The 51,463-nt window shown below is 42.5% G+C and carries 58 protein-coding genes; 35 read left to right on the forward strand and 23 right to left on the reverse strand.

Translation table 11 applies throughout. The features are described from left to right. Window positions 1–287 precede the first annotated feature (287 nt). The 3 genes from KNQ08_RS16015 to KNQ08_RS16025 all read left to right on the forward strand — a co-directional run bounded on the left by KNQ08_RS16015 (window position 288) and on the right by KNQ08_RS16025 (window position 3,554). Window positions 288–863, forward strand: a complete 576-nt coding sequence (locus KNQ08_RS16015) for a recombinase family protein (RefSeq protein ID WP_017474137.1) — start codon at window positions 288–290, stop codon at window positions 861–863. 200 nt (window positions 864–1,063) lie between these two features. Then, window positions 1,064–1,432, forward strand: a complete 369-nt coding sequence (locus tag KNQ08_RS16020) for an ArsR/SmtB family transcription factor (protein ID WP_017474136.1) — start codon at window positions 1,064–1,066, stop codon at window positions 1,430–1,432. Next, window positions 1,425–3,554, forward strand: a complete 2,130-nt coding sequence (locus KNQ08_RS16025; RefSeq protein WP_017474135.1) for a heavy metal translocating P-type ATPase — start codon at window positions 1,425–1,427, stop codon at window positions 3,552–3,554. The genes KNQ08_RS16020 and KNQ08_RS16025 overlap by 8 nt, the downstream gene beginning before the upstream one ends. Window positions 3,555–3,754: 200 nt before the next feature. On the opposite strand, the gene KNQ08_RS16030 is transcribed toward KNQ08_RS16025, so the two are convergent. After that, window positions 3,755–5,293, reverse strand: coding sequence for a heavy metal translocating P-type ATPase (locus tag KNQ08_RS16030; protein WP_214806299.1), 1,539 nt, complete (start codon window positions 5,291–5,293; stop codon window positions 3,755–3,757). 2 nt (window positions 5,294–5,295) lie between these two features. Beyond that, window positions 5,296–5,628 carry an ArsR/SmtB family transcription factor gene (locus KNQ08_RS16035; RefSeq protein WP_081780456.1) on the reverse strand — a complete coding sequence of 111 codons (333 nt, stop codon included), beginning with the start codon at window positions 5,626–5,628 and terminating at the stop codon, window positions 5,296–5,298. Between the two features lie 147 nt (window positions 5,629–5,775). On the opposite strand from KNQ08_RS16035, the gene KNQ08_RS16040 reads away from it, so the two are divergent. The 5 genes from KNQ08_RS16040 to KNQ08_RS16060 all read left to right on the forward strand — a co-directional run bounded on the left by KNQ08_RS16040 (window position 5,776) and on the right by KNQ08_RS16060 (window position 8,870). Next, window positions 5,776–6,318: a copper resistance CopC family protein gene (locus KNQ08_RS16040; protein ID WP_035413047.1), complete on the forward strand. Its 543-nt coding sequence runs from the start codon at window positions 5,776–5,778 to the stop codon at window positions 6,316–6,318. Beyond that, window positions 6,315–7,412, forward strand: a complete 1,098-nt coding sequence (locus tag KNQ08_RS16045; RefSeq protein WP_214806300.1) for a copper resistance D family protein — start codon at window positions 6,315–6,317, stop codon at window positions 7,410–7,412. Before KNQ08_RS16040 ends, KNQ08_RS16045 begins: the two co-directional genes overlap by 4 nt. Window positions 7,413–7,609: 197 nt before the next feature. After that, the gene (gene relB / locus KNQ08_RS16050; RefSeq protein WP_026829710.1) at window positions 7,610–7,834 is read left to right on the forward strand and encodes a type II toxin-antitoxin system RelB family antitoxin; all 225 of its coding nucleotides are present in this window, start codon (window positions 7,610–7,612) and stop codon (window positions 7,832–7,834) included. Beyond that, a complete protein-coding gene (locus KNQ08_RS16055) occupies window positions 7,831–8,100 on the forward strand; it encodes a type II toxin-antitoxin system RelE family toxin (RefSeq protein ID WP_047395636.1) in 270 nt (89 codons plus the stop codon). Before relB ends, KNQ08_RS16055 begins: the two co-directional genes overlap by 4 nt. A gap of 215 nt (window positions 8,101–8,315) precedes the next feature. After that, the gene (locus KNQ08_RS16060; protein WP_133208760.1) at window positions 8,316–8,870 is read left to right on the forward strand and encodes a recombinase family protein; all 555 of its coding nucleotides are present in this window, start codon (window positions 8,316–8,318) and stop codon (window positions 8,868–8,870) included. Between the two features lie 10 nt (window positions 8,871–8,880). Here KNQ08_RS16060 and KNQ08_RS16065 read toward each other — a convergent pair whose 3' ends face one another. The 5 genes from KNQ08_RS16065 to KNQ08_RS16085 all read right to left on the reverse strand — a co-directional run bounded on the left by KNQ08_RS16065 (window position 8,881) and on the right by KNQ08_RS16085 (window position 15,886). Further along, a complete protein-coding gene (locus tag KNQ08_RS16065) occupies window positions 8,881–10,731 on the reverse strand; it encodes an ATP-dependent helicase (RefSeq protein ID WP_133208761.1) in 1,851 nt (616 codons plus the stop codon). A gap of 26 nt (window positions 10,732–10,757) precedes the next feature. Then, entirely contained in the window at window positions 10,758–12,617 is a 1,860-nt protein-coding gene (locus KNQ08_RS16070) for an ATP-dependent nuclease (RefSeq protein ID WP_214806301.1), read from the reverse strand. Next, entirely contained in the window at window positions 12,592–13,950 is a 1,359-nt protein-coding gene (locus KNQ08_RS16075) for a primase C-terminal domain-containing protein (RefSeq protein ID WP_133208763.1), read from the reverse strand. The genes KNQ08_RS16070 and KNQ08_RS16075 overlap by 26 nt, the downstream gene beginning before the upstream one ends. Window positions 13,951–14,656: 706 nt before the next feature. Continuing rightward, window positions 14,657–15,028 (reverse strand): DUF5388 domain-containing protein, encoded by a 372-nt coding sequence (locus tag KNQ08_RS16080; protein ID WP_119924047.1) that lies wholly within the window; start codon window positions 15,026–15,028, stop codon window positions 14,657–14,659. Between the two features lie 3 nt (window positions 15,029–15,031). Next, window positions 15,032–15,886, reverse strand: coding sequence for a ParA family protein (locus tag KNQ08_RS16085; RefSeq protein WP_119924048.1), 855 nt, complete (start codon window positions 15,884–15,886; stop codon window positions 15,032–15,034). 206 nt (window positions 15,887–16,092) lie between these two features. Here KNQ08_RS16085 and KNQ08_RS16090 point away from each other — a divergent pair, with 206 nt between their 5' ends. Genes KNQ08_RS16090 through KNQ08_RS17005 form a run of 3 tightly spaced genes read left to right on the forward strand, consistent with a single transcriptional unit; the run spans window position 16,093 to window position 17,744 of the window. Further along, window positions 16,093–16,503 carry a type II toxin-antitoxin system MqsR family toxin gene (locus tag KNQ08_RS16090; RefSeq protein WP_133208764.1) on the forward strand — a complete coding sequence of 137 codons (411 nt, stop codon included), beginning with the start codon at window positions 16,093–16,095 and terminating at the stop codon, window positions 16,501–16,503. A gap of 50 nt (window positions 16,504–16,553) precedes the next feature. Beyond that, window positions 16,554–17,591: a type II TA system antitoxin MqsA family protein gene (locus KNQ08_RS16095; RefSeq protein WP_158583707.1), complete on the forward strand. Its 1,038-nt coding sequence runs from the start codon at window positions 16,554–16,556 to the stop codon at window positions 17,589–17,591. Between the two features lie 27 nt (window positions 17,592–17,618). Beyond that, window positions 17,619–17,744, forward strand: coding sequence for a hypothetical protein (locus tag KNQ08_RS17005; protein WP_255415540.1), 126 nt, complete (start codon window positions 17,619–17,621; stop codon window positions 17,742–17,744). A gap of 531 nt (window positions 17,745–18,275) precedes the next feature. Here KNQ08_RS17005 and KNQ08_RS16100 read toward each other — a convergent pair. Beyond that, window positions 18,276–18,869 (reverse strand): hypothetical protein, encoded by a 594-nt coding sequence (locus KNQ08_RS16100; protein WP_119924052.1) that lies wholly within the window; start codon window positions 18,867–18,869, stop codon window positions 18,276–18,278. Between the two features lie 22 nt (window positions 18,870–18,891). Continuing rightward, entirely contained in the window at window positions 18,892–19,389 is a 498-nt protein-coding gene (locus KNQ08_RS16105; protein WP_133208766.1) for a zinc metalloprotease, read from the reverse strand. Between the two features lie 467 nt (window positions 19,390–19,856). On the opposite strand from KNQ08_RS16105, the gene KNQ08_RS16110 reads away from it, so the two are divergent. The 14 genes from KNQ08_RS16110 to KNQ08_RS16175 all read left to right on the forward strand — a co-directional run bounded on the left by KNQ08_RS16110 (window position 19,857) and on the right by KNQ08_RS16175 (window position 32,785). Continuing rightward, window positions 19,857–20,345, forward strand: coding sequence for a helix-turn-helix domain-containing protein (locus KNQ08_RS16110; protein WP_158583708.1), 489 nt, complete (start codon window positions 19,857–19,859; stop codon window positions 20,343–20,345). Window positions 20,346–20,695: 350 nt separating this feature from the next. Continuing rightward, window positions 20,696–20,884, forward strand: coding sequence for a hypothetical protein (locus tag KNQ08_RS16115; protein WP_050678811.1), 189 nt, complete (start codon window positions 20,696–20,698; stop codon window positions 20,882–20,884). Window positions 20,885–20,898: 14 nt separating this feature from the next. Further along, window positions 20,899–21,123, forward strand: coding sequence for a hypothetical protein (locus KNQ08_RS16120; RefSeq protein ID WP_050678812.1), 225 nt, complete (start codon window positions 20,899–20,901; stop codon window positions 21,121–21,123). 92 nt (window positions 21,124–21,215) lie between these two features. Beyond that, window positions 21,216–22,307: a hypothetical protein gene (locus KNQ08_RS16125; RefSeq protein WP_214806302.1), complete on the forward strand. Its 1,092-nt coding sequence runs from the start codon at window positions 21,216–21,218 to the stop codon at window positions 22,305–22,307. A 25-nt stretch (window positions 22,308–22,332) separates the two neighbouring features. Next, entirely contained in the window at window positions 22,333–24,699 is a 2,367-nt protein-coding gene (locus KNQ08_RS16130) for a VirD4-like conjugal transfer protein, CD1115 family (protein ID WP_214806303.1), read from the forward strand. Window positions 24,700–24,711: 12 nt separating this feature from the next. After that, window positions 24,712–24,966 (forward strand): hypothetical protein, encoded by a 255-nt coding sequence (locus KNQ08_RS16135; protein ID WP_133208770.1) that lies wholly within the window; start codon window positions 24,712–24,714, stop codon window positions 24,964–24,966. A gap of 16 nt (window positions 24,967–24,982) precedes the next feature. After that, entirely contained in the window at window positions 24,983–25,411 is a 429-nt protein-coding gene (locus KNQ08_RS16140) for a hypothetical protein (protein ID WP_119924056.1), read from the forward strand. A gap of 15 nt (window positions 25,412–25,426) precedes the next feature. Next, window positions 25,427–27,361: a pLS20_p028 family conjugation system transmembrane protein gene (locus tag KNQ08_RS16145; RefSeq protein WP_119924057.1), complete on the forward strand. Its 1,935-nt coding sequence runs from the start codon at window positions 25,427–25,429 to the stop codon at window positions 27,359–27,361. A 4-nt stretch (window positions 27,362–27,365) separates the two neighbouring features. Further along, window positions 27,366–27,677, forward strand: coding sequence for a DUF5592 family protein (locus KNQ08_RS16150; RefSeq protein WP_029343412.1), 312 nt, complete (start codon window positions 27,366–27,368; stop codon window positions 27,675–27,677). 4 nt (window positions 27,678–27,681) lie between these two features. Next, complete coding sequence (locus KNQ08_RS16155) at window positions 27,682–28,317, forward strand: hypothetical protein (RefSeq protein WP_214806305.1); 636 nt, start codon at window positions 27,682–27,684, stop codon at window positions 28,315–28,317. Window positions 28,318–28,324: 7 nt separating this feature from the next. Beyond that, entirely contained in the window at window positions 28,325–30,268 is a 1,944-nt protein-coding gene (locus KNQ08_RS16160; protein WP_214725518.1) for a VirB4 family type IV secretion system protein, read from the forward strand. Next, entirely contained in the window at window positions 30,268–31,374 is a 1,107-nt protein-coding gene (locus KNQ08_RS16165; RefSeq protein ID WP_251133740.1) for a lysozyme family protein, read from the forward strand. Before KNQ08_RS16160 ends, KNQ08_RS16165 begins: the two co-directional genes overlap by 1 nt. Before the next feature lie 13 nt (window positions 31,375–31,387). Continuing rightward, the gene (locus KNQ08_RS16170) at window positions 31,388–31,945 is read left to right on the forward strand and encodes a hypothetical protein (protein WP_133208775.1); all 558 of its coding nucleotides are present in this window, start codon (window positions 31,388–31,390) and stop codon (window positions 31,943–31,945) included. Continuing rightward, complete coding sequence (locus tag KNQ08_RS16175; protein WP_214725520.1) at window positions 31,946–32,785, forward strand: hypothetical protein; 840 nt, start codon at window positions 31,946–31,948, stop codon at window positions 32,783–32,785. A 221-nt stretch (window positions 32,786–33,006) separates the two neighbouring features. On the opposite strand, the gene KNQ08_RS16180 is transcribed toward KNQ08_RS16175, so the two are convergent. Continuing rightward, complete coding sequence (locus tag KNQ08_RS16180; RefSeq protein ID WP_160315908.1) at window positions 33,007–33,153, reverse strand: hypothetical protein; 147 nt, start codon at window positions 33,151–33,153, stop codon at window positions 33,007–33,009. Window positions 33,154–33,289: 136 nt separating this feature from the next. Here KNQ08_RS16180 and KNQ08_RS16185 point away from each other — a divergent pair, with 136 nt between their 5' ends. The 6 genes from KNQ08_RS16185 (at window position 33,290) to KNQ08_RS16210 (ending at window position 37,151) form a co-directional block, all read left to right on the forward strand. Further along, entirely contained in the window at window positions 33,290–33,541 is a 252-nt protein-coding gene (locus KNQ08_RS16185; RefSeq protein ID WP_053451914.1) for a hypothetical protein, read from the forward strand. Further along, window positions 33,534–34,694: a MobP2 family relaxase gene (gene mobP2 / locus KNQ08_RS16190; protein WP_214725522.1), complete on the forward strand. Its 1,161-nt coding sequence runs from the start codon at window positions 33,534–33,536 to the stop codon at window positions 34,692–34,694. The genes KNQ08_RS16185 and mobP2 overlap by 8 nt, the downstream gene beginning before the upstream one ends. 11 nt (window positions 34,695–34,705) lie before the next feature. Continuing rightward, window positions 34,706–35,161 (forward strand): hypothetical protein, encoded by a 456-nt coding sequence (locus KNQ08_RS16195; protein ID WP_133208778.1) that lies wholly within the window; start codon window positions 34,706–34,708, stop codon window positions 35,159–35,161. Then, complete coding sequence (locus tag KNQ08_RS16200; RefSeq protein ID WP_214725525.1) at window positions 35,158–35,436, forward strand: hypothetical protein; 279 nt, start codon at window positions 35,158–35,160, stop codon at window positions 35,434–35,436. Before KNQ08_RS16195 ends, KNQ08_RS16200 begins: the two co-directional genes overlap by 4 nt. A 5-nt stretch (window positions 35,437–35,441) precedes the next feature. After that, window positions 35,442–36,905 (forward strand): ArdC-like ssDNA-binding domain-containing protein, encoded by a 1,464-nt coding sequence (locus KNQ08_RS16205; RefSeq protein ID WP_214725527.1) that lies wholly within the window; start codon window positions 35,442–35,444, stop codon window positions 36,903–36,905. Window positions 36,906–36,989: 84 nt separating this feature from the next. Continuing rightward, window positions 36,990–37,151, forward strand: coding sequence for a hypothetical protein (locus tag KNQ08_RS16210; protein WP_160315907.1), 162 nt, complete (start codon window positions 36,990–36,992; stop codon window positions 37,149–37,151). 89 nt (window positions 37,152–37,240) lie between these two features. On the opposite strand, the gene KNQ08_RS16215 is transcribed toward KNQ08_RS16210, so the two are convergent. The 6 genes from KNQ08_RS16215 to KNQ08_RS16240 all read right to left on the reverse strand — a co-directional run bounded on the left by KNQ08_RS16215 (window position 37,241) and on the right by KNQ08_RS16240 (window position 39,902). Further along, a complete protein-coding gene (locus KNQ08_RS16215) occupies window positions 37,241–37,465 on the reverse strand; it encodes a hypothetical protein (protein ID WP_214725529.1) in 225 nt (74 codons plus the stop codon). 41 nt (window positions 37,466–37,506) lie between these two features. Next, entirely contained in the window at window positions 37,507–38,067 is a 561-nt protein-coding gene (locus KNQ08_RS16220) for a DUF5067 domain-containing protein (protein ID WP_053451908.1), read from the reverse strand. A gap of 21 nt (window positions 38,068–38,088) precedes the next feature. After that, entirely contained in the window at window positions 38,089–38,313 is a 225-nt protein-coding gene (locus tag KNQ08_RS16225; protein ID WP_053451907.1) for a DUF3006 domain-containing protein, read from the reverse strand. Then, window positions 38,310–39,155 carry a ComEC/Rec2 family competence protein gene (locus KNQ08_RS16230; RefSeq protein WP_214725531.1) on the reverse strand — a complete coding sequence of 282 codons (846 nt, stop codon included), beginning with the start codon at window positions 39,153–39,155 and terminating at the stop codon, window positions 38,310–38,312. The genes KNQ08_RS16225 and KNQ08_RS16230 overlap by 4 nt, the downstream gene beginning before the upstream one ends. Before the next feature lie 136 nt (window positions 39,156–39,291). Beyond that, window positions 39,292–39,486 (reverse strand): hypothetical protein, encoded by a 195-nt coding sequence (locus KNQ08_RS16235; protein ID WP_214725533.1) that lies wholly within the window; start codon window positions 39,484–39,486, stop codon window positions 39,292–39,294. A 212-nt stretch (window positions 39,487–39,698) separates the two neighbouring features. Further along, on the reverse strand, window positions 39,699–39,902 hold the full coding sequence (locus tag KNQ08_RS16240; RefSeq protein ID WP_053451904.1) for a hypothetical protein: 204 nt from the start codon (window positions 39,900–39,902) through the stop codon (window positions 39,699–39,701). 515 nt (window positions 39,903–40,417) lie between these two features. On the opposite strand from KNQ08_RS16240, the gene KNQ08_RS16245 reads away from it, so the two are divergent. Further along, window positions 40,418–40,624: a hypothetical protein gene (locus tag KNQ08_RS16245; RefSeq protein WP_053451903.1), complete on the forward strand. Its 207-nt coding sequence runs from the start codon at window positions 40,418–40,420 to the stop codon at window positions 40,622–40,624. Window positions 40,625–40,700: 76 nt separating this feature from the next. Next, window positions 40,701–41,138 carry a hypothetical protein gene (locus tag KNQ08_RS16250; RefSeq protein ID WP_053451902.1) on the forward strand — a complete coding sequence of 146 codons (438 nt, stop codon included), beginning with the start codon at window positions 40,701–40,703 and terminating at the stop codon, window positions 41,136–41,138. A 613-nt stretch (window positions 41,139–41,751) separates the two neighbouring features. On the opposite strand, the gene KNQ08_RS16255 is transcribed toward KNQ08_RS16250, so the two are convergent. Then, complete coding sequence (locus KNQ08_RS16255; protein WP_353049232.1) at window positions 41,752–42,204, reverse strand: JAB domain-containing protein; 453 nt, start codon at window positions 42,202–42,204, stop codon at window positions 41,752–41,754. 421 nt (window positions 42,205–42,625) lie between these two features. Further along, window positions 42,626–44,632, reverse strand: a complete 2,007-nt coding sequence (locus KNQ08_RS16260) for a heavy metal translocating P-type ATPase (RefSeq protein ID WP_050678840.1) — start codon at window positions 44,630–44,632, stop codon at window positions 42,626–42,628. Window positions 44,633–45,064: 432 nt separating this feature from the next. Here KNQ08_RS16260 and KNQ08_RS16265 point away from each other — a divergent pair, with 432 nt between their 5' ends. After that, window positions 45,065–45,568, forward strand: a complete 504-nt coding sequence (locus KNQ08_RS16265) for a PCYCGC motif-containing (lipo)protein (protein WP_050678841.1) — start codon at window positions 45,065–45,067, stop codon at window positions 45,566–45,568. Between the two features lie 37 nt (window positions 45,569–45,605). Here KNQ08_RS16265 and KNQ08_RS16270 read toward each other — a convergent pair whose 3' ends face one another. From KNQ08_RS16270 to KNQ08_RS16280, 3 genes are all read right to left on the reverse strand, one after another. Further along, window positions 45,606–46,286 (reverse strand): response regulator transcription factor, encoded by a 681-nt coding sequence (locus KNQ08_RS16270; protein WP_050678842.1) that lies wholly within the window; start codon window positions 46,284–46,286, stop codon window positions 45,606–45,608. A 322-nt stretch (window positions 46,287–46,608) separates the two neighbouring features. Then, complete coding sequence (locus KNQ08_RS16275) at window positions 46,609–46,935, reverse strand: four-helix bundle copper-binding protein (protein WP_071908772.1); 327 nt, start codon at window positions 46,933–46,935, stop codon at window positions 46,609–46,611. 91 nt (window positions 46,936–47,026) lie between these two features. Further along, a complete protein-coding gene (locus KNQ08_RS16280; protein ID WP_251133741.1) occupies window positions 47,027–48,385 on the reverse strand; it encodes a multicopper oxidase family protein in 1,359 nt (452 codons plus the stop codon). A gap of 343 nt (window positions 48,386–48,728) precedes the next feature. On the opposite strand from KNQ08_RS16280, the gene KNQ08_RS16285 reads away from it, so the two are divergent. Beyond that, on the forward strand, window positions 48,729–49,301 hold the full coding sequence (locus KNQ08_RS16285; protein WP_029343434.1) for a YdhK family protein: 573 nt from the start codon (window positions 48,729–48,731) through the stop codon (window positions 49,299–49,301). 60 nt (window positions 49,302–49,361) lie between these two features. Here the strand turns inward: KNQ08_RS16285 and KNQ08_RS16290 are convergent, their stop codons facing one another. Beyond that, window positions 49,362–50,033: a response regulator transcription factor gene (locus KNQ08_RS16290; RefSeq protein WP_029343435.1), complete on the reverse strand. Its 672-nt coding sequence runs from the start codon at window positions 50,031–50,033 to the stop codon at window positions 49,362–49,364. Beyond that, window positions 50,030–51,346, reverse strand: a complete 1,317-nt coding sequence (locus KNQ08_RS16295; protein ID WP_050678843.1) for a sensor histidine kinase — start codon at window positions 51,344–51,346, stop codon at window positions 50,030–50,032. Before KNQ08_RS16295 ends, KNQ08_RS16290 begins: the two co-directional genes overlap by 4 nt. Window positions 51,347–51,463: the final 117 nt, after the last annotated feature.

Here is a 51,463-nt window from a genome sequence, read left to right on the forward strand (position 1 = left end):
GAAACTCGTTCGGAAATCATTTACACTTTGAGATTCATAAAAACAGTTATAAATACAGCAGTTATTCTGCAGCGAATAGTGTCAACCCATTGAACTATTTGTAACCTAAAAAAAGAAGAGAGGATGTCCTAAGACAGCATCTTTTCAGATCATAGAAAAACCCTCATTTCGACGTCGAAATGAGGGTTTTTCTATGATCTGAAGCGACTTCATCAAGTCATTTATTTTGAAGTGGATTGCTGTGATCTAGCGTCTCATAAGACTTGTCTCAAAAGTGAGGTGATATTTTGCGGAAAATTGGTTATGTACGTGTCAGTTCAACTAGTCAAAACCCTTCAAGACAATTTCAGCAGCTAAGCGAATTCGGAATGGATATTATATACGAAGAAAAAGTTTCTGGGGCAACGAAGGAACGTGAGCAACTTCAAAAAATGTTAGAGGACTTACAAGATGGTGACACCATTTATGTTACAGATTTAACTCGAATTACTCGTAGTACACAAGATTTATTTGAATTGATCGATTACATACGAAGGAAAAAAGCCAGCTTAAAATCACTCAAGGATACATGGCTAGATTTATCAGAGGATAATCCATACAGCCAATTCTTAATTACAGTAATGGCTGGTGTTAACCAGTTAGAGAGAGATCTTATCCGTATGCGTCAACGTGAAGGGATTGAGCTGGCTAAGAAAGAAGGAAAGTTTAAAGGTCGGATAAAGAAATATCATAAAAATCATGCGGGAATGAATTATGCAGTAAAGCTATATAAAGAAGGAAATATGACTGTAAATCAAATTTGTGAAATTACAAATGTGTCTAGGGCTTCATTATATAGAAAGCTATCGGAAGAGAACAAATAGTTCAGTCCTATTCCATTAATTGGCCAGATAATGTTATGTACTTAAAGTCTTATGCAGTTTGGTTATTTTGTTATTAGAATTGGGTACTCCAATTCTTTTTTTATGAATTTTTTTACTCATTCAAATAAACACTTGAATGAATTATTAAAAATGGTTATACTATATTCAAATAAACACTTGAATGATATTGGGGTGAGAATGTGATTAAGAAAGATACTTGTGAAATTTATTGTTATGACGAAGAAAAGGTCAATCGAATACAAGGTAATTTACAGACAGTAGATATTTCTAGTGTTGCCCAAATGTTAAAAGCTATTGCAGATGAAAATAGAGCAAAAATTACCTATGCTTTATGTCAAGATGACGAACTGTGTGTGTGTGATATAGCAAATATTATAGGTGTTACGGTTGCAAATGCCTCTCATCACCTGCGAACGCTCCATAAGCAAGGGATTGTTAAGTTTCGAAAAGAGGGAAAACTTGCATTTTATTCATTAGATGATGAGCATATCAGACAAATTATGATGATTGCATTGGCACATAAGAAAGAGGTGAAGATCAATGTCTAGTGGGAAAGCAAAACTGTCTGAAGAAGAAATGAAAGCCTATCGTGTTCAAGGATTTACTTGTACTAACTGTGCAGCCATTTTTGAAAATAATGTTAAAGAACTTCCCGGTGTTCAGGATGCGAAAGTAAATTTCGGAGCATCTAAAGTTTATGTTAAAGGGACGACAACCATTGAAGAATTAGAAAAAGCAGGAGCATTTGAAAATTTAAAAATTCGAGATGAAAAAGAACAAAGGGTAGAACGAGAACCTTTTTGGAAGCAGAAAGAAAACATTAAGGTATATATATCAGCTCTTTTACTTGTAGTTAGCTGGTTCTTAGGAGAGCAGTATGGTGAAGAGCATGTTCTACCGACAATTGGTTATGCAGCGTCCATTTTAATCGGTGGATATTCGTTATTCATTAAAGGTCTCAAAAATCTAAGCAGATTAAATTTCGATATGAATACGCTTATGACTATTGCAATTATAGGAGCTGCAATCATTGGTGAATGGGGTGAAGGGGCAACCGTTGTTATCCTATTTGCGATTAGTGAAGCATTAGAGCGTTATTCAATGGATAAAGCACGTCAATCTATTGAATCTTTAATGGATATTGCCCCAAAAGAAGCGTTAATTCGACGAGGCAATGAAGAAATGATGATTCATGTTGATGATATTCAAGTTGGAGACATCATGATTGTTAAGCCCGGTCAAAAGTTAGCAATGGATGGAATAGTGGTTAAAGGTACATCGACATTAAATCAGGCTGCGATTACAGGTGAAAGTGTTCCAGTAACGAAAACCACAAATGATGAAGTATTTGCAGGAACCTTGAATGAAGAAGGGTTACTTGAGGTTAAAGTAACAAAACGAGTTGAAGATACTACTCTTTCAAAAATCATTCACTTGGTAGAAGAAGCCCAAGCAGAACGGGCCCCTTCTCAAGCGTTTGTCGATAAATTTGCAAAATACTATACACCAGCTATTGTCATACTAGCTCTTTTAATTGCGGTAGTTCCACCATTATTTGGCGGAGACTGGAGCCAATGGATTTATCAAGGCTTAGCTGTATTAGTGGTTGGTTGTCCTTGTGCCTTAGTAGTCTCAACTCCAGTTGCTGTGGTTACAGCAATAGGAAATGCAGCGAAAAATGGTGTTTTAATTAAAGGTGGTATCCATTTAGAAGAAGCAGGACACTTAAAAGCGATAGCCTTTGATAAAACAGGAACATTAACCAAAGGGATTCCTGCTGTAACAGACATTGTGACATATGGTAGAAATGAAAATGAATTAATGACCATAACAGCAGCCATTGAAAAAGGATCACAGCACCCTCTTGCTTCAGCGATTATGCGAAAAGCAGAAGAAAATGGATTAAAATTCAACGAAGTAACAGTAGAGGATTTTCAATCCATTACAGGTAAAGGCGTTAAAGCCAAAATAAATAATGAAATGTATTATGTGGGAAGTCCAAATCTTTTTGAGGAATTACACGGAAGCATTTCAAGCGATAGGAAAGAAAAAATTGCCGATATGCAAACTCAAGGTAAAACGGTGATGGTGTTAGGAACAGAAAAAGAAATTCTTTCGTTTATTGCCGTAGCCGATGAAATGAGGGAATCGTCTAAAGAAGTTATCGGCAAGTTGAACAATATGGGAATCGAAACAGTGATGCTAACAGGCGATAACCAAAGAACGGCAACAGCCATCGGAAAACAAGTTGGTGTTTCGGATATTAAAGCTGACTTACTTCCAGAAGATAAGCTTAATTTTATTAAAGAACTTCGAGAAAAACATCAAAGTGTGGGGATGGTCGGAGATGGCGTGAATGATGCTCCAGCCCTTGCGGCATCTACCGTTGGTGTAGCAATGGGTGGTGCTGGAACTGATACAGCTTTAGAAACGGCTGACATCGCCTTAATGTCTGATGATTTGAGTAAATTGCCATATACAATAAAATTAAGCCGTAAGGCTTTAGCAATCATCAAGCAAAACATTACCTTCTCTTTGGCGATTAAATTAGTGGCATTACTTTTGGTCATGCCCGGTTGGTTAACACTTTGGATAGCTATATTTGCTGATATGGGAGCAACTTTACTTGTAACATTAAACAGTTTACGCTTATTGAAAATCAAAGAATAGGTTCTAAAATGGGCGTCAACTATCGGGTGCGATCATTGAAAACAATGTTATGCTTCAAAAGGGATATTAACAGGAAATATACAACTAAAGGACGCTTTAACTGAGCAACGGAAAAAGCCAAATTTCTCAATTGATGTTGAGAAATTTGGCTTTTTAGTATGGGAATTTCCTTAGCATTGTAAATCCGCATTTTCCTGACGCTACCCCTTATAGAACCACTCTCCCCAACTACCAAGTTGGAGTAAAGGTGGGACGATCATCAGCAACAATGCACCTAGGAAGACGAACGGTGTATACACTTTCGCGAAACGATCGATGAACGCTTCACTCGGTGCTTTATTATCCTGCGCTTCCTCGACCAGTTCAATGATGTGCGCAAGCGTCGTCTCTTGATACGTCTTCTCGACGATCATGTCGAACGAACGATCCATGTTGAGCGTTCCGGCAAATACGTGATCGCCTTCCTTCTTATCGACAGGAATCGATTCGCCCGTGATCGGTGCTTGATTGATGGTCGTCGTCCCGTTCAGGATCGTGCCGTCCAGTGCAACCTGATCACCTGGTCGAATCCGGAGGATTTCTCCGACTCGCACCGCTTCCACCGGTTTACGTCTAACGTCCCCGTCCGTCAGCACGAAGGCTTCCTTCGGAGACAGTTCGATCAGTTTCTGAATGGAATTGCGCGTCCGCGCAAGGGAGCGATTCTGAAGCAAATTGCCGATGGCAAAGAGGAAGACGACGGTCGCTCCCTCGAGCCACTCCCCGATACATGCGGCACCGATGGCTGCTACGCTCATCAATACGTTCATGTCGAGTGAGCGGGCACGGACGGCATAATAGGCACTCCGGAAAACTCTCCCCCCACTGAGGATCAAGGCGATACCGTACAAAACATTCGGAAGATACGCTACTCCGCTCGTTTGGATGAGCAATCCCAGACCAATCAAAATCCCGGACAGGATCAAGGAGATCCCCTCGAACGACCGGACCGGTGCCTCGGACGTTTTCTTTCCCTTGACGTATCCATCGAAACCGATCTTGTTCAGCTCGCTTTGGACTTGTCGAGCATCCAGCTGATGGTCGATTTCCATCTCCCCACGGGCAAACGAAACTGTGACGGTCTGGACATTTTGCATCTTTTGAAAGTGTTGTTCGATCGTCTTAGCACAGCTACTACAGTCCATCCCGGAAACGGTGAATGTTTGGACGAGCTGATCTGATTTATCGGGAAGGATGAGATGGAATCCTAATTTTCGGACTTCCTCCCCTAAACGACGATCATCTGGTTCTTCTTCACTGTCGATCTTCAGACGAGCAGCACCATATTGGACGGACACGTGCTGGTACTCCGGTATCGTCGCCAACCCCTTCTCTAGCGTCGCGGCGCAAGAGGGACAATCCATCCCTTCTATTCGGTAGGTATACGTCGCACGAGTAGCGAGGTTCGATGCTGATCCAGGGCTACTCGAGGCGCAACATGACGCATCGTCCGGATTCACCTTCTCCAGTGGCACCTTACTACAGCATGTCTCCGTATCGTTAGGCGGAGACTCAGAAGGTTCCGTTTGTAACGACGTACCCGCTAATTCGGAGGTCGTACAACACCTTGTCTGATCCGCCTTTCCACGTTGCGTGTCTGCGCTCGAGGTACAGCACGTCGTTGTCGGTAAAGAAGCGTTCTTCCCTTCTTTTGGAGCGCTCTCCTTCGAAGAGTCATTGTTACAACAGGAACTTGCCATCTTTACGCCTCCTCGATGTGATGTTCACAACAAGCAGATTCCTGACCGATTTCTAACGTCAGTTCTCCAAACAGTCGCAATAATTCTCGTACGGTATCGTTTCGCAACGAGTAGTACCCGAACTTCCCTTGTGTCCGTTTTTGAATCAATCCGCATCCTTTTAGACACGCCAAGTGTTGCGAGACGTTGGACTGATTTCCTTGAATCGCTTCGACGATTTCCGTGACGGTTTTCTCTCCGTCACGGATACATTCTAAGATCTGCAATCGTGTCTTATTAGAAAAACCATGTACGACCCTTACCTTTAAGTCCAATGGTTCCAGTAATTGTTCCAAAATGTTCACTCCTTTTTCATATTCGAATCCGCTAATATGTTATCATCATATTAGCATTTCCTAATGTAAGCGTCAAAAAAATAATGGACTGGATTTTCTTCCTTATCTTTTCGACCATACATACCTACACATGAAGGAGTTGACACGATGTATCAAAAAAGCTTTCTCCTTTTGTTGCTTACGGGCGCATTATGGTGGTTCCCTCTGCACACCTCCGCACATACCGGGCTGGAATCTTCCACTCCGGGAGCGAATCAGACTGTTCAACCAACTGACAAACTGACCCTCCGTTTTGAATCCGAGATCGAGGCTGGCGGTAGTCTTCAAGTATCCGCCGTGGATGCTTCCGACAACCTTGAGGGGACGTTCACTCAAGAAAGCGAACGGATGATTTTGACACTTGACCGTCCCATGGCGCCAGGGAAATACCAGGTCGATTGGAAAATCATCGGGACAGATGGACATCCGATCAATGGTACATATACATTCACTGTCGTATCAAGTAATACTACGTCCGAACCAGAAGAGGAGACATCATCTGTTCAAAAGGAAACGAAAAAAGTAGCACCTTCTCAGGTCACTACTCGCACGACGGAAGATGGCAGATTTCCCTTCTGGATTGCCGGAGGCTTGTTCGTCTTGGCGTTGTATGGTTTCTACCAGATTATCCTGAAGGGGCGGAAGCGATGACCGCGCTCTATCTGATCGGCGATACGCTCCTCTACGGTTGTCTTGCGCTGTTGATCGGTTTCTTTTCCGTCCAGCTCATCCCTCGTTCTTACCGACCTGACGTATCGCTTTCAATCCGCTGGGTTCGCATGCTCATCGTGCTGATGCTGTTATCCTTTTCCCTGTCCGTCTTACGAATCGTACTGTATTTATATGAAGAGATCGGTTTTTGGATAACACTGCAATCCGTGTTACTTACATTCGAGGCAGGGAACGCTTGGATTCTGATGGCTCTCTGGAGTGTACTCCTTCTCATCGTCATCAATCGTGCATCACTCAGTCCTGGACGTATAAAACTAGGGGTATTCCTTGTTATGGCGATGGTCGTTACGTTCGCGTGGTCCGGGCACGCCTCTAGCATCAAAGGGGCAGAAGGCATGCTCGTACATTCTATTCACGCACTCGCCGTCTTCATCTGGACCGGTGGATTGCTCATACTCGGCTTTTGGAGTCCATCAGACCGTAACTGGGGCATCTTCCTCGAATGGTTCAAACCACTCGTGACGCTATGTTTCTTACTGATCGTCGGTTCCGGCATCTATCTGATGTCTGTCGTCGTGCAGGTAGAGGAGTATTCCGATTCCTGGATTTTACCGTATGGACAAGCCTTACTCTGGAAACACGTCCTGATTCTACCCGTGCTGATCATCGGTATCATGAACGGGAAGTGGAGTTACGCGTCTCCTGAACGATCGTTTGAAGTCCGACGGATGCGGATGCGCATGGAAGGCATCTTGATCCTGCTTCTCTTCACAGCGACTGCGTGGCTCGGTCAACAGGAACCCCCTCACTCGATCAAGGATACTCTTCAATCCAGCGGGGCTGGTCCACTGTCAGGGTTTCTTTTCCCTAGCTTGCGTTTCACCTATTCTGATATCCGGTTCGAGCCGACCATGATATCCCTCTTCTTGATGGCAATCAGCCTCCTTTTCGTGGGATTGTTGGTGTACGTCATCCGATCAACCCAAGACTCCATCAAGACCCTCTATCTTGGATTAGGCGTCTCGATCTCATTATTTTTCGCAGCGTTGTATAGTATTTCCGTGTATTTATGATCCTCCACATGAGCATTTCAGCGTGTGCGACGTCTTATACAAAAAGAAAGGCATGCGATACAGCAGTCTTTCTTTTTTCATACTTATTCATCATTTTCATACTAGTTATAACAGGTTCAATCCTATTTTAAATCGGTGCCATTTCTAGACTACTACTGGAATATGTATTACAATGTATTACAAAGGAGCTGATAATCATGAGTACCATTTCCGTACGTCTGGATGACCAGGATACACGACTCATCAAAGAATATGCGAAGGCAAAAAACATCACGATTTCTACACTCGTTCGCGATGCCGTCCTCGACCGCATCGAAGACGAAATCGATTTACAACTCTATCATGATTCGATGGCAGCACACCGTAAAAAATCAGAAGCGATCTCTTTCGACGATATGATGAAGGAACTTGATTTAGAATGACAGCATTTACGGTAGAGTTTGAGCGCGGAGCTCAAAAGTCTCTCAAGAAGATGGATCCTCAACAAGCGCGGATCATCATGTCCTGGATCAAGAAGAATCTGGTCGGGACGGATGATCCGCGTCGTCATGGTAAAGGACTCGTCTCGAATCGCTCGGGTGAATGGCGGTATCGCATCGGTGATTATCGTCTGATTGCTGACATTCAAGATGAAAAAGTCGTGATTTTGATTCTCGAGATCGGGCATCGTCGTGATATCTATAAATAAGACAGGTAGAACTCACATCTGAGGAAATATGTGAGTTTTCTTTTTTTGTTTTTAAAACGACCGTTTTTCATACATTATTGAATTTTAATTCACAAATAATTAAAAGGGCTATAGAAAGCCCTTTTTAATTATACAAAATTGTCTTTTTTCTTATCTTTTTATCAATGTATGTTTTTTGGTATTATTAATGAGAAAACACACAAAAGAGGTGTCTTATGACAAAAATCGGATATGCTCGCGTATCAACACTAGATCAAAATCTAGAAATGCAATTGGACGAGTTACAAAAAGTTGGTTGTTCGAAAATTTTTAAAGAAAAAGTGTCCAGCGTAAAGAAGCGAACGGAATTTGAAAAGTGTCTTGAGTATTTGAGAGAGGGAGATACGTTAGTTGTTTGGAAATTAGATCGACTTGGACGTACAACAAAGAAGTTATTAGAACTAATTGATGATTTGAAAGAACGCAATATTAATTTGCAGATCACTACATTAGGAGTCGATACTTCGACTGCAGCGGGAAGACTCTTTTTTACTATGATGGCGGGGTTAGCGGAAATGGAACGCGAATTAATTCGTGAGCGCACTAACGCCGGTCTTAAAGCTGCTCGTGCTAGAGGACGCTTGGGAGGACGTAAAAAAATTGAACCCGATATTTTAAATCGTGCATATATGATGTATGAAGCTAAAATGACGGTTGAGGATATCACTAAGACCTTACAAATATCCCGCTCTACTTTCTATAAATATCTAAAAAATAAAAAAGACACCTAACTATTTTTAGTTAAGTATCTTTTTCATTTAACGCTTTATAAATATCTTTCAAATATTGAGAGGGAATCTGCTTTTTTTCTTTACCCCAGGGCATAATTCGGTACTCTGGGAAGCTTAGATAACAGACTCTTTTTGCTCGAGTTAATGCTACAAACATATTATTTTTTTCTTCTTCTATTTGCGAATCATCGATAGCTCTATAATCAGGGAATACACCTTCACACATACCAATTATAAAGACAATATCATATTCTAAACCTTTTGCCATATGGACAGTAGTCAGCGTTATTCCTTTATAATCGTAATTAGCTGTTTTTCCGAGGGCTATTTGATTTTTAAAATGAATTAGATTACGCGATCCAGTAACTGCTAGTGTGCAATATTTTTTCCAGTGATTTTTCCACATAGTAATGTCCTTTAAAAACAACTCATAATTTTGATTTGTATTTTCAGCGCTTTGGACACTTCCAAATGATTTTTTTACTGAACCCTCAATTTCACTTAGTGCTCGTGAAAATAACTCGTTATCTTTCAGTAAAATTTCCCATGCTTTAACAATACCAGCAAATATCTCTTCATTAACGCCTTTATCTTTTTTGAGAGATGCAGTCAGCAGATAATTTTTATCTGTTGTCTTCACAGTATTAGAGAATGAAAGAAAAATTTCTAAGCTTCTTTTATTCAATAAATTATGAGGGTTAGTTATGAACTTTAACCCCCCCTCAAATATCTGCATTTCTTGAGTAACGCTCTCAAGTGCTTTAGCCGTAGTTCTAAAATTATATGGTATTTTATTATGAATCAGTAATTGCTCTAATTCTTGAAAAACATAGCGGTTTCTTCCGATAATCGCTATGTTTTCGAATTTCACTTTGTTTTCAACCCAAGGATTTCCTTTATCTACTTGTTCAAGTATCTTTTCTAAAACCCACTCTGCTTCTAGGTATTCATTAGTTTTTTTAGTAATTGAAACTTCCCCTTCTAATGGATACATCCCAATATTATCTTCGTAATTCTTTATTGCTTTTGAAGCTTTAATTATTTGTTGAGTTGATCGGAAATTTTCTTTCATGTTTATTTTTTCAGGATTAAAATCTTTTAAAAATCTTTCTGTCATAAATAAACTACTAGACCCATTGAATCCATAAATAGATTGATTTTCATCTCCAATCATAATAATATTTCGAAGGTTGATACATAGAGAATAAATAATATCGTACTGCGCTTCATTCAAATCTTGTGCTTCATCAATAAAAACTGTTTTGTATATCCGATTGTATAATCGGACAACTTGTGGCTTTTCATTCAATAGTCGATAAGCATAAAATAAAATATCATCATAATCGATTAAGCGTTGTTCTAACAATAAATTATTATAAGCTTCAAATATATAATAAATTTCATTCTCTTCAGATGGAAACTTAAATTTTTGTTTATACAAAGATATTTCTTTTAAAATATCTTTAGGATTAATTTTTTTTGCACTTTGATACCCAACTTCATTTAATATTCTTTTTAGTAATTCTATCTTATCTTTATCTGATTCAATAACAGTTAAAGATGATGGAAGACCAATCATATTCCCACGGTCTAAAACTAATTCCAAACAAAAACTATGAAAAGTACCTACATTAATATCGTTCATTTCATCTTGATCTAATCTGTTTTTTAATCGTTCTGTAATTTCGGCCGCTGCTTTATTACTAAAGGTTAATGCCAGTACTTTTTTTTCACCAGACTTTATAAGGTTAATTGTTTTCTCCACAAGAACTCTTGTTTTACCACTACCTGGACCCGCTGTAACTAATAAAGGAGAGTCTTTATGCGCTATTATTTTTTCTTGTGTATCAGTTAATCTCATAAAAACACATCCTAATTAGAATTTAATTATGTTTGGATTTTCTCAAAAAAATCTTTTATTGCTTGAGGGATTTCTTTATCCGTTCCACTATTTCTACCTATTATTATTTTTGCAATAATAAACGAATATAATGCTTTATGCTTACTTAAGAAATCATTAATTGCAGTAATTCTACCTTCTTCACCTTCGTAAATTTTTGGAGATCTATCATAAATAATTTGATTACATGTACCACACTTTTCTTTTGTAGGGGATGGACGTCCAGGTTTATTATTATTATTTTCAATAAATTTATCAAAAGCACCTTCTTCACCTAAAGATGATTCAATAGCTATAATCAAATCATCACTATAACCTTCAGAAATCAAGTACGATTCCAGATTGTGATTGTCGGGCAAAAATAATGTTCTATTTTCTAGTTGAGCTTCAATTTTTTCTATATCGTCTTCAAAGACCCTTCTTACTACTTTATTAAAGTCATCTTCTGTCTTACGTTCACCATCACTAAATACATAGACAGGTATATCAAAACATTTAGCTAACATAAGAAAAGGATAATACTTATTACCGCTACCGCCTACCGATACTATATTAAATCCCATTTCAAAAGGCTTACTCTTAAAGTATCTCTCGAAAAAGTCTGGTAAAGCTTGCTCTTCTGTCTGACCCTCACACAAAATTATTCCTTCAGAAAAAAGTAGTTCTCCTCTGGTCTTTAAAATCTCATGTTTGATTTTTGAATAGTGACTACTCGAAAACTCAACATCTATATTTCTTAGTTCCGAAGAATCTGATCTTTTAGAAACATAAATCATATCTTTTAACTCTGATTGAGAAACAACAATTGGAGAATGAGTACTTACAAAAATTTGACCATCAAGTTCTTGAATTTGTTTGTAGATATTTCTTTGAGAATTAGGGTGAAGATGCGCTTCAGGTTCTTCTAATAAAATAATAGGATGGTATGGAACTCTTAAGTCTTTTTTTATTTTTAATTGCCATTCAACGTATGATAAAACCGTCAAAAAAGTAATCCAACTTCTCGTCCCCATGCCATGATTTGATATTGGAAAAACATCCGAATGTTCATCTTTATACGAAATCTCAAGATTCCTACCTAATTCACCTACCTTTTGCACAATAGGATTAATCATCACTTGAGAATTACTTTTATTCAATGTATTTGAAACCATACTCAACTTATTTGTTAAATGGCTTAAAATTTCACTTGAATCAACTAAATTTTTATTTATTTCTGACAAAGATTCTTCAAAAGCTTCTATATCCTCTTCTCGAACTTTTATATCTCTTACTAATCTAGCAAAATAAGAAAAACGATCTTTCATATCAAAAACAATATCTCTTCTAGCATCCATATAAAAAACAGGAAGTGAATCCAATAATCGTCCGGTGACTTTAGAAGTTTTGTATTCCTCATAATCAGGAAAATCTTCATAGCTCGGCCAGTTTCTTAATGATTTTCTTTCTACACGATACTCTCCACTTGAGACATCGTAACTAATTATTGCTCTAAAAGGCACATATTCTATATCAGAAGCATCATCTAATGTTATATGTTCACCAAAGAGATCCGACCATGTTTCAATAAAATATGTAGAATCATCTCTATTATGAGGTTCTAATAAAACATCTACAAAAACCTTTTTGTTAGATAAAGTCTCCATATCATCATCAGACTTCTTAAACACATCTTCAACGCTAGGTTTATAATTTGGATCAAACATTAATCTCAAAGACCTGAAGAAGCTAGTTTTACCAACATTATTAGCACCAATTAATACAGAAGATAATGTAGTCAAATTCAATTCACTAGATTCAAAAGCTCTAAAATTAGAAAGTCTAACAGAACGAATAGCAAGAGACATAAAGCAACCTCCTAGAGTCTAAATATTTCAAGTACCAGTATTCAAAGGAGAACCCACCAACCACCCTATCTATAAGTGTATACGAGTTGAGCCCATTATTTATTCTATTCTTTTGGGGGAATTGAACCACTTTGCTGTGAACAATCAACTTAATCGTCGTGTGTGCCGCACGACCTTTTCCTTCTACTATTTTCTCAATCAAACGTTCTTGGATTAGGAACTCAATTACTCGTTTGAAAGATGCATATGAGAGGGTTCTCGAGTCGTCTACTGAAGAACAAATCATCTTGGCAATGTCACGTTGCGAACCACAAAGAATCCCTCCATTTGCTCGTAAAACAGATAGGATATCTTCTTTCCACTCTTCTAAATGACTATATGTACGCTCTTCTCGCGGCTTTGCACCTTCCCAAAGTTGATATTTAAACTCCATTCCAGACAGTGTCTCAATCCAGTATGCAGAAGGACCAAGTGGTGCGCCTTCTTTAAAAGCGCTCTTAACCTTTCGCTTAACATCAAGCTGACGCATAGCCGGTGTATTTCGTTCATTCCAGGCGTATAGATAGATTTGCGTATCTTCTTCTGAGTATCCTGTCGCTTTGAAGGCTAATGCCAAGGTATAGCATGTGTTATCACGTCGTCCTTGCTCAACACCTTGAAGGAGGGACTGGATCGCAGGATGTTGCATCATGTCTTGCTTACGTACCATGACTTTTCGTTGATGTAATAGCTCTTCATTGCGCTCCGAATACCAATTACAAAGCGCGTCAAAAGAAACACGCTCTGCAGACCGATGTACAGTGTTTTGAGGCGTCGGTAGACGGAACCACCGTTCAGCACCTACAGCCTGTAGATCACCTGACAGCTCTTCAGCAATCGCTTGTTGAATCCGTTTGTAATGTTCTACGACTTTTGGAAATGCACGACGTGGCTCCGCCAGGTACCAGTACACATGGAAGCCACCTGATGGCGTTTGGACAATCAAAGAAGGAGTCGGAAGACCTGCTGTTGTGACCATTTCCATCACATCCGGATAGATCATGCCAGCGTTCTTGGCAATCTTGACGTCAATATCAATGACAAGTGCATTTAGCCAGCGCAACGTTCCCGCATGACGCTGATCGTTACGATAGAATGTATTCGGTGTGAAGTACGTTGCTGAAGCTTGTGCTTGAAACAATGAGCTGTATGTACGGACTGCTTTTGGCTGCGCGAAGTCGTTGCAAACAAAGACCCAACCTAAATGGTTGCTTGGACCGCTTTGTTCTTTTTGAGACGCGCGCTTTGGTGCTTCCGTTAACTGATCACGATACAACTGACGTAAAGACTCCATTCGTCTTCCTCCTTTCTGATTGATTTATGATTTAGTTTTATGTCGAAAAAGAATTGTCTCTAAAATTGCGTCATGCTACACTGAAGTTAATTTCAGTGCATAAGAAAGAGCCCTCAACGAAGCGTGAATTTTTTCACGTCGTAAAGAGTTATTTTTTGAATCTTTTTTCTGTGCTGCTCGCGATGTTTAATCGATGCACTCCTGACTGGCGGGTCAGTTGCATCAAGGATCTGATAACCTTTGTTATCAGATTTTTTTGCGTGAAGAGATGCTTTCTGTTTACAACTATCTGTATCATTTCATAAAAAAAACGGCTTCACAACAGGTTTTTTTATAAGCTTAGGTTTGAAATCTACATGTAGATTTGTAGATTAGTCTACATGTAGATTTGTAGATTTGTAGATGCGTCTACATGTAGATTTGTAGATTTGTAGATTTGTAGATTTGTAGATGCGTCTACATGTAGATGTCATCGGACATCGTCTAATCCCTTACGTACCAATGGATTCAAAAAATGTCGCGTCTACATGTAGATTTGTAGATTTGTAGATTTGTAGATGCGTCTACATGTAGATTTGTAGATTTGTAGATGCGTCTACATGTAGATTTGTAGATTTGTAGATGCGTCTACATGTAGACGTGTTTGGACTGATCAGTTTTTAGTGTTATTTTTTCCTAAAAAAAGAGACTCTCAGCAGAGTCTCTTTTATGATTTGCGCGTTTTCATCATCATGATGTCTTTCAGAATTTGGTATTCTTTTTTCTGATCACTCGCCATACCTTCGACGTAGTCGTCAATGAACGTCGAAATGACTGCGTCAACTGACTCTCCCATTCCCATCGTAACCAGCGCAGCCAATTGATTTTTAGTGTTTGTGGACACACGAACGGTTGTACTTCCATTTGTCACTGCTCGTTGTGTTGTCTTTTTACGCTTGGATTGAGTTACCTCTTCTTTGGATTCAATTGGATTACTCTCAACTACTACGTCTTCCGGAGAATAAGTCTTCTGTGGTGTAGCCACTGATTTACGCTCAAGTAGACGCTTTCTTTGAGGTTGATTTTGATTATTCACCATTCTTTATTCCACCTCTTGTTCTGCATAAGCTAATTCATACTCAAGTCGTGATAAAAATTCATCAGCCACTGAATCATATGTGCTCATGACACGACGATCGTGCATATCATCTTCTTTAATTCCTTCGACATCATAACGCTTTAAGCGTTCCATGTTTTTAATGACCCCTTCGAACAAGTTGTTCTCTCCGAAGATTTCTTTTGCACTCTCAAGAGTTGCAAGATCCACAGCTGCTCCATTTTTCAGAAGAACCGGTAAGATGCCTAGAACATCAAAGTCCGTGTCATAGTCATTTAATAGATCCTGAAGGTATTGTGTAAAGACTTCAGCCCCTTGTAGACTACGTTCTTGCGTTTGTAAAACCACTACAACGAAGTTCGATGCATAGAGAGCAGCGTCAGTATAAATAGAGATCGTTGGCGGCACATCGATAAAGATGAAGTCAAAGTCATCTTTTAATGGCTCAAGCAATGTCGAGAGATATGTAATACGATCGACTTCATTCTCAAATTTTTTCTCAAGAAATTTAGGATATTGAGCGAAATCGCTGAAAGAAGGGAGTAGATAAAGATTACTCTTAATCTCAGTAACGATTTTGCTTAAGTCACCTTCTTGCATGGCAGCCATTAACGTCTGTTCAAACGTAAACACTTCATCTTCAAGCATTGATTTGGTCTTTAAAAACAGTGCCGTGGCATTTGCTTGCGGATCCTGATCGCACAGTAGGACGCGGTAACCCTTTTTGGCAAGCGCGTAAGCTAACATCGTACTATTGGTCGTTTTACCGGTACCACCTTTAAAGTTTCCGAACGTAACCGTGATTGCTTTGCGTTGAGACAAATCTAGTTTCGTCGCCATGATCATTGCTCCTTTATCACTTAATACTTAAAAGAATATCAATCTTTCCTGCTTAAGTCTACATGTAGATTGAAACAGGAAAAACCTAAAAAGTATCATTTGATACTTTTTAGGTTTCATGGTATTCTATTAAAAAGTATCAAATGATACTATAAACGGAACTCTTCTTTAAGAAGAAACTTATTCAACGTAACGGAGGTTTACTTATGGTAAATGATGATAATGAATGTTCACGGTCCGCGAAAGAAAATGCTGCAACATCTTTAGTAAATGAAGAAGTTACTTCTCTTGAAGTCTTTCTTGAAGAAATTAAAACGTTGATTAAGAGTGGAAAGCGACGCTTTGTTATGCGCAAAGACATTCGAGGTCACGATTATATACATCATTTAAGTAATCTCGGTCTAACAACCATCGAGGAAGCCTGGAAAGAAATTCTACAATTAGAAAGTAAGCATTACTTTCAAGGTCCTGAGGAAGACTACAAATATCAATCTCAAGGAAAAGTCATTTGGGTGTTCAAAAAAAACATTAACGAGACGGTGACATACATCAAATTGAAGATTGATCCATCTTCACAACAATGTGTGTGCTTGTCATTTCACGAAGATTACCCTTAGTAAATAGAAATATTTTTCTATTTAACTTAAAAACTTTGGAGGAATTTATTATGTGCGAAAACCAGGGAGAGCGCAGATTTTGTGAGGAATGTAACACAGAAACTGATGTCGTCATCAAGGAGAGAAATACTACTCGATTTTTCAGAAAAGAAGCATTTGATATTGTTGAAAAATACGCAGAATGCATTGAATGTGGTCATGAAGTATACGATGAGAAAACTGCTAACGATACTTTAAAACAACTGAGCCGATTATATCAGGAAAGACATTCTTTTACTCCTCAGGATATAAAGTCCATCAGAAAGTCTACAGGACTCACTCAATCAATATTTGCAAAAGTTTTAAATATGGGGGAAGCAACTATAAAACGGTATGAAACAGGTGCTTCTTTGCCTGATGGTACACAATTAAGCATTTTAAAAATGCTGCTTCAAGATCCCGCAAATATCATTAAATTTTATGAAGATACTAAAACGAAATTCTCAGAAGAAGAACAACATAATATTGAAAAGAAATTCGAACATATAAAACAGGACAGTTTAATAAAATCTAACTTTGATTTACTCCACACTTTATATACTAAATATGATCAATCCGTATTAAACGGTTTTTCCAGATTCAATCCTGAAAAGCTATTTAATATGATTCTATTCTTCTCGGAAAGAGGAGTTCTTAAAACGAAATTAATGAAGTTATTATGGTACTCAGATTTTCTTATGTATCAAAAGAATAAACTATCTATCAGCGGAACTCCTTACTGGCATAAAGAATTTGGTCCTGTTCCCGTCGAACATGATACGATTTTGGGCTGTGGAACAAGCATGAGTTATATTTTGATTAATGAAGAAGAAGATATAAGCTCTGGATATACAAAAATGCTTGTAAAATCCAATACTCCTATCAACTTAACGCTGTTTTCTGAACAAGAATTACAAATCATGGACAGTGTTCAAACCTTTTTCTCTAATTACGGATCACGAGACATCAGTAATTTTTCTCACGAAGAAGACGCATGGCAGCAAACTCAAGAAAAAGAGATAATTTCCTATGAATTTGCAGAGACCATTAAATTAATTAATACACTATAAATAAATTATTTAAGGAGGTGATTCTAAATGGCTAAACATTCGGGCGGTAAAGTGGGTAAAGCAGGTAAAACCTTAAGCAGTAAAAGTGCCTCGAAATCTCAAAAAAGTAACGCTGGTAAAACACTCAAACAACATCAAGATTCTAAACATTGAACATCACATAAATAAAAGAGTCTACCAAAAAACTAATTTTGTTCTTTGGTAGGCTCTTTATACATAAAGGAGTTGTAATAAGTTTGATGATCACTCAAATAGTAAGTTTTAATATAACTAAACTTGATACAGTGATACATTTTTCCGTAGGTATTGTATTAGCTGGCATCTTAATTAAGGTTCTATTACCACGACAATCATTTAATATGAGTAATCTCAGTGAATTATACATTGTATCTGCAAAAATGGTTGGATACGTTTTTTTAGCAACCTACATATACACTTATCTTCATGCAAATGAAATAAAAAAAGTAGATGTCCTAACCTTCTTTACTTTTACGCTTGCAGTTCTAGAAGCTGCTCATTGCTTATTTATCATTTCAAGCAATAGTTTCGCTGATTTTTTCCGCAAGTTTTTTTACATTAATAATAAATGAAATTCTTTTATATTATATGCACTCTAATTTGGCAATGGTGACTTGTACGATATAAAAGGACTTCTTTCAATTGAAGAAGTCCCTGCTGTTTTAATCATTCCTTATCTAATTTTGATTTATCGTCTTTATTCCGATTGTTATACTTTTCTTTATTTTTCATGGCTTCTGGAACAATTGGTGATTTTAAAGCACTCACGATTTTTCCAACTGAAGTGTTTTCTTCTTCAGCATTCTTAAGTTCTACCGTACCTTGATTAGTAATTGCAGTATGCCAGTCTTCAGATTCTAAATAACGTGTAGCGAACATGTATTGACGACCTTCTTTTAACATTTCATCTTCATTATACAAAACCAAGACATTATTTCCTTCCGAATCCTTATCATATCCTCCAAACTGATTAACAATGACTTCTCCTTTTAACTTTCCCTTTAAATTTTTATGCACTTTTACTGAATACTGTGTTTCTGGTGTTCCATCAAGTCGTTTACTCCCAACTTCTTGGACAACTTCTCCTACAAACACATTTTGAGCAGCACCAACTAAAATTCGATCATCAGAAAAATCAGCGACTTCATTTAAATATGCATCAACAATTTTGACTGGCTTCTTTTCTGATTGGTAATGATCAAATCCATAAATAGTCAGACCAATAACTGCTGCTACAGAACCGATTAAGAATTTTTTCATAGTTAACGCTCCTTATACTGGATTAATAGCCCCAAAGAGTTCGATAATCTGACTTATCGTGCGAACCTAAAACTTCATAACTGTAAAAGCCAGATCTTAACACGTTTCCAGCAAGTCCGTGGTGATCTAATCCAAGAGCATGTCCCATTTCATGAAGTGCTGTGTGCTTTCTTTGAGAACTCGTGAAGTCATAAAAATAATAATCATTGTAGGAGATGACGTCTGCTCCAGTTTGAGGAGAATGACTGCCACTCCAAGTCACATCGCTTCGATCAACATCTCTAAAAGATAAATCTTCAATAGTTGAAGTAGTGTCTCCTGCGATTTTAATAGTCCCCATCGTATTCCATACACTGATTGAGTGATTTCGCGCTGTAGTCCATCCAGTTGTACCTTTTGCGGTGCCCCATCTGATTTCTTTCCCATCTACGGAAGAATGTCCTAAGAAATGAGCATCGACATTTGAAGGAAGAATAAGTGTAGCTGCTACTACTGATAGTGCAAGTACAGTTTTTCGCATGGATTTGCTCCTAAATAATTTATTTGAATTATTAAGAAATTCATAACTTAATTTTACATAATATTCAAAATTAATTGAATAGTTCTCAAGTCCTTAGATATCTATTTATTTACTTAAGCACGTATATTTATACTCATAAAGAGGAGGAAATTCAAAAAAAGATTTACTTGAATAAAAGTAAAAGAGTAAATATTTTTATCTTTATAGTTTATTTTATCCCATTTGTCTTTTTAAATTCGAAATGAGTTTTTGAGTTTGGTTTTTTACAATTCTGCTACACATTCAGTATTTTTCAAAACTTATCAGTTCATGCGTCCTTGCCATTAGTTGCTTCGACATCAATCGACAAATGTAAAACATTTGACATATTAAAATAAGAATTGAATTAACAGAATAATCTGCTATATTCTAACTATCAGCAGGAAGACATTGTCATAAAGTAGTTCTCAAAGGAAAGGAGCATGTACATGTACCGATTCGGAGAGTGGTTACGACGAGAGCGTCTGGAACATGGATGGAGTCAGGTAGAGTTAGCAGAGAAAACGTACGGAGAAATCTCGCAGGCGGCAATCAGCGCCTATGAGAGGAATCGTTCGATTCCTTCTATCCTCGATGTTCAAATTCTTGCGACAGCCTGTGAGCAGACGCTAGGATCCATCCCTTGGGATGAATTCGACTTAAGGACGGAGAAGAAACGGAATTGGTCGAACCTGAAGCAAGAACGCTTCGATTTGGCAGACCTCCCGCTAGCGGATTCTGTGCGCACGTTCGACGGCAAGACATACCAGCTACATGGTCGTATTGCGATCGAACGAGAGAGTAAGGAGACACAAGAAATCTCGCAGATCTATTACCGTATTCGGACAGTCGTCGGAGAGAATCAAGTCATCGCAAAACGGAAGCATCCGGATGACGAATTAATTCATGTCTCACGCCGTAAACTCGTTCATCAGTAAACCATCTATGATTACGTATTTACTTATGAAATAACATGAAGCAATGATAAGAGGAATTAATGACCGTAGCAGCATATCGCTAAGGACAGTCCTTCCAAACACATATTGGCGTGTCCCTCACGAGTGACCGGGTGAGCGGGATATACGCAGAAATGGTTTGGCGAGAGTCGCCTAAAACTCGCCCACAGGTCACGCATTCGTTGAGGGTCATCGAGAAACCCTAAACAGACGTCCAATATCGGATGTCAGAGTTCGTGGGGGAACGTGCTCCAAACCCACCGCCCTGATCGACTCCGACTGTCCTTAAGGATGTGCTGCTGCGCATCGACCTCAAGGAAGGAGTGTACGTTATGCCGACACGTGAACAGAAGCAAAACAAGACCTTTGCCGAGAAGTTGCTCCGGATCCAAGGGAAAGACTATGAGGAGTGGCTCGACACCCAGCATCAACTCGTCATCCAAGAGAACCAGGAACTGATCTTAGAAGCACTCGACTCGAAACTGAACTTCACATCGCCTGCATCCGCGTCACGGGATTGAGAGGAGGAAAACAAATGGGGTTGAATGAAACAGGACTCAGCTTACTCCAGTTCTTTCAAGGACTCGCTGTCATCGCGGCAGCCATCGCCTTCGCAGTTGGAGGCTTCTACTTCATCTTCGGGGGAGATCGTGGGCGCTCGAAAGCCGTCGGTTGGCTCGTCGGTGGTGCCGTCGGTCTGATCATCGTCATGGGTGCCTTCACGCTGGCGGAGATGGTCAACGACAACATCAAATTCTAATTGAACAAGTGATTGCACAGACCGTCATTCCAAATTGGATGGCTTTTTTTATTGCCCTCGTTACGATGTCTCGCTTCAAAGGAGGAGAATGTATGCTCTTCGTCCGTTTCACAGATGTACCGAAAGATAGCTTTCCGAACTATGAGCGTCTCCCATATGAGGAGGCGCTTTTATTATCGACACAAGTCCATCAGGAAGCCCAGCAAGCGAACGAACGCTTCGCAAGTGAGTTCCGGATCTTCGATGATACCGACCAGCTTGTCTATAAAGGATCGTTTCAGTTCGGTGATCTGATCTATCCCAATCTTTACTTGCAGCTGAAGGATCGGATCCCGCGTATTCGGATTCGAAAGGAGGATGCGACGAAGAAGATCCTATTACTCGAAAACCTAGAACGTTTGACACCGGAATCCTACAAGACGATGACGGCGTCAGCGATTCAGCAACAGCCGAATGCGACACACGTCTCTCGCTTACGTCGCGGACAACGTCGTCTCGTCTACGGTGTCAGTGGTGTAAGTCTGTTGCTCCTCGGTGCATTGTCCGTTGTCCAACTCGTGCAGCCGGATCCACCGAGCGGCGTCCAAGCGGCAACGTCAGATTGGCAACCGTTGTATGAAGCAGCGTTGACGGGAGAGACGGGTCCACTCGTCGAACGACTAGAAAAACGAAAGTCGTTAAACGATGAACAACAGCAATTCCTGATTACGCAGTATGTCGAAGAACAGGACTACGATCAAGCGGTCTCCGTGACGAAGGATCTAATCGATGTCGAGACGATTATCATGCAGTCGAAACGATTCGCGACCAATCGTCAGGATACGCTACAAGCCTTCCAAGCAATTTATCCGACTGATGAAGGAACGTTCGACCTCGCCATCCTACAGAAAGACTATAGACGTGCCGTCTCGCTTACGGGCGTAGAGATGACGACAGCCCGTAAGGAAGCCAAAACACGTGCCTACATCGCATTGAAAGATGTGACGAAGGCTCAAGAAAGCGTCAAGACGATCAACGACGAGCAATTAAAGAAGCAAGTAGCAACACTCGTCCAACTGGACGAAGAGATTCAAGCACTCGAGGATCAAAAGCGCCAGTTATCAGAGAAAAAAGATAAGAAAGAACTCGAAAAGCTGAATGCGTCGCTCGAAGCGAAGCAACGACAAGCTTCTTCACTTCTTTAATGAAAGTGTGGTGACTGAAATAATGATGAACTTCTCACTTCGTTCTCTCGTTACCTCCGCTTGGCTGTGGCGATGTCTCACCTTTTTGATCGCTTTACCGATTGTATTGTTCTTAGTACTCAATGTGGCGTTTCAGTTCCTGCAGCAGACAATCCAAAATCTCTTCCAGGACGGGAAGTTGACGACCGGCTCTCCGATTCAGTACGAATCGAGTTGGTGGACGACACTCGCTTGGTCGACCTCCATCGCTTTCGCTTTGTTCGGTGTCTGCTTCCTCTTAGGAGGATTTCTCTTATTAAAGTATTGGCTCAACTTCCGTGATCTCAAGGCTGCACAGAAGGGAAGTGCCCGCTTCACGACGTTTCAAGAGCTGAAACAGCAGTATCGGGACGTACCGGATCGTAAGGAGACCTACAGCGGATCCGGAGGTGTTCCGGTCGGGCGCTATCGTGATCGCCTCTACATCGATGACAGTGCTGTCAACAATCTCGTCATCGGGACGACTCGTTCCGGGAAAGGCGAGACGTTCGTCTTCTCGACGATCGATCTCTATAGTCGTGCCGAACGCCAAGCAAGCCTGCTCATCAATGATCCGAAGGGTGAATTGTTCGCCGCCTCCAAAGAAACACTCGAAGCACGTGGGTATCAGGTCGAGGTCCTGAACCTGATGAATCCATCGCAATCAATGTCCTACAACCTGTTACAGCTGACGATCGACGCTTATTTGGACGAGAACTACTCTCTCGCCCAACAGTATGCCCGTTCGGTCGCCTATATGCTTTACCATGACCCGAAGGCAAAGGATCCGTTCTGGAGCAACTCTTCGACGGACCTTTGCACCGCTCTGATTCTCGGATTATGCGAACAAGCCAAACATGAACCGGAGAAGATCACGATGTATAACGTCGCTTTGATGTTATCCGATCTCGGCTCACGCACAGTCATCGATGGAATGGGACAGGAACAATCGGCACTCGACGCCTTCTTCGCAGCCTTTCCGGAGAATCATCCGGCACGTATGCAGTACGCGACGCTTCACTTCTCCGGTGGTCAGACGCGCGCGAGCATCCTCGCCAATACGAATGCCAAGCTCGGGATCTTTACGCTTGATGCGACGGCACGCTTAACGGCACAAAACTCACTTGATATGAAACTGATCGGTTTCAATCGCTGGATTCGTGGACGTGCCCTTCCCTTGTCACGGTTGACGTTCTACTTTCCAAGTGGGAAACAACTCGCCTTGACGACGGACGACGATGGGAGTTTTGTACTCCATCACGAAGAAAACCTCGAAGTGGATACCAATATCACCGTAGAAAGTGAGGGACAGCAGTATACCGTGTCACTCTCAGGTTGGAGAGACGAGACGGTCGGTCTCTTCGACTGGACGACGGATGCACCGATCGACATCCGGGAGATTCGTCAGCATCCGCGCCCGGTCGCCGTCTTCCTGATCGTCCCGGACTATGATCCAACACTGAATGTCATCGCCTCACTGTACGTCAAACAAGTCTATACCTCGCTCGCTCGCGTCGCCTCACAAGCGGCGAGCGGACGTTGTGAACGCCAGGTCATCTTCCTACTCGACGAATTTGGGAACATGCCGGCAATTGAAGGGATGGCGAACATCATCACCGTCTGTCTCGGCCGGAACATCCGCTTCAACCTCGTCATCCAGTCCTACGCACAACTCGAGAACCTCTACGGGGAGGATTGGAAGACGATCGACGGGAACTGCGGGAACACGCACTACCTACTAACAGCAGATGAGTCGACGGCAGAATTGATTTCGAAGAAGCTCGGGGAGCAAACAATCGTCACGAAATCACGTTCCGGACAGACGTTCTCTCTCTCGAAGTCGAAGACGGAGAGTGTCGATGGTCGGCGCTTGCTGACAGCAACGGAAGTGATGGGACTGAAGGAAGGCGAGATGTTGATCATCCGCGTCATCAAGCGACAAGACAAACAACAGAAACGAATACAGTCCTATCCCCTCTTCCTGACCGGACGAACGGCGATGAAATACCGCTATGAATACTTGGCGGATGACTTTAACACAGATCGTTCCATCAATGATCTCGTCATTCCCTGCGCGCATGCCCATCTAGATCTGAATACACTTCGTGTCTCCTTTCATCTCGGTGCCTCAGTTGCATCGAAAACGGTTGAGACGGAGGAGGAGACACCTGACGCAACAGAATGGCGCGTCTGCGATGTCCTGCAGCCGAAAATCCTGCGCTCGATCTTCGAGACGACAGAATACGATACGTTACCGATTGATCTGTTCGAACAAGGCATCCTAGATAAGACAATTCCTGTGACCGACAACCAGCGCCATTTCTTGAAGACAATCATCAGCAAACGACTCGAGAAACTTCGTCATGGCGTCTAAGGAGGGCATCAAATGACAGAACTGACACGCACGGAACGCGTCCAACGTGAACTTCGCGTCATCGCAACCATCATCAAGGAGAATAAAAAGCGTCTCCGCCGCGGTGAAGTCTTGAATATCCAGACCCGGGACGGATTCCTCGTCGTATTTGAGGAAGAAGACCCAGACTCAGGCGACCGAAAAACTGTTACGCTTATAGACACATTCGATTTCCGGGTTCACGTCAGTAATGGTGATTTAACGGATCCGGAACAGGTGTCATCATAGGAAAAGGGGTGGAGGCATGCAAGCGAAACGAGTACTCTCCGGACTATTGATTTCCTCTGCGTTACTTTTGGTCGGTTGTAGTGAAGAAACGTCGAAGAATACATTAACTCAGATAAAAGATTCTGAAGTTGATAAGATGATGAATGGTAAAAAAGACGGTATTTTATTAGTCGTAAAAGAAACTGATGGAGAATTCGAGAGTTACGTCAATAAGATTAAAAATATCTCTGAAGAAAAGAACACATCAGTAAAGATGTACAATACATTCCAACCTGATGGAAAAGAATTAGTTAATAGAGATACTTTCGAATACACATCCGAATTAAAAGGAGAGCGTCTGTACTTCATTAAGGATGGTAAAGTACAAGACGAATTAAATATTAATGTTCTTACTGGAACTCAACTGAACGATGAAGTCGAAAAATTTATTGATCAGAACAGTTAATAAGGAGTGAATCTTATGACAGATTCCGAGCTAATTTCAAAGTTCAAAGACCTTGAGGATGTTTTTAATCTCAGTAATCTTGTAAATGATGCGCTAAGGACTGTTGGATGGATATTAGTTCGGGGACTTGCTGTCATAATTGATGGATTGGAAGAAGTAACGAACACTATCCTGTTAACAAAGACATTCTTTAATAATCCAGAAGTGGTTGAATTCGTTCAGACGATTCAACCTTTTTTGTACGTTCTTTTAGCTGGTAGCTTTTTATTTACAGGCTATCTGATCATTTTCCAAAAGAAATTTGACCGTGAAGGATTCTTGATCAATTTATTTATCACACTATTAATTCTTGGGTTACTTTCCCCGACCATGATAAAAGTGAATGATTTTTCTGATGAAGCGATTGCTCAAACTAAGTCCAGCGATCTGTATAGCGAAAATGACTCTACGATTTCAAATAAAATTTTGCTTCAGAACATTCATGACTTAGTACTCTACGACAAAAAAGAATTCAAAGTAGCTGATCAGAAAGAAAAAATGAACAACATTCCTGAATCATTAGTAAAAAACCTGAGAGTCAATGAGGTATTTAATCAAAATGATTTTTCACTATCTGACACAGGAGTTAAACTTTCTGAGAGTTTTGTAATATGGGATGGACAAAAGGCTGTGTTAGGCGAACTTGATCAAAGCGGTGTTGAATGGAACAACCAGTACTACTATCGCTATCATCCGAACTGGCTGACGATCCTTGTCACGCTTGGCGTGATGGGCTTCACTCTTTTCTCGATTGCCTACAAGCTGGCTCGACTTTCGTTCGAGTTGGCTTTTAATTATGTTTTAGCGATTTTAGTCGCCCCTGCTGACTTACACAGCGGACAAAAGACGAAGAAGGTCATTCAAAGCATCCTGAATACATTCCTCGTCATTATCTTGATTTTCGTCTCGATCAAGCTCTACACGATTGGGACGGCTTATCTTGCTGATACACTCGATGGTCTTGCCTATTTGATCGCATTGATTGCTTTCTCTGCTGCCTTGATTGATGGACCGAACATGGTCGAACGCCTCTTCGGGATCGATGCGGGTCTGAAACGCGGGTGGGGTGTCGCACTTGGTGCGTATGCTGTTGGGAAAGGTACGGCAAAAGTCGGAGCTCGTGTCGCTGGACAGACGATAAAGAGGACATCACGCCCTACTCCATCCGCCTCAGAAGCTGCTAGCACAAAGTTACCACCGAATCCTCCATCAGGTGGTGGCACACCGACGGGGCGTCCGGATCGTTCGTCCGATAGTGTGCCAATACGTTCGCAAGCACCAGAGCGCACTTCACAATTAACCGGACAAGAGAACCAACGCATTGAATCAATTGATTTATCGACGCACGACACGAGTTCGGAGAGTCCGACTGCAACAACATCAAAAGAGTCCATGCCACGTCGTTTGGACGATGTCTCACCACAATCACTTGCGACTACTCCGCCATCATCGCAAACACCTGTTGCACAATCGAAGGTGCCCGATGGATCGATGAAGGAACAACCAGCTACATCACCTAATGCGTTCACTATCTCTGAAACAACTGTCGCATCACAGCCTACTTCATCGTCGAAACAACCCATTGGATCTCGTGCACCTAGTCCGACTTCTGTTCACTCAGGATCAACATCTGACATGAAACCTAATGTACTTGCACATTCTTCTAACACACCTGAAGACGAAACACCTACTATCTCCTCTTCAGGAGCGAGCAATTCTTCACCTTCTATCAATGAGTCGCAAGAGACATCATCCGGAACACAGCGGCAACGAAAGTCGATCTATCAGACACTCGAGACCACGACACAAAAAGAACTCAAGCATGTCGAACAAACACAGACACGCGTGACGTCAGAATCTTCCCGTATGTACTCGACCGATGTCCCGCGTCTAGACCCGAAAAAGGAGTGAGACCATGCAACAGCGCCAGTACCGGATTCCGAACGAAGTCACGACCGAGCTGAAGATCAATAAGATGCTCTATCTCTATGATTTACTGTTTCTCGTCGCTTTGATCATCGTCCGGTTGATTGCTCTTCCGTTCATCCCGGACGCCTTACATCTTCCATTCACATTCTTCCTGGTCGCGTTCGGACTCTTCCTCGTCATCCGCCCAACGACGAATCCAGAGAAACGGATGATTCACGTGCTCTATTACGCGCTGATGAAGAAGAAAGACACGTATATCGCATTGACAGACGGTAAGGACGGATCGAAAGGAGCGTGATGGCATGAGTTTATTGGAAGAGAAACGATCTAAAACAATTCCGACGACAGACATTACTTGGCTCGATGAGATGCAATTGACGACACCTCCAACACGGAAGGAAAAACGCATCCGGATCCCGCCTTCTGTCGCCTCTCTGCTACCAATCATTGATGCCACGGCGCTCGATGGGTTCGAGATGCAGGACGGGACATTCTGCGACATCATTCAGCTGACTTCAAAGGATATCTACGGGTTGTCCGAGACGGAGAAGGACCATGATATCTTCTCCCTCGCCTATCTGTTGCAGGCATATATTCATCCGTTGAAGGTGATTCCGCTCAATACACCGCTTAATTTGGAGAAACAGAAACAGCGCATCGAACGACAGCTTCGGCAAAATCAAAACGCCGCCTATCATCCGTTTTTGCAAAAGAAGAAGCAAGAATTGATCTACCTCGAGGAGCATCGCACCAATCGCGATTATCTCCTCTTTTTTTATGCCCCGGATGAGGCAATGTTGCGGGAACGGAAGTATCAATTGACGAAACTGCTTCGACGCAGCAACCCGATGGTCGAACTGACGCTCGAGCAGAAAATCAATGTGTTGTTCCAGCTACACAACCCGAATACAAAACCGACCCAGGACGGAAAGGAGTGATGGTGTCATGTGGCGTACACGTTTTTTACGAAAGCAAGACCCGGAAACAATCAAACAACAAGACGGCTACAATCCGACATTCGTCCAAGCGATTCAACCGCAAGGCGGACTCCGCTTCGAGCCGAACTATGTACGGACCGGCGACGGTTATCTTGCCTGCCTCCATGTCTATAAGTATCAATCGACCGTCTACGATTTCTGGCTCGAACCGATCCTCAACCTCCCCGGCGTCCTGACGACGCTCGACATCGGGACGGCGGACAAACGGGAGATGATCCGGACCATCAACAAATCGATGGCCGAGCAGAATACGCGCTTCGAAAATGCGAAAGATAATGTCGACCGGATTGATGCGCGGGAGACGTATAAGGAATTGAACGAACTCTACGAACAGATCACGCAAGGTGAGACGATGAAGTATCTGCATCTCCGTCTCTACGTTAAAGCGAAGACAGTCGACACACTCGAACGCCAAGTCCAGGACGTGATGGAGGAACTGGAGGCACGGAACTTCCGCGCAACTGTCTTCCTGAACGAACAGGAATGGGAATGGCAGAGCCTGTTCCTCAGCTACGAGCAACAGCAAAAGCTACCGAACCGTCGTCGCGGGAAAGAGATTCCGTCGCTCTCAATCGCAGGAGGTTATCCGTTTCATTTCACGTCGCTACAGGATCCGACTGGGACCTATTACGGGACGACCGATACGAACGGAAGCGTCATCTTCGACTTATTCCACAAGGACAAACAACGGAAGTTCTACAACGCCTTGATGATCGGTAAGATGGGCTCCGGGAAGTCGACTTTGCTCAAGAAGACGGTCCTCGATCAAGCGATCAAAGGGAATCACGTTCGCATCTTAGACGTGACGGGCGAGTTCTCCGACCTCGTACGACAGCTCGGTGGAAAGGAGATCGCACTTGACGGTTCTGCCGGACGGATCAATCCGCTCCATGTCTATAAGACGGTCACACATGCCGACGGCTCGGCGGATGAGGCACTCTCGTTCATGCAACATCTATCGAAGATTGCGGTCTTCTATCACTACATCAATCCAGCAGCTACACAAGAAGAAGCGAACGAGTTCGAAATCCTGCTCCGGCAACTCTACCTTGAGAAAGGGCTCTGGAATGAGGACGGTGACGCGCCAATCACGACGCACCCTGCAAACACTTATCCGGTCTTCTCTGACTTCTTAGCGCTCGTCCGCTCTGAATTGTATGCGGACGATTCGCGGACGACGATCCGCGAGACGATCAGTACGAACCGTGTCCGCCGTCTTGAGAACATCGAGCTCGCGATCACGAACCTCGTTCACAACTACGGCAACATCTTCGACGGACATTCCTCGATCGAGCGATTTGACGAGGAAGCGATTGTCTCATTCCCGCTACGCAACCTGACCAATCTGAAAGACGAAATCTTTCAGGCACAGGTCTTCAACCTGATGAACATGCTGTGGGACGGGATGATTCTTAATGGTGCCGGACAACTCCGCAGCTACAACCAGGGCGAGTTATTGATCGAGGATGCCTTCAAGTATCTGATTGTCATCGATGAGGCGCATCACCTGATCAATACGCGCGATATCGCGCAACCGGCAATCCTGTACCTACAACAATTCATGCGCGAAGCGCGGAAATACTTTGGCGGCATCTTCTTCGCCTCGCACTTGATCACGGACTTCGTCCCGACCGGCTCGAAGTCGGAGAACGCGGAAAACGTCAAGACGTTGTTCCAGTTGACGCAGTATAAATTCATCGGCGAGCAGGATGCCGAGAGCATCCCTACGATCCAGACCGTCTTCGACGGACAGTTGACGGAGAGTGAGACGCGGTTGATTCCGTCGCTCGAGACAGGACGGATCGTCCTCAGTATCTCCGGTGTGAAGACGTTGATTTTCGATGTCGATGTCTCACCCGAGGAGCTGACGTTGTTCGGAGGTGGTGCCTGATGTGGAGTACGGTCCGGCAGTCGGCACGTGTCGCCGTCCGGATGAAATGGCGACTCCTGACCTTAAAGTATCGTCTGATTGCTCTCGGAATCGCGCTTCTGCTCCTCCTACTGATCATCATCGTCGCAGGGATTCTCGATACGTTGACCGGAATCGAGAACGAACAGGCGACGGAGACACCGATCGCTTACTCGGACGCGAGTCTACAAGTCAGTGATGATGTCCTGCAATACCGCGAAGCGATTGCACGTGAATTAAAGAAAGAACAGCTTGAGGGACAGACGAACGTCGTCCTTGCGTTGATGATGCAGGAAAGCGGCGGACGCGGGAACGATCCGATGCAAGCGAGTGAATCGAAGTGTGGACGGATTGGTTGCATCACCTCTCCTGACGAGAGCATTCGTTATGGGGTGAAACACTTCGTGTCAGTCTTCCGGCAAGCGAACGAGGACGTCAAGTTGACGCTCCAGAGTTACAACTTCGGCGGTGGCTTTATCGATTACGTTCAAGAAAACGGCGGACGCTATACGAAACAACTCGCGATCTCCTTTTCACAGATGATGTACCAGCGCGTCAAAAAGAGTGGCATCTATCAGTGCCATCGTCCGAGCGCGATCGAGCATCAAGCCTGTTACGGTGACATCGAATATGTCGATGCTGTCCTCCGTTATCTGACACCGACGGTACTAGCAGAAGGTAAGACAGGACCGATCAAAGGAAAACTTCATGCTCCGCTCGACATCCCACTGCAGATGACATCGGGTTTCGGGTCACGGATCGTTTTCGGAAAGACGGATATCCATACGGGCATCGATTTCAGTTGCCACGATACGGATACCGTCCACGCCGTTCGCTCCGGTACCGTCACCTATAGCGGTTTACGCGGACCGTATGGGCAACTGATTCAGATCAAACAAGGCGACTGGATCACCGCTTACGCCCACCTTTCTGCACGCCAGGTTAAGACGAGGCAAAAGATCGAAGCTGGACAAGCGATCGGGATGTGTGGGTCGACCGGACGTTCGACCGGGAATCATCTCCACATCGAATTTAAGACGAGTGATTGGTCCGGTCACATTGATCCGGCACCACTGTTTTCGCTATAGGGAGGGATGAACTATGGCATTGACGAGTCGTCATCTCCTATGGCTCGTGTTGTTCTGTCTGCTGCTGTCAATCAGTGCCAATGTCTATCAATATCGTTCGATGGCAGCAGATGAATCGCATCGAATCGTCGAGAAAGACGAGAAGAATGTGTTACCAAAAACGACGGTGTCAGATCCGTCCATCTCAACTAATGAACAAGAGCAAGAACAAAATTCAATCATTTCGAAGAGCGCGGAACGCTTTATCACGTTCGCCTTCACATGGGAGGATGGGACCTATCCAACACGCAAACGACAAGCCGATCAGTATATGTCGGAGTCCATCAAACAAACGTTGTTCGCGAGTAGCGGAAGCGATAACAAGTTCACCGCCTCCGTCTCGGACATCGAAGTCTTTCCAAATCGGGACGATCCAGAGCATTGTCTCGTCCGCTTCAAACGGACATTGACGATCGATGCCAATGGTTATGAAGAGACGTCTGAAGAATTAGTTGAACTGACCTTTACGCATCAAGATAAACGTTACGTTGTCGATCAGATGAAGAGCCTTCAAACGTCAGGAGGTGTCTAAATGCATCCAGGAAAACGAAAGACGCTGACCCGTGATTGGTCACGACTGTATCTCGGAACAGGACTGTTCTTCTTGATTGGTTTTCTGTTTTTCGGCTTCTCTTCCCTTTTCTTTGCCGAGGAACAACCGATCAATGCGACACCCATCGGTGAAGAACAACGGTTAACGAATGGACAGACCGTCACGCTTCTCGATTGGTCCCATGATGTGCAGCGAAAACAAATGCGCATCCGTCTCCAGTTCGATCAACCTCAAGATTACGCGACGAGACTTGTTACGCGTATCGCTTATAAGGAACGCCCGACGGATGAGCAACGCGTCCGTGTCGTCTATCAGCAGGACGAGCACTACATCTTTGAAATCGAAGATGTACCGCGTGACTTTGATCAACTAGCACTCCGCTTGTATGTCATTAAACCTGAACAGTCACTCGAGAAGCTGAGTGTGACGAAGCGAGAAGATGCGCTCGTCGAATCACTCTATATGGATCAACGACGTGTACTAAAGACGTCACTTTCTAAACAACAAGCGGACGATTATGCACAACTTTTTCTCGCTGACGAGCACCTGCAAAGTCAAAAACGGATCAAGAACATGAAGCGCGAACAGACGGAACTAGCTTCTCTCATCCAACAGATTGAACAAGACATTGAGATGAAACAAGCCACCTTACCCGACCTGACACTCGATGAACAAGTCGAACGTGAGGATGAAATCTTCAATCTGAAGCAAGACAAAGAAGACGCACTGTTACGACAAACGGAATTGAAAAAACAACTCACGCAAGAAGAAAAAAGACAAGATCAGCTGCGCATTAAAGCACGTGAAATGAAATGGTAAGGTGGCAAACACCGTGCCAAAATGCGGTTTTTAGTGGCACGCGGTGTGACCTTTTGGCGATTTTGATGATATCAGGGAAACACTAGGCTCCGCCTAGGCTAGCACGCTGAGTGATAGCAGTTTCCCCTTATGCTCTTTTTCACGTTGTTTAACCATTTTTGGTTTTTCTCCTCTAAAATAATCGACGTACATTTAGTCATTCTATCGACCTTCATCAACGCTTAGATCGATTCTGTTACGTCACTTTTTTCGACTCTTTTCATCTCATGATGCTGTATCTTCGACCAGATATACTTCAGAAGTTCGACGATCAAGGAGACGCTTACGGCTTCTCCAAGAGCGTAACTCTGTTCGATGATCGATTGCATATGTCCCCTCCGTTCTTAATCTGAGTGGGTAACACCTTTCTCACTTCTAATGACAGGAGGAGCGAGTGAATTGTTCGGAAAACTTTTCATTTTTTAAATCATTAAGACTGACTTTCGTATGGAAGGAGGAAGACGAATGGATCTCTTGATTCGTGACATCGACCCCCGATTCGTCAAACAACTCGACGAACAGGCGGAGAAACAAATGTGTTCCCGACAAGAATTATTGAAAGGATTGTTGACGACCTGGTGCGCAGACGGCGTCCAGTCGACGCAAGTAGCACGCCTCGAACGACAGCTCGAAGCGAACACTTTGCATCTGAAGCGGAGCGCAACCGAACTCGAACTCTTGACTACACTCTTCCGTGAGGTGATGCAGGATGAGTAACATTCCCGGCGTCATCATCAAGTCGAAGTTCAAGTTGCCGCAAGCAACCCGACGCGCGCGTCGTTATACGACCTACCTCAGTTACATCGATCGTCCGGAGACGAAAGCGCGGTCGCATCAATTTGAAAACTATCACGACTATATGGAAGATGAACTGAAATCAAGCGGTCTCTTCACGGCGACACAAGACCGATTGAGTGCGAGGGAACGAGAGCACTTACGCGATATCTTCCGACGGGCACAAGAGAACGGCAGCATCCTTTGGCAAGACGTCATCTCGTTCGATGGAGCGTGGTTACAGGAAGTCGGTGTCAAAGAAAATCGTTACATCGATGAACAACGGTTGATGCAGGCGACACGGAACGCGACCGCGCTGATGATTGAAAAGGAACAGATGCTGCATGCGACATGGACCGCTGCGATTCATTACAACACGGATAACATCCACGTCCATGTCGCGACAGTCGAGACGATGCATCCACGCGAACGGGGCAAACGGAAACCGAAAACGATTGAGAAGATGAAGGCACAAGTCGTCCATACGCTTGCCGATCGGACACGGGAACAGGAGAAGTTAAATGCCTTCATCCGTGATGAAGTTCTCGCGCACAAACGAAATCATGCAACACTATCCGTTTCAAATCGCGTGCTACATCCGGAACTTGTACGTCAGTATAAAGCGATTCAGAAACGACTACCGGACGATAAGCGCCAGTGGTATTACAACATGAACGGTATGAAAGAAGTACGTTCTTCACTCAATCAATTGACTGACACGTATCTTGCGACCTACTTCGAGAAGGAGCATACCTCTTTCAAGCAACGACTGGATAACGAGGTCGCATTCTACGAGCGAAGTTACGGATCGGCATCGCAAGCGTCTGCTTATCGGAAGACGAAAGAACAGGATCTCTACACGCGGATGGGAAACGCTATCCTCTCCGAGATGCGTGAGTCGCCTACGTCATCCCAGAAGCTTGAGAAGACGAAGACATCCTCACCTAGACAAAGAATCCAGTCAGCGTTTCGACGTGAACGGATCATGCAAGAGACACTCTATCGGATCGGACGACACATGAATGATGAGTGGGATCATATCAAGAATCAGCGTGCGTTTGAACAACTCGAACAGGAAGTCCAACACGAAAGGTAAGGTGACGGGCAATGGAGGAAACAAAACAAGTCCGGATCAAGATGAGTGCCGTGACCACTGATTTTTTAGAGGAATACCGAGAGAGAGAACGATTGTCTGGGGTCGGTCCAGCCATCGATCACATCATCCGCGACTATCAAGAGATGATCAAAAAGCAATGGGACTTGAACTATGTCAGTCGTTCCGTCTCGAAACAGATTGAGCAAGAGTTGACACCGTTTTGGGATGAACAGATTTCGAAAAGTCTTGCTCCGTTACGAAAGAGCGTCCAACAAACAGACCTTCAAACACAGGTATTGATCGAACTCGTACAAGCTTTGATGCAGACGGAAAGCATCGAGGACATCATTCCGACGACCGAATACCGTCCCTCTTTTCTTGAGACGGCAGAGACGGCTGTCAAACAGCGAATCGATCAGCGCAAGCAACATAAGCATTCGGATGAAGAAAGGATGACTCACAAATGAGACGACTCGAAGCCTTCACACTCGCGACATTTCTCGAATTGCATCCGTCCCACGTCACCGTCATGATTCATCAAGCACATTATGATATTCCGGTTTCTCAGGATGAACGAGCGTTCCTTCAGCTCTTGCAGGAAGAACCTTTGGTATTACTCCCGGTATCACATGATCGCCGTCAGTTATTATTCGATCGACTGGCTACCGACCCGATGGTATCAGAAGAGTTGAACGATTTTGAAGGTGCTGCTGATTCGTCCGTTTCGTCGGAAGGAGCGTGAGTGATATGGCATATCAGAAAAAGACGCGTGAGGATTACCAGAAGGAAGTCCAAGCGTTGACCGATAAGATGGAGACGCAGCTCGCCTCCCACTTCGTCAGTCAGGAGAGCATCAAGGAACACCTCGACTTCATGAGCCGATTCCATCGCTACTCGACGCGGAATATGTTACTCATCGAAGAGCAGTTCCAAGGCGCCCGTGCCGTCGGTTCCTATGCGTACTGGGAGAAACAAGGCGTACAGGTTCAAAAAGGAGAGAAAGGGATCAAGATTTTCGTCCCCTCCCCTGTTACGTTCATCAAACGAGAGACGGATTGGGTGGCATGGAAGGACGCGACGAAGACGGAGCAAATGCGTGCAAAGGAAGGCGCACTTCCGACGCGGAAAGCGATGTACTACAAGATTGGTCATGTCTTCGAGTACACACAGACCGATGCTCGGGAGAAGGGACTCGAAGTCTCTGAACTCTTCGCTTCCTATCATCGAAATGGATCGCTTCGTGAGGCGGAATCGTTTCGCCGCGCGTTGAACGGGATTGCTGAGACACAAGACGTGAAAATACTCGATCAGCCTTTAAGCGAGCTTGGTACCGCGAAAGGATGCTTCTATCCGGAACTGAACGCGATTGCCCTCAATCCGCGGAACTCGGATATTGAAAACGTGACCATCCTGATTCATGAACTCGCGCATGCCAATCTGCACAACGTGGAACGAAATGAAGAGCGTGGAATTGAGTTGAATCCACATGAGAAGGAATTCCAAGCGGAGATGGTCGCTTATACGGTCGCGGCACACTTTGGTTTTTCGACGGACGAGTTTTCCTTGTCGTATCTCGCTAACTGGACGCAAGGAAGAGACTTGCGCGATAAGGAAGACCTGTTGCACGAAGTCCATCAGACATCCGGTCACTTCATCCGTGAGATTCATGCTTCACTCGAGCAGGAGCAAATCTTGGAACGCGAAGCATCACCGATTAAAATGATTGAGTACATCGAACAGAATGCACAGATCACCGAACACGGATTACCGTTAGCTGAACGGCTAGAACGAATCATGCAACATTCACCGGAGGACGTCGGTGCTTACCTGACGAGCATCGCCAAGCAAGACACGCAGCAAGATCTATCGTCTTTTGAAGAACCAATGATGCTGGTTCATGGAGCGACAGACTTCTTCGAACCGTTCGCGAAAGCCAACGACCGTGACTTCGACGAACATGAGACCGTCGCCTATACGCTCGTCATCCCAGGCGAAGAACCAATCAGCCAACACTTCCGCATCCTCGATGATGCGATGGGACCGTACCATCACATCCTGAATACAGAAGTCGTCAGTAAGGAGACCGAACAAGTACTCGAAAAAGCATGGTACGACGAGATGATTTCGACGGAAGACCGTGATCTAGAAAAGGTCCGACAAATCGTGACGCGTCACTTCAATGTACCGGAGCAGGACTTCAGGAGCCGTTAAAAAGATGTCCTCTCTTCTTTTAAAATCAAGTACTATAAAAAAGTAGGATAAAACTGACAATACAGACAAGACGGAGGATTGACCATGACTAATAATCAAGCAATTGCTTATGCTGCCATCGCGATGGAGCAGCTCGGCTACACACGTGAACAGATTGAAAAGGTTCAAGCGAGTATGCTGTCTGAAATGGACTGGACAGATGAAAAAACAGCTGAAAAGAAAGCCAGTGCCATCTTAAATAGCTGAACGTAAAAATGATTATATTCTTGCGCTTGAACTTCAAAAAAAGAAGGCAATATGGCTTCCTGAAGCGAAGTCATATTGCCTTCTTTTAATTAAGAATATTTCATTTGCAAAATAAATTGTTCAAAGCTAAATTTTGAAATGATTCGATGTCCCGAACGATCGAATTTTCGTGTTTGAAGATACGTTTCAAATGTAGATATGATTTCTTCCATCTCTAAACGTTGTTTAAGACCTACGACAATATATGGTTTAAACTTTTCTCCCATTTCTAAAATGAGTGCTTGCGCTTCTGTAAATGTTTGATTCATAGTCATCTCCCTTTCTTCACCAGATATGATTCTATCAATTCATCTTCTTATTTCAGTTCAATCTTCTTCTCACCCAACTCTTTTCCTGATAATCCTTGGGTTGCTTTCAAGGTGACGACTGCCTTCGGGTCCTCGATGTCATAAGCCATAATCCCTTTTGCAGTACCACCCGGTTTAATATCATCCAACTGATGCTCTAAATAAGAGGCATACTTCTCTTCCTGTGGCGTCATCCCTACCTCTAACTTGTTAATTGTATCGGTTCCTTCCTGTGTCGCTTCAAAGCAAGCAATCCAAACATTCATCCCATTGAGTGGCTTCTTGCTGTCGTTCGTCGTCTCATATGTGAAAACGAGTTGTGGTTTTTCGCGGAAATACTCTTTACTCGGCTCAAGTACTTCTGTCGAAAGAATCTTGACGGTCGCCATGTCGATCTTTAACGTGTCGTCTTTGAAATAGACATCTTCTTTTTTCGGTTCTGCCACCTCGACCTTTTCAGTCGGATTCGCTGCTTTTTTTGGTGGATCTTCTATTGTCTCTTGTGTGCCGCATCCAACGAGTGATAACCCTAACCCAACGATGACGACCGCTTGTCCTAACTTATTCATCTGCTTCAGCTCATTTCTTTTTTAGTCTTCCCATAGTTCTTCCATCAGCTCATCGATTTCATTCGAGAGTCGCTGCCGTTCACGGTCGTCCTTCTCGATATGACCGTACTCATCCATCCAGATGACATCACCGGACTCCACCGTCATCGGAAAGCGGGAAATCAGAATGTCGCGCATCCCATCATCGAACTCGACGACGACCCACTTCTCTTCAATTCGGTCGATAATCCCTTTTCGCTTTTTCATTTCGACTTCTTGATCGTGTAGGACGATCCATTCCCTTCGAAGACAATTGTGCCACTCTTATCGGTCCGCAGCATCGTCGCCTTCGCACGCTTCAAGTTCGTCACGACTTCCTTCGTCGGGTGTCCATACGCGTTCTTCCCGACACTGATGACGGCGTACTTCGGTTTAACGTACTTGAGGAACGTCGCACTTGTTGATGTCTTCGCCCCATGATGCCCGACCTTGAGGACGTCCGCACGCAGCGTCTTCTTCTTCGCGATCATGTCTTGCTCCGACTTCAATTCCGCGTCTCCCGTGAACAGAAACGTGTTCTTCTTGTAGGCGACGTGTAAGACCGCGCTCCAGTTGTTCAAATCACTCTTCGCATAGTCTTTGACCGGTCCGACGAACTGCGCCTTCACACCTTTGACCGGAAGCGAGACGCCAGCCTTTGCTGTCTTGATCGTCAACTTCTCGCGCTTAACCGCTAACAAGAAATCCTTGTAGGCTTGCGTCGTGTGCTTGACCTTCGGTGCGTAGACGCTCTTGACCTTGAACGAGTCGAGGACTTCATCAAGCCCCCCGATATGATCGGCATCCGGATGCGTCGAGATCAGTACCTCAATATCACCGACCTTCTGTTTCTTTAGATAGGCGACGAGTGCATCACCTTTCCCCTTGTTGCCACCATCGATGACGATATCCTCACCACTTGGCATCTTGATGTAAATCGCGTCACCTTGACCGACATCGATATAGTGGACCTTGATTTTCGGTGTCGCTGCCTCTGCACCTTGCAGTGGTCCGACGAGTAATCCAATACTTGCGAGCGCTAAGCTGGCACCCATCCATTTTCGTTTCATCTTTCATCGCTCCATTCCTGATTTGTAAGTTATCTTCAGTATACAGTGAATACCAGGAGAAAGTTGGTTATATTTCCCACCCACCTATTTTTATTGATAGGGTAGTATATATGTAAGTCCATACAAAAAACAGACCTTAACAGGTCTGCTTAGTAAAGTGTTTCTGCATGAAGTCTGTCAATCGATCGACGTCGATGAACCACGTTACGTGCTCGATCGAACCGTCCACTTCTCGTACGAATCGAAGCTGGGCATCAATCAATGTTACCTTATCTGGTACCTGTTTCTCCTTTGCTTGATCCATGACCTCAAACATCTCAATTATACTCATGTACTCCACCCCTAATCGTTTTGTTAAGCACAGCATAGAATGATTTTAGAGTCTGTACGAATTACCTTAGATAAGATAAGCGAAATGATATGTAAGATAACTGGGTCATTACGAAACAATGTACGATTAATTTTTCACACATAAAAAAAGAAACGACCTTTTGAAGATCGTTTCTGCCATAAAAATGATTAGTGTTTCCTACGCACATCGAATCAATAGAGATAAATAAGTACACCTACGATCAAAATGAACGGAACCAATAATATCTTACCGGTCCGGCTCAAAAAGCTCTTCTTTTCTTTTGTAAACAAGAAGTCGATCAATAAGAAAAGTCCAAATGCAATCGGTACGAGGTAGAGTAGAGGGGCATTTGTAAGTGCTGCACCTAATACATCAGTCGATCCGTCAAATTTCATATGTAGTTTCTCCTTTTTAGATATCCTCGCATACGACACATCATTCACGACCGAAGCACTAACGACGATCTCATACGTGGACAAGAATCTTTCCTTTAGTATGCCATTCCTTCCACTAAACCCTAACCTTTTATTTTTCTTTTTATAATTCTATGTAACGCTCCGTGCCCTCCGTCGCAAGGAACAGGAACGTAGAAATCCCTCGCGCAGGCGAGTCGCAGCTCTCGTTATCGGTTCGAAGCAGTGCGATGAGGATGTTGCTGTGTGCAGCCTACAACCTCACGCATGAGCTCGAAAGTCTTTATGTCGTCCGCATTACTATGGAAACATCAATCCTCTATCCATAGAACTCCGTCCATTCACTCACTTCTTCGCTCATCCATGCATTGCAAAACTTCTTCAATTCTGTCACAAAATAATTTTTCCAAAATATAACTTTGTATACAATTGTAAATTACATAAAATCGTTATATTATAAAAGGTAATAAAGTATTGTGAACGTATGAAGAGTAGAAATGCTTGTATCTGGAAAAGTATATTTATTTGCAACAATCCATGATGAGAAAATGGATTGGCACAACCCAGTTCCTGCTTATGGAGAAGTTCTTATTGAAGATGGCGAATATATTCAAACTGTAGTTGATACGTATGAAACTGCATTTGAGAATCAAACGATCTCACCTATCATGGGGAGACACGATGAACTCGAGTTAAAAGAATGATTTGTTGAGGAACAAGCCACTCAATAAGAACACTTAAACTTTTTTAAAAATAATCTTTATCAAAGGAGAGCGTTTTATGGGTAAATTTAAATGGATGGGTGTTTTAGTAGTATTGGTTGTTCTATTTTTTGTGTTTGACCCTTTTCGTGGGGAACCACCAAACCCCAAAGTAGAAGCACAAGGAAAAGATATTCCAACGGTTCAAGGATCATTTTGTTGGGATGGTCTATTGCGCAACCAATGTGTCGATAAAGTATATGTCGACGGACTCGATATGACGAAAAAAAGCAAACCAACTGTAGTATCCTCAAATAAAAAAATCGATATTTCGTTTGAAGACGAACCGGAATCTATTGAGATCGTTCGTTGGAAAGATAAGCAAGATGCTGAAAAAGTTACTTTAACTGGCGATGCCGTTACTGTCCCGAAAGAAACAGGAACGTATGCCTATGAAATCAAAGCAAAGTGGTCCAATGGTGACGGACAATTCGCTTTTTTGGTTAAAGTAGACTAACCCCCTCCCCTTTCCCCATACTTCCTCTTCTACCAACAGTCAATTGGCTGTTGGTTTTTTTTATTAATAACCAAGTATTTGTGATAAGACCTATATTTTAAATTAATTATTTCTATTTTTAAAACGCTCCGTGCCTTCCGTCGCAAGGAACAGAAACATAGAGATGCCTCGCGCAGGCGAGTCGCAGCTCTCGTTATCGGTCCGGCAGGAGGGCAGCGGTGCGATGAGGATGTTGCTGCGTGCAGCCTACAGCCTCACGCATGAGCCCGAAAGCTCTTCTTGAGTTATACAATCAGTAGAAAGAAGATCACTACCTATCTACAGGAGGATTGATTCACTTCAATCAACTATCTCTCCTCGAACCTTCATCCACTCCACTACTTGTCTCACTACTGCATCCTCTATCACACCCTTCTACATAGAAGAGACCAGATGTACTTTCTCACCCGCAGTGGATCCATCCACTGCGGGTCTCTCATTGCCCTTGGATTCGGGACGAATCCATTCCTTACTCGCTTGCGCTCTCTCAAAAGAAAAACGACATCGTTTTTCGTCCATGCTCTTGCGCGCGGACAGGACGGGGTTATCCCGTCCGTCTACGCTTATTGTTCCTTTACAAAACACCTTGTGCCTTCAAACTGACATATTCTTCTCCGGCACCGACGATGATGTGGTCAAGGAGCTGGATACCGACGATGCGTCCGACCTCGACGAGCCGTTCGGTCACCTCGATGTCTTCCCGTGATGGATGCGGGTCACCGCTCGGATGCTGGTGGCTGACGATGAGCGACGTCGCATTGTTGAGAATGGCGGATTTGAAGATTTCTCTAGGGTGGACGACGCTCGAGTTGATGCTACCGACGTGTGCCCGATGGACGGCAATGACGCGGTTCTTCGTATTGAGTAGGATGACGAGGAACACCTCACGGTCATCGTCCTGGATGAAGCGTCTCGCGACACAGAACGCGTCCTCTGGGGACGTGATGTGTGTCGTCTCGAGCGCGACGTCCGGTTCACGGACCTCTTGGCGGATACGGGTGATTTCAACGAGTGTAGTCAGTTTCATGGAAAAGCTCCTTTCGCGAGTGGGATGCAGTCCGACACGGTGCCGTCCTGTTGACGGGAACGTAGCGAGCGTCGCGAGACGGCGCAAGGGTGACCGCAGGGAAAGATCAAAAAAAGTGGACAGCGCACCGGGACGAAGGCTTCCGGAGCCCGCGAGCGAAAAGCTTGCTTTGAGCCAAAACGCGGAGGAAGACAAGGAACGGCAGCGGCTTTTTTTGATGACCCTTGCGCCGACGAGGAGCGAGCTAGAGTACGGAAACAGGACGGCTTGCGGTCTCTTTCCATCAGACAGAGCGGGGCCGCTCTGTTCCATGCTTTTATCTATGGGATCCTATCTGATTGAAAAAAAGAACACACCCTAACTCATGAAGTGAGATAGGGTGTGTTCATACACAAAAAAGAAAAAATATACCAAACTTCTATTAAATTCTTAATGTTTTCGCATTGATAGCTACGATGACCGTACTCAAACTCATCAAAACTGCTCCAATCGCTGGTGAAAGAATAATGCCGTATGGTGCTAAAATACCTGCAGCTAAAGGAATCGTAATGATATTGTAACCAGCTGCCCACCATAGATTCTGAATCATTTTATTATATGTTTTTTGCGATAGTTCGATGACAGATAAGACGTCCTTTGGATTACTTTTGACAAGGACAATATCAGCCGTTTCTACAGCTACATCTGTTCCACTACCAATCGCAATCCCTACATCCGCTTGTGCGAGAGCTGGTGCATCGTTAATTCCATCCCCTACCATCCCTACTTTTTTTCCTTCTGCTTGCACCTGTCTCACTTGACGTGACTTATCATCCGGTAATACTTCTGCGTACACTTGATCGATCTCAAGTTGGGAAGCGACCCACGAAGCGACTTTTTGATTATCCCCAGTCAGCATGATGGATTGAATCCCTTTCTCCTTTAATTCCTGTACAGTCTTCTTAGCTTCCTCGCGAACGAGGTCGGCAAGGGCGATCATACCGATTAATTCTGTGTCCTTTAAGACAAAGACGACCGTTTTCCCTTCTTCAGACAAATCTTCGAATGTCACTTCGTCGATTTCGAGTTGTTTGTCCCGTACGTATCGCGGACTAACGACGCGGACTTGCTTTCCTTCGACTGTTCCTTCCAATCCTATGCCTGTCATCGATCCAAATCCTGCGACCGATGGTAAATCAAGCTTTCGTCTTTGAACTTCAGTCAAGATCCCGCGAGCAAGTGGATGTTGCGACGACTGTTCGATGGCTCCTGCGAGTCGTAATACTTCTTCCTCACTTATACCTGTACTTGCCATCACATCCGTTACTCCAAAATTACCTTGCGTTAAAGTACCAGTCTTATCAAAGATAACCGCATCTAGTTTTCGTGCCTCTTCGAATTGTGTTCGATTTCGAATCAAAAGACCTCTTTTAGCGGAAAGTGCTGTAGAAACGGATACGACAAGAGGGGCTGCTAAACCAAGAGCGTGTGGACAAGAGATAACCATAACCGTTACCATGCGCTCGATTGCTGTACTAACCGAATATCCAAGTACAATCCAAATCACGAAAGTCAGAACACCTGCTCCCACCGCGAGATAAAAAAGAATTTTTGCTGCTCGATCAGCTAAGTTTTGAGTCCGTGATTTGGAAGATTGCGCTTCACTTACTAAGCCGATGACTTTTGAAAGGTAGGTGCCTTCACCAGTACCTGTCGTCTCGACTGTCAGACCACCTTCTTGATTGATAGAGCCAGCAATCACGGTGTCATTCTCCTGTTTATCTACCGGAAGTGATTCACCGGTAAGCATTGATTCGTCAATCGTTGTTGTTCCTTCGACGATTTTTCCGTCTACCGGTACCTGTTCTCCCGGCTTGATCCGAATGAGATCTCCTGCCTCTAATTCATTGACCGGCACCTCTTCAACCTTCCCATCCTTCACTCGATGCGCCACACTCGGAAGTAACTTTACTAATTCCTGCAACGCATTTGAGGCACCCATGATTGATTTCATTTCAATCCAATGCCCTAATAACATGATGTCGATCAAGGTCGCTAACTCCCAAAAGAAATCATGTCCTTGTCCGAAACCGAATATGATAGCGACACTATAGAAATAGGCTACACTAATCGCTAATGCAATCAACATCATCATTCCAGGATTTTTTTGGCGTATTTCATTAATACTACCTTTTAGGAAGGGCCATCCACCGTAGAAGTAGACAATTGTGGATAGCAAAAGCAAAACAACGTCGTCATATGGAAAGCTAATGTTGATACCCGACCATTCTTGAATCATTTTGGAAAGTAGCAGGATTGGAATGGTCAACATTAACGATACGAGAAATCTTTTCTTGAAGTCTCCGATCATTCCTTCATGTTCATGATGTGAAGCACTCATTTGTTGGTCTTCATGATGAGTATGTTCGTGATGGATATGGTGATTCATAAGAAAACCTCCTTTTACGTACTATATACCTGTATGGTGTATATAGAGAGATCATGACTATATAGAGCTACATCTCGTTTTTACTTCCAGTTAAACTTATATATATAAATATAAAATGTATTTTGACACACTAAAAAATAAAAATTATCATACAAGTATAGGATATATTTTAAAAAATGAGACCATTTGTTTGAATAGGACTATTTAGCGCCAAAATCACAAGTACTGAAACTTTAAAAAGAATTAAAGGACAAGTTCGAGGTAGACATCAAATGATTGATGACAATTCATGAATTAACTGAACTGATGAAGACTATGGTCAAATGAACGAATAGGTACTATCGTGAACAGACAAATGAGCTAATACAAAAAACGCAATTAAAAAGCTTTGTTTTATGCACCTACAAAATTATCTCTAAGGAGAATCCAATCGTGAAACTTAACATACTCTTAAAAAGCGTAAGTCTTATTAGCCTATCCCTGATTGCGGTCGGCTGTGCTCAATCCCCGATGAAGTCTTCTACTCCCAATCATTCAAAGGAGGTAGATCATGCGAAACATATGGGCGGTGACAAGATTGAAGAAACATCATCATCGTTGATACTTCCCACGTTTTTAAAAACTCAACCTGAAGATGTACGAAATGTTTATCAAGCTGTAGGGAAAAATCGTAAACTACTAGAGAAAATACCTTGCTATTGCGGTTGCGGTGAAACAGTCAATCATAAAAATAATTATGATTGCTTTATAGAAGAAAACGCGACGAATGGATCGGTGAAATGGACAAGTCACGGAACGACATGCAGCACCTGTCTCGAGATTGCTGTAAAGTCTATTTTGAAGCAACGGGACGGAGAATCGGTTAAAGATATTCGTTCTGCAATCGATTCTTCATATAAAGATGGATACTCGAAGCCGACACCGACTCCCTTATGATTTTTATGATGACACTTTTGCTCCTATAGTAAGAGTGTCATTTCGTTTCATTCTCACTCCAACGATATCCTCTCCCCCAAATTGTTTTCAGATGCCTATCGATCGGGTAATCTAACTCTCTTAACTTTTCTCTAATCATCTTAATATGAGAATCAACTGTCCTCGGATCCGATTCTGACGTATAAGACCAAACGAATTCATAAAGCTCTAGTCTGTTGAACAGCCTTCCAGGATGTTGAAGGAATAGTCGCAGTAATGCATGTGCTTTTGGTGTAAAGTCAATCGACTTGCCATCTAGTAAAATTAAATTGTTGCTCTCATCGAACGTAAGTCCGTGGTAGATAACGGGTTCTTTTGCTTTCCTTCTCATGACAGACCGAACTCTTGCTAAAAGTACGTCCCCGTTAAACGGCTTTGTGACATAATCTGTAGCTCCAGCATCTAGTCCTTTGACGATGGATTCAGCATCATTTAGAGCCGTTATCATGATGATAGGGACTTCCGGGTGAGAATCCGTTATTTTCTTACATACTTCGAATCCATCGTACATTGGCATCATTACATCCAATAAAATCAAATCGAAGGTTTCTTTTTTCACTTTCTCTAAAGCTTCGATCCCATCATTCGCCATACTACATTCATATCCTATTGGTTCTAGATAGAGTCTTAATAATTGCCTCATTCTTATTTCATCATCAACAATTAATATTTTATCCATCCTAGTCACCACCTCTTACATTAAAATTTTTTAATAATAAATGATTGTTAGTCTATTTCCTCATAAATTTCACGAACTTTCTATATAATCAATTCAACCTATAGAATGGAGTTGATTTTCATGAAAGTGTTTATGAAGAGTTTGATCGTTATCCTCTATGTATCCTTATTTTCTCTCACCATACTACTGGTCTATAAGGGTTATGAACTTTTTCATAACTAAGTATCTTAGTGCTTATAAATAATGAAAGAGCATCAGCTTTTTAGCTCATACCTTTTTCGGCATGGCGACATAGATGCTCCTTCATTTTTAACACTTCGCTTTAAGCAATTAATTTACGACAGACTTTTGCACATTCATTACAGGCCTCAGCGCACTTTTTACAATGATCATGATCATGTTTCGAACATTCGTCGGCACATCTTTCACAAATTTCAACACAGCTTCTTGCAAGAACATCAATATTGCTGCTGTTTCGAGAAATAGCTTGTACTAAAAGACTACAAATTTCAGAACAATCTCTGTCTAGACGTATACACTCTGCCATCGAAGAAACATGATGTTCACTCAAACACGCATCAAAGCATTCATTACAAGTCACTATACAGTTGTGTAGGGCACCTAAGATTTCTTGTTGTCCAGTATTCATTCTAAAATACCTCCATTTTCCGTCTTTTTTGACTTACACAAAGCCTATTTCCTTAGTTTGTGAAAAAAAGATGAAAACATTCACCTATTTTTTAGTCCACTTTCAACTGACCCATCATTCCGTTCTCTTCATGTTCAAGGATATGGCAATGGTACATGAATACCCCTTTTTCCTTGAAAGTCATCTGAATCTTAACTCGTTCATCTGGTTTTATAGCGATAGTGTCTTTTAGACCTGCTTCTTGATTATCCAGTTTCTGTCCGTTTCGCTCTAATACTTTGAATTGGACTCCATGAATGTGGAAGGGATGAGTCATTCCACCCATCATGTCTTTTTTATTATAGACCTCCCAAATTTCGGTTTCTCCTTGTTTCGCTTTAATATCGATTCTCTTCTCATCAAACTTTTTCCCATTGATTTCAACATTTTTGCCCATCCCGAAAAGAGTTAACTTTTGATTCACTGTAGACAAGGTCTTTAGCGGCTTTTCATATCCACTTTTCGGCGCCAATGCACTTAGGTTCGTCCCTTGTTTATCCTTCAGCTTGAAGTTAACGACCCTTACTCCATTCGTCTCAAATGAAACAGTCTCACCAATTTTTCTTTTTGAAAAGTCTACCAATACCTCTATACGTTCGCCTGGACTTAATTCAATTTTCTTTACGTTTTTCGGTTTTGAGATGTAACCACCATCATCAGCAATTTTTTTAAAGGATGAACCGTCAGATAGCTTCACTACGTAGTTACGTGCATTGGAGCCATTTATCAATCTGACTCTAAGTTGCGAATATTTTACGTTGAAATATGGATTAATCGTACCGTTTACGAGGAGGGTATCGCCTAAAGCCCCATCTGTTTTTTCTACATCAGCATATCCAAGGACATTCCTGTTTTTAACTTTTCGATCTTGAAGAATTAATGGAATATCATTTTCACCATATTTTTGAGGTAGCATCGTCTCTTTAGTTTTTTCATCTTTTACGTACAACAATCCTGCTAACCCCTTGTATACTTGTTCAGCAGTTTTCCCCATTGGATGTGGATGAAACCACAATGTCGATTCATCTTGCTTCACTTTAAACTTTACTACCTTCGTTTCACCAGCTTTCACGACTTGATGTGGTCCGCCATCTACGGATGATGGTACAACAAGACCGTGCCAATGGAATGTAGTCGCTTCTGATAAGCGATTCACCGTACGGATTGTTACCATTTTTCCTTTTTTCAATTCCACTACAGGACCTAAATAATTTCCGTTATATCCTAGAGTTTCAGTTTTTTTACCATCTCGGAAGAACTGTGTCTCCCCTTGTTTAGCGACAATCGTGTATTGAATGGAATTCTTGGTTTCACGATCGGATTTTAGCATCTTAGGGATGTTCAATCGTCGCTCTTTTTCTTCAGTTGATTTTAAATCGACACTCGCGCCATGTCCCATACCTTCCATCATAGTCTGATTTGTAGTAGTGTTCCCTCCATTCATCATAGATTTCATGTGCTGTTTGTTATTTGGCATAGTACCTCGGATAAAAAGTAAATACGAACCGCCCACTATAATCATGAGAGTAAAGATACCGATAGTTGCGATTAACCATCTTTTCTTCACATGGATCATTCCCTTCAATTAATTATTATCTTTAACTTAAAGAATGATTGTGAAAAAAATATGTCTTTCCACCCATGAATTTTATAGTTTTTTTCAATGTGTTACTTTTCTGCTCTCTGCAATGTTTCTGCAAATTTATGTGATAGAGTCTATGGAAAGCATAAAAAAACAATTGGAGGTAATTTTTATGAAATTAAAGAAAAAGATTTTTATGACAACTATGGCTGCTTCGCTTTCTTTAGCACTCGCTGCGTGCGGAAGCAATGGTGATGATTCTAAATCAACAGGAAGCATGGATAAAAATATGGACGGTATGGATCATTCGACGATGGACATGTCTGGATCGAAAGAGGTTCCGAAAGGGCTCCAAGAGGCTAAAAACCCTAAATTTAAAGTTGGCGACATGGCGATGATCAAAGAAGCACATATGGAAGGCATGAAAGGGGCCGAGGCTAAAATTGTAGGAGCTTATGATACTACTGCTTATAGCATTTCTTATGACCCTACAAATGGCGGGAAACGCGTCACGAATCATAAATGGATTATTCAAGAAGAGATTGTAGATGCCAAGTCATCTCCTTATGAAGTAGGCGATGAAGTAAAAGTAGACGCGGATCATATGAAAGGAATGAAGGATGCTACGGCCACTATCGACTCAGCTAAGCAAACAACAGTGTATATGATTGATTTCGAATCGACTACAGGTGAAGAAGTGAAAAATCATAAATGGGTGACTGAAGACGAACTATCTGCAGAATAAACGATAAACAAGAGAGGAACGGTTTTTTAACCGTGCCTCTCTTGTCTTATTTCTCCTTATTTAAGGAACCCACTTGTAACCAATTCCCCATACTGTGCGAAAGTGTTCTTCAATAGGAAACTCGAGTTTCCTAAGTTTTTCTCTTAAGTTTCTTACATGAGAGTCGACCGTTCGTTCATCTGTCCACTCATTTGCTAACCATAAACTTGAGAGCAGTTCCTCTCTTGAATAGACACGTTCTGGATTTTTTAATAACTTAGCAAGTAATGAAAATTCCTTTGGCGTGACTTTGACTAAATGATTATCATAATACAGCTCATGGGCGTCTTCATTTAAGATTAGACCCGACGATTCGATTTTTGATCCTGAAGAAACTGTAGTTCGTCTGAAAATCGATTGAATTCTTGCCTTCAATTCCGCCTCGTCGAACGGTTTCACAATGTAATCATCTGCTCCCAGTTGTAATCCTTTTACGATTTCTTCTTTTCCGTCGAGTGCTGTCAATAAAATGATTGGTACATTCGAAACTTCCCTTATCCTTTGACAGGTCTCAAAACCATCCATTAAAGGCATCATCACATCCAATATGATTAAGTCAGGCTCATCTACATCAATCAAGTTCAATATCTCTCTTCCGCTGTTCAGCTTAATACAGGTATAACTGTCTTGCAGATAGAGTTCAATCAGTTCTAACATTCGATTCTCATCATCTACCAAAGCAATGGTTCTCATCCTGGAATCCCCCTCAAGTCAATGACAACTTTCAGCCCGTTTTCTACATTAATAGCTACGATGGTCCCTTTGTGCGCTTCAACTATTTCTTTCGTGATAGCCAAACCGAGCCCAGTACCTCCTGTTTCACGATTTCGTGAAGAATCTACTCGATAAAAACGATCAAAAAGATACGGGAGTGATTGCTCATCCACACCACCACCTTCATCCGTAACTTCAATAAAGTTTTCATCAAGTTTTAAAAATACGCGTTTGTTCGCATGTGTATATTTTAGCGCGTTATCCAGTAAATTTAAGAGAACCTGATCAAATCTAGCTTGGTCTATCTCTTTGTAGATGGGAGTTTTATTAATTTGAAGAATTAATTTCACTTGTTTCTCCTCAAATTTAAAAATTATTCTTTCACTGATTTTTTTTAAGAAATCATTCATCTCTGTGATCTGAGGATCTATTTGAAAATGTGGCTCTTCCAATCTAGCAAGTTCAAACAAATCCTCAATCAGTTCTTGAAGTCTTTCGGATTCCTCATAGATAATATCTCCAAATCTCGATTCGTCTTTTTTGAGGAGTCCTGCATATCCTTTGATGTAGGTAATCGGCGTACGCAATTCATGTGTGATTGAAGTCAGAAATTGCTTTCTTGTATTTTGAATGTGACGTAAATCAACAGATAACTTAGTGATCGCTCGTGCTAAATCTCCTACTTCGTCGCTTCTCTCAGCTTCTCTGATTTTCAGCACCTCGCCTTTACTTAACTTTACCGTTGCCTCTTTCATTGATAAAAGTGGCTTTATAATGATATAACTCAAAAAATAAACACTTACTAATAGAAAAAGTACTAACAAGAATAGAGAGAACACTACTTGTTGTTTCAATTCCCCCATCAAATGCTGTATATACTTCGTCGGCTCTAACATGATTATTTGACCGCCATCTTCAATATTACTCACCGTCACTAAAAATTTGCCCTCTCTCCAATTACCTTCTACGATTCCATCCTTTTTTTGAATCCAATCCGGGTTCAAAAATTGTTCAGCGTCGTTAGATGAATCGACGACTTGATTATTTTTGTCTAAGATAATCACATCAGTCATCGCCTTTTCCTCCATTAAAACAACGTGTTCAACTGTTTGCTTGTCGAAGTTAGTGGAAAGAACATCTCGATGACTATTGCCTCTCTCTTGAAGGCTCTCCAGTTCACTTTCTACTTGTTGATGCTCAAGAATGTTGTATACAATAGCAGATGAGAGAATGAAAATCATGAGAATCCCGAAAAAATAAAATAACGTTATTTTAAATGAAAGTTTATTCATAAAGTACCTTTCTCATTTAAGATGATTACATATAAAAACAAACTGTTGAGATTTAGAAAAGAAAGTATTCTTCATTTAGGCGATACACAAAAGAGCTTTTATCATTTGATTCTTTTA

Source organism: Exiguobacterium sp. s46 (genome assembly GCF_018618875.1).
Taxonomy (GTDB): Bacteria; Bacillota; Bacilli; order Exiguobacteriales; family Exiguobacteriaceae; genus Exiguobacterium_A; species Exiguobacterium_A abrahamii.

Coding starts and splice junctions, on each gene's coding strand:
- KNQ08_RS16025 (WP_017474135.1), top strand. CDS start 1,425: ATGTCTAGTGGGAAAGCAAAACTGTCTGAAGAAGAAATGAAAGCCTAT.
- KNQ08_RS16030 (WP_214806299.1), bottom strand. CDS start 5,293: ATGGCAAGTTCCTGTTGTAACAATGACTCTTCGAAGGAGAGCGCTCCA.
- KNQ08_RS16040 (WP_035413047.1), top strand. CDS start 5,776: ATGTATCAAAAAAGCTTTCTCCTTTTGTTGCTTACGGGCGCATTATGG.
- KNQ08_RS16045 (WP_214806300.1), top strand. CDS start 6,315: ATGACCGCGCTCTATCTGATCGGCGATACGCTCCTCTACGGTTGTCTT.
- relB (WP_026829710.1), top strand. CDS start 7,610: ATGAGTACCATTTCCGTACGTCTGGATGACCAGGATACACGACTCATC.
- KNQ08_RS16055 (WP_047395636.1), top strand. CDS start 7,831: ATGACAGCATTTACGGTAGAGTTTGAGCGCGGAGCTCAAAAGTCTCTC.
- KNQ08_RS16060 (WP_133208760.1), top strand. CDS start 8,316: ATGACAAAAATCGGATATGCTCGCGTATCAACACTAGATCAAAATCTA.
- KNQ08_RS16065 (WP_133208761.1), bottom strand. CDS start 10,731: ATGAGATTAACTGATACACAAGAAAAAATAATAGCGCATAAAGACTCT.
- KNQ08_RS16070 (WP_214806301.1), bottom strand. CDS start 12,617: ATGTCTCTTGCTATTCGTTCTGTTAGACTTTCTAATTTTAGAGCTTTT.
- KNQ08_RS16075 (WP_133208763.1), bottom strand. CDS start 13,950: ATGGAGTCTTTACGTCAGTTGTATCGTGATCAGTTAACGGAAGCACCA.
- KNQ08_RS16080 (WP_119924047.1), bottom strand. CDS start 15,028: ATGGTGAATAATCAAAATCAACCTCAAAGAAAGCGTCTACTTGAGCGT.
- KNQ08_RS16085 (WP_119924048.1), bottom strand. CDS start 15,886: ATGGCGACGAAACTAGATTTGTCTCAACGCAAAGCAATCACGGTTACG.
- KNQ08_RS16090 (WP_133208764.1), top strand. CDS start 16,093: ATGGTAAATGATGATAATGAATGTTCACGGTCCGCGAAAGAAAATGCT.
- KNQ08_RS16095 (WP_158583707.1), top strand. CDS start 16,554: ATGTGCGAAAACCAGGGAGAGCGCAGATTTTGTGAGGAATGTAACACA.
- KNQ08_RS17005 (WP_255415540.1), top strand. CDS start 17,619: ATGGCTAAACATTCGGGCGGTAAAGTGGGTAAAGCAGGTAAAACCTTA.
- KNQ08_RS16100 (WP_119924052.1), bottom strand. CDS start 18,869: ATGAAAAAATTCTTAATCGGTTCTGTAGCAGCAGTTATTGGTCTGACT.
- KNQ08_RS16105 (WP_133208766.1), bottom strand. CDS start 19,389: ATGCGAAAAACTGTACTTGCACTATCAGTAGTAGCAGCTACACTTATT.
- KNQ08_RS16110 (WP_158583708.1), top strand. CDS start 19,857: ATGTACCGATTCGGAGAGTGGTTACGACGAGAGCGTCTGGAACATGGA.
- KNQ08_RS16115 (WP_050678811.1), top strand. CDS start 20,696: ATGCCGACACGTGAACAGAAGCAAAACAAGACCTTTGCCGAGAAGTTG.
- KNQ08_RS16120 (WP_050678812.1), top strand. CDS start 20,899: ATGGGGTTGAATGAAACAGGACTCAGCTTACTCCAGTTCTTTCAAGGA.
- KNQ08_RS16125 (WP_214806302.1), top strand. CDS start 21,216: ATGCTCTTCGTCCGTTTCACAGATGTACCGAAAGATAGCTTTCCGAAC.
- KNQ08_RS16130 (WP_214806303.1), top strand. CDS start 22,333: ATGAACTTCTCACTTCGTTCTCTCGTTACCTCCGCTTGGCTGTGGCGA.
- KNQ08_RS16135 (WP_133208770.1), top strand. CDS start 24,712: ATGACAGAACTGACACGCACGGAACGCGTCCAACGTGAACTTCGCGTC.
- KNQ08_RS16140 (WP_119924056.1), top strand. CDS start 24,983: ATGCAAGCGAAACGAGTACTCTCCGGACTATTGATTTCCTCTGCGTTA.
- KNQ08_RS16145 (WP_119924057.1), top strand. CDS start 25,427: ATGACAGATTCCGAGCTAATTTCAAAGTTCAAAGACCTTGAGGATGTT.
- KNQ08_RS16150 (WP_029343412.1), top strand. CDS start 27,366: ATGCAACAGCGCCAGTACCGGATTCCGAACGAAGTCACGACCGAGCTG.
- KNQ08_RS16155 (WP_214806305.1), top strand. CDS start 27,682: ATGAGTTTATTGGAAGAGAAACGATCTAAAACAATTCCGACGACAGAC.
- KNQ08_RS16160 (WP_214725518.1), top strand. CDS start 28,325: ATGTGGCGTACACGTTTTTTACGAAAGCAAGACCCGGAAACAATCAAA.
- KNQ08_RS16165 (WP_251133740.1), top strand. CDS start 30,268: ATGTGGAGTACGGTCCGGCAGTCGGCACGTGTCGCCGTCCGGATGAAA.
- KNQ08_RS16170 (WP_133208775.1), top strand. CDS start 31,388: ATGGCATTGACGAGTCGTCATCTCCTATGGCTCGTGTTGTTCTGTCTG.
- KNQ08_RS16175 (WP_214725520.1), top strand. CDS start 31,946: ATGCATCCAGGAAAACGAAAGACGCTGACCCGTGATTGGTCACGACTG.
- KNQ08_RS16180 (WP_160315908.1), bottom strand. CDS start 33,153: ATGCAATCGATCATCGAACAGAGTTACGCTCTTGGAGAAGCCGTAAGC.
- KNQ08_RS16185 (WP_053451914.1), top strand. CDS start 33,290: ATGGATCTCTTGATTCGTGACATCGACCCCCGATTCGTCAAACAACTC.
- mobP2 (WP_214725522.1), top strand. CDS start 33,534: ATGAGTAACATTCCCGGCGTCATCATCAAGTCGAAGTTCAAGTTGCCG.
- KNQ08_RS16195 (WP_133208778.1), top strand. CDS start 34,706: ATGGAGGAAACAAAACAAGTCCGGATCAAGATGAGTGCCGTGACCACT.
- KNQ08_RS16200 (WP_214725525.1), top strand. CDS start 35,158: ATGAGACGACTCGAAGCCTTCACACTCGCGACATTTCTCGAATTGCAT.
- KNQ08_RS16205 (WP_214725527.1), top strand. CDS start 35,442: ATGGCATATCAGAAAAAGACGCGTGAGGATTACCAGAAGGAAGTCCAA.
- KNQ08_RS16210 (WP_160315907.1), top strand. CDS start 36,990: ATGACTAATAATCAAGCAATTGCTTATGCTGCCATCGCGATGGAGCAG.
- KNQ08_RS16215 (WP_214725529.1), bottom strand. CDS start 37,465: ATGACTATGAATCAAACATTTACAGAAGCGCAAGCACTCATTTTAGAA.
- KNQ08_RS16220 (WP_053451908.1), bottom strand. CDS start 38,067: ATGAATAAGTTAGGACAAGCGGTCGTCATCGTTGGGTTAGGGTTATCA.
- KNQ08_RS16225 (WP_053451907.1), bottom strand. CDS start 38,313: ATGAAAAAGCGAAAAGGGATTATCGACCGAATTGAAGAGAAGTGGGTC.
- KNQ08_RS16230 (WP_214725531.1), bottom strand. CDS start 39,155: ATGAAACGAAAATGGATGGGTGCCAGCTTAGCGCTCGCAAGTATTGGA.
- KNQ08_RS16235 (WP_214725533.1), bottom strand. CDS start 39,486: ATGAGTATAATTGAGATGTTTGAGGTCATGGATCAAGCAAAGGAGAAA.
- KNQ08_RS16240 (WP_053451904.1), bottom strand. CDS start 39,902: ATGAAATTTGACGGATCGACTGATGTATTAGGTGCAGCACTTACAAAT.
- KNQ08_RS16245 (WP_053451903.1), top strand. CDS start 40,418: ATGCTTGTATCTGGAAAAGTATATTTATTTGCAACAATCCATGATGAG.
- KNQ08_RS16250 (WP_053451902.1), top strand. CDS start 40,701: ATGGGTAAATTTAAATGGATGGGTGTTTTAGTAGTATTGGTTGTTCTA.
- KNQ08_RS16255 (WP_353049232.1), bottom strand. CDS start 42,204: ATGAAACTGACTACACTCGTTGAAATCACCCGTATCCGCCAAGAGGTC.
- KNQ08_RS16260 (WP_050678840.1), bottom strand. CDS start 44,632: ATGAATCACCATATCCATCACGAACATACTCATCATGAAGACCAACAA.
- KNQ08_RS16270 (WP_050678842.1), bottom strand. CDS start 46,286: ATGGATAAAATATTAATTGTTGATGATGAAATAAGAATGAGGCAATTA.
- KNQ08_RS16275 (WP_071908772.1), bottom strand. CDS start 46,935: ATGAATACTGGACAACAAGAAATCTTAGGTGCCCTACACAACTGTATA.
- KNQ08_RS16280 (WP_251133741.1), bottom strand. CDS start 48,385: ATGATGGAAGGTATGGGACATGGCGCGAGTGTCGATTTAAAATCAACT.
- KNQ08_RS16285 (WP_029343434.1), top strand. CDS start 48,729: ATGAAATTAAAGAAAAAGATTTTTATGACAACTATGGCTGCTTCGCTT.
- KNQ08_RS16290 (WP_029343435.1), bottom strand. CDS start 50,033: ATGAGAACCATTGCTTTGGTAGATGATGAGAATCGAATGTTAGAACTG.
- KNQ08_RS16295 (WP_050678843.1), bottom strand. CDS start 51,346: ATGAATAAACTTTCATTTAAAATAACGTTATTTTATTTTTTCGGGATT.